The organism is Mycobacterium sp. 663a-19 (genome assembly GCF_035616495.1).
Taxonomy (GTDB): Bacteria; Actinomycetota; Actinomycetes; order Mycobacteriales; family Mycobacteriaceae; genus Mycobacterium.
On sequence record NZ_JAPJAV010000005.1, the window covers coordinates 286,858 to 343,366 of the forward strand.

General features: G+C 70.4%; 54 protein-coding genes and 1 pseudogene (2 of these 55 running past the window's edge). 23 read left to right on the plus strand and 32 right to left on the minus strand.

Features of this window, described 5'->3' with window-relative positions; genetic code table 11:
* On the plus strand, nt 1-761 hold the 3' portion of the coding sequence (locus OQ968_RS11670; RefSeq protein WP_324677836.1) for a serine/threonine-protein kinase. The gene continues 715 nt to the left of window position 1, outside the view; only the last 761 of its 1,476 coding nucleotides appear in the window; its start codon lies beyond the left edge, outside the window; it ends in the stop codon at nt 759-761.
* Nucleotides 762-768: 7 nt separating this feature from the next.
* Here the strand turns inward: OQ968_RS11670 and hisI are convergent, their stop codons facing one another.
* The 8 genes from hisI to hisD form a co-directional block, all read right to left on the minus strand.
* Nucleotides 769-1,116, minus strand: coding sequence for a phosphoribosyl-AMP cyclohydrolase (gene hisI / locus OQ968_RS11675; protein WP_324677838.1), 348 nt, complete (start codon nt 1,114-1,116; stop codon nt 769-771).
* On the minus strand, nt 1,113-1,898 hold the full coding sequence (gene hisF / locus OQ968_RS11680; protein ID WP_324677840.1) for an imidazole glycerol phosphate synthase subunit HisF: 786 nt from the start codon (nt 1,896-1,898) through the stop codon (nt 1,113-1,115). Before hisF ends, hisI begins: the two co-directional genes overlap by 4 nt.
* Nucleotides 1,898-2,698 carry an inositol monophosphatase gene (locus OQ968_RS11685; protein ID WP_324677842.1) on the minus strand — a complete coding sequence of 267 codons (801 nt, stop codon included), beginning with the start codon at nt 2,696-2,698 and terminating at the stop codon, nt 1,898-1,900. The genes hisF and OQ968_RS11685 overlap by 1 nt, the downstream gene beginning before the upstream one ends.
* A 7-nt stretch (nt 2,699-2,705) precedes the next feature.
* Nucleotides 2,706-3,437: a bifunctional 1-(5-phosphoribosyl)-5-((5-phosphoribosylamino)methylideneamino)imidazole-4-carboxamide isomerase/phosphoribosylanthranilate isomerase PriA gene (priA, locus tag OQ968_RS11690; RefSeq protein WP_324677844.1), complete on the minus strand. Its 732-nt coding sequence runs from the start codon at nt 3,435-3,437 to the stop codon at nt 2,706-2,708.
* Between the two features lie 82 nt (nt 3,438-3,519).
* Nucleotides 3,520-4,140, minus strand: a complete 621-nt coding sequence (hisH, locus tag OQ968_RS11695) for an imidazole glycerol phosphate synthase subunit HisH (RefSeq protein WP_324677846.1) — start codon at nt 4,138-4,140, stop codon at nt 3,520-3,522.
* Nucleotides 4,137-4,754 carry an imidazoleglycerol-phosphate dehydratase HisB gene (gene hisB, locus OQ968_RS11700; protein ID WP_324677848.1) on the minus strand — a complete coding sequence of 206 codons (618 nt, stop codon included), beginning with the start codon at nt 4,752-4,754 and terminating at the stop codon, nt 4,137-4,139. Before hisB ends, hisH begins: the two co-directional genes overlap by 4 nt.
* Nucleotides 4,751-5,887 carry a histidinol-phosphate transaminase gene (locus OQ968_RS11705; RefSeq protein ID WP_324677850.1) on the minus strand — a complete coding sequence of 379 codons (1,137 nt, stop codon included), beginning with the start codon at nt 5,885-5,887 and terminating at the stop codon, nt 4,751-4,753. The genes hisB and OQ968_RS11705 overlap by 4 nt, the downstream gene beginning before the upstream one ends.
* Nucleotides 5,884-7,212 (minus strand): histidinol dehydrogenase, encoded by a 1,329-nt coding sequence (hisD, locus tag OQ968_RS11710; protein ID WP_324678020.1) that lies wholly within the window; start codon nt 7,210-7,212, stop codon nt 5,884-5,886. Before hisD ends, OQ968_RS11705 begins: the two co-directional genes overlap by 4 nt.
* Nucleotides 7,213-7,289: 77 nt before the next feature.
* Between hisD and OQ968_RS11715 the strand changes: the two genes are divergently transcribed.
* Nucleotides 7,290-7,712 carry a nitroreductase family deazaflavin-dependent oxidoreductase gene (locus OQ968_RS11715; RefSeq protein WP_324677852.1) on the plus strand — a complete coding sequence of 141 codons (423 nt, stop codon included), beginning with the start codon at nt 7,290-7,292 and terminating at the stop codon, nt 7,710-7,712.
* Nucleotides 7,713-7,812: 100 nt separating this feature from the next.
* On the opposite strand, the gene nadC is transcribed toward OQ968_RS11715, so the two are convergent.
* From nadC to nadA, 3 genes are read right to left on the minus strand one after another with little or no spacing between them, the layout of a single operon-like run.
* On the minus strand, nt 7,813-8,673 hold the full coding sequence (gene nadC / locus OQ968_RS11720; RefSeq protein WP_324677854.1) for a carboxylating nicotinate-nucleotide diphosphorylase: 861 nt from the start codon (nt 8,671-8,673) through the stop codon (nt 7,813-7,815).
* Nucleotides 8,670-10,250: an L-aspartate oxidase gene (locus tag OQ968_RS11725; RefSeq protein WP_324678022.1), complete on the minus strand. Its 1,581-nt coding sequence runs from the start codon at nt 10,248-10,250 to the stop codon at nt 8,670-8,672. Before OQ968_RS11725 ends, nadC begins: the two co-directional genes overlap by 4 nt.
* Nucleotides 10,250-11,299, minus strand: a complete 1,050-nt coding sequence (gene nadA, locus OQ968_RS11730; protein ID WP_324677856.1) for a quinolinate synthase NadA — start codon at nt 11,297-11,299, stop codon at nt 10,250-10,252. The genes OQ968_RS11725 and nadA overlap by 1 nt, the downstream gene beginning before the upstream one ends.
* 49 nt (nt 11,300-11,348) lie before the next feature.
* Here nadA and OQ968_RS11735 point away from each other — a divergent pair, with 49 nt between their 5' ends.
* Both OQ968_RS11735 and OQ968_RS11740 read left to right on the plus strand, forming a co-directional pair.
* Nucleotides 11,349-12,101 (plus strand): NUDIX hydrolase, encoded by a 753-nt coding sequence (locus OQ968_RS11735; protein WP_324677858.1) that lies wholly within the window; start codon nt 11,349-11,351, stop codon nt 12,099-12,101.
* A gap of 121 nt (nt 12,102-12,222) precedes the next feature.
* Entirely contained in the window at nt 12,223-13,563 is a 1,341-nt protein-coding gene (locus OQ968_RS11740; RefSeq protein WP_324677860.1) for a lipase family protein, read from the plus strand.
* Here the strand turns inward: OQ968_RS11740 and OQ968_RS11745 are convergent.
* Genes OQ968_RS11745 through bioB form a run of 3 tightly spaced genes read right to left on the minus strand, consistent with a single transcriptional unit; the run spans nt 13,560 to nt 15,481 of the window.
* The gene (locus OQ968_RS11745) at nt 13,560-14,207 is read right to left on the minus strand and encodes a DUF2567 domain-containing protein (protein WP_420715892.1); all 648 of its coding nucleotides are present in this window, start codon (nt 14,205-14,207) and stop codon (nt 13,560-13,562) included. The two genes, OQ968_RS11740 and OQ968_RS11745, sit on opposite strands and share 4 nt — an antisense overlap.
* Nucleotides 14,204-14,431, minus strand: a complete 228-nt coding sequence (locus tag OQ968_RS11750; protein WP_324677862.1) for a hypothetical protein — start codon at nt 14,429-14,431, stop codon at nt 14,204-14,206. The genes OQ968_RS11745 and OQ968_RS11750 overlap by 4 nt, the downstream gene beginning before the upstream one ends.
* Nucleotides 14,432-14,443: 12 nt before the next feature.
* Nucleotides 14,444-15,481 (minus strand): biotin synthase BioB, encoded by a 1,038-nt coding sequence (gene bioB / locus OQ968_RS11755; protein WP_324677863.1) that lies wholly within the window; start codon nt 15,479-15,481, stop codon nt 14,444-14,446.
* Between the two features lie 133 nt (nt 15,482-15,614).
* On the opposite strand from bioB, the gene OQ968_RS11760 reads away from it, so the two are divergent.
* The 4 genes from OQ968_RS11760 (at nt 15,615) to OQ968_RS11775 (ending at nt 19,501) form a co-directional block, all read left to right on the plus strand.
* Nucleotides 15,615-15,827, plus strand: a complete 213-nt coding sequence (locus OQ968_RS11760; RefSeq protein ID WP_420715893.1) for a hypothetical protein — start codon at nt 15,615-15,617, stop codon at nt 15,825-15,827.
* A 107-nt stretch (nt 15,828-15,934) separates the two neighbouring features.
* Nucleotides 15,935-17,773: a hypothetical protein gene (locus tag OQ968_RS11765; protein WP_324677867.1), complete on the plus strand. Its 1,839-nt coding sequence runs from the start codon at nt 15,935-15,937 to the stop codon at nt 17,771-17,773.
* Nucleotides 17,774-17,777: 4 nt separating this feature from the next.
* Nucleotides 17,778-18,140: a hypothetical protein gene (locus OQ968_RS11770; RefSeq protein WP_324677869.1), complete on the plus strand. Its 363-nt coding sequence runs from the start codon at nt 17,778-17,780 to the stop codon at nt 18,138-18,140.
* On the plus strand, nt 18,137-19,501 hold the full coding sequence (locus OQ968_RS11775; RefSeq protein ID WP_324677871.1) for a hypothetical protein: 1,365 nt from the start codon (nt 18,137-18,139) through the stop codon (nt 19,499-19,501). The genes OQ968_RS11770 and OQ968_RS11775 overlap by 4 nt, the downstream gene beginning before the upstream one ends.
* 5 nt (nt 19,502-19,506) lie before the next feature.
* On the opposite strand, the gene OQ968_RS11780 is transcribed toward OQ968_RS11775, so the two are convergent.
* From OQ968_RS11780 to OQ968_RS11795, 4 genes are read right to left on the minus strand one after another with little or no spacing between them, the layout of a single operon-like run.
* Nucleotides 19,507-20,016, minus strand: a complete 510-nt coding sequence (locus tag OQ968_RS11780; RefSeq protein WP_324678026.1) for a 2'-5' RNA ligase family protein — start codon at nt 20,014-20,016, stop codon at nt 19,507-19,509.
* Nucleotides 20,016-20,696, minus strand: a complete 681-nt coding sequence (bioD, locus tag OQ968_RS11785; protein ID WP_324677873.1) for a dethiobiotin synthase — start codon at nt 20,694-20,696, stop codon at nt 20,016-20,018. Before bioD ends, OQ968_RS11780 begins: the two co-directional genes overlap by 1 nt.
* On the minus strand, nt 20,693-21,841 hold the full coding sequence (locus OQ968_RS11790) for an 8-amino-7-oxononanoate synthase (RefSeq protein WP_324677875.1): 1,149 nt from the start codon (nt 21,839-21,841) through the stop codon (nt 20,693-20,695). Before OQ968_RS11790 ends, bioD begins: the two co-directional genes overlap by 4 nt.
* A 6-nt stretch (nt 21,842-21,847) precedes the next feature.
* A complete protein-coding gene (locus tag OQ968_RS11795) occupies nt 21,848-23,152 on the minus strand; it encodes an adenosylmethionine--8-amino-7-oxononanoate transaminase (protein ID WP_324677877.1) in 1,305 nt (434 codons plus the stop codon).
* Nucleotides 23,153-23,214: 62 nt separating this feature from the next.
* Here OQ968_RS11795 and OQ968_RS11800 point away from each other — a divergent pair, with 62 nt between their 5' ends.
* From OQ968_RS11800 to OQ968_RS11830, 7 genes and pseudogenes are all read left to right on the plus strand, one after another.
* Nucleotides 23,215-23,646, plus strand: coding sequence for a hypothetical protein (locus OQ968_RS11800; protein ID WP_324677879.1), 432 nt, complete (start codon nt 23,215-23,217; stop codon nt 23,644-23,646).
* Between the two features lie 221 nt (nt 23,647-23,867).
* Nucleotides 23,868-24,569 (plus strand): annotated as a pseudogene (gene ripD / locus OQ968_RS11805) (NlpC/P60 family peptidoglycan-binding protein RipD); the annotation flags it as partial.
* Between the two features lie 234 nt (nt 24,570-24,803).
* Nucleotides 24,804-26,972 carry an acyltransferase family protein gene (locus tag OQ968_RS11810; RefSeq protein ID WP_324677882.1) on the plus strand — a complete coding sequence of 723 codons (2,169 nt, stop codon included), beginning with the start codon at nt 24,804-24,806 and terminating at the stop codon, nt 26,970-26,972.
* A 37-nt stretch (nt 26,973-27,009) separates the two neighbouring features.
* Nucleotides 27,010-29,223 carry a glycogen debranching protein GlgX gene (gene glgX / locus OQ968_RS11815; RefSeq protein WP_324677884.1) on the plus strand — a complete coding sequence of 738 codons (2,214 nt, stop codon included), beginning with the start codon at nt 27,010-27,012 and terminating at the stop codon, nt 29,221-29,223.
* A gap of 3 nt (nt 29,224-29,226) precedes the next feature.
* On the plus strand, nt 29,227-31,524 hold the full coding sequence (gene treY / locus OQ968_RS11820; protein ID WP_324677886.1) for a malto-oligosyltrehalose synthase: 2,298 nt from the start codon (nt 29,227-29,229) through the stop codon (nt 31,522-31,524).
* Entirely contained in the window at nt 31,517-33,253 is a 1,737-nt protein-coding gene (gene treZ, locus OQ968_RS11825) for a malto-oligosyltrehalose trehalohydrolase (protein ID WP_324677888.1), read from the plus strand. Before treY ends, treZ begins: the two co-directional genes overlap by 8 nt.
* A 96-nt stretch (nt 33,254-33,349) precedes the next feature.
* Nucleotides 33,350-33,826 (plus strand): hypothetical protein, encoded by a 477-nt coding sequence (locus OQ968_RS11830; RefSeq protein WP_324677890.1) that lies wholly within the window; start codon nt 33,350-33,352, stop codon nt 33,824-33,826.
* A gap of 79 nt (nt 33,827-33,905) precedes the next feature.
* Here the strand turns inward: OQ968_RS11830 and OQ968_RS11835 are convergent, their stop codons facing one another.
* Nucleotides 33,906-35,228 carry an aminotransferase class I/II-fold pyridoxal phosphate-dependent enzyme gene (locus OQ968_RS11835; RefSeq protein WP_324677892.1) on the minus strand — a complete coding sequence of 441 codons (1,323 nt, stop codon included), beginning with the start codon at nt 35,226-35,228 and terminating at the stop codon, nt 33,906-33,908.
* 40 nt (nt 35,229-35,268) lie between these two features.
* Here OQ968_RS11835 and OQ968_RS11840 point away from each other — a divergent pair, with 40 nt between their 5' ends.
* Entirely contained in the window at nt 35,269-35,961 is a 693-nt protein-coding gene (locus OQ968_RS11840) for a pyridoxamine 5'-phosphate oxidase family protein (protein ID WP_324677894.1), read from the plus strand.
* Here the strand turns inward: OQ968_RS11840 and OQ968_RS11845 are convergent.
* The 3 genes from OQ968_RS11845 to OQ968_RS11855 are packed head-to-tail and all read right to left on the minus strand — an operon-like array spanning nt 35,891 to nt 38,596.
* A complete protein-coding gene (locus OQ968_RS11845) occupies nt 35,891-36,802 on the minus strand; it encodes a phosphatase PAP2 family protein (protein WP_324677896.1) in 912 nt (303 codons plus the stop codon). The genes OQ968_RS11840 and OQ968_RS11845 overlap by 71 nt on opposite strands.
* Before the next feature lie 17 nt (nt 36,803-36,819).
* Nucleotides 36,820-38,115 (minus strand): threonine ammonia-lyase, encoded by a 1,296-nt coding sequence (ilvA, locus tag OQ968_RS11850; RefSeq protein ID WP_324677897.1) that lies wholly within the window; start codon nt 38,113-38,115, stop codon nt 36,820-36,822.
* Between the two features lie 43 nt (nt 38,116-38,158).
* Nucleotides 38,159-38,596, minus strand: coding sequence for a nitroreductase family deazaflavin-dependent oxidoreductase (locus OQ968_RS11855; RefSeq protein WP_324677899.1), 438 nt, complete (start codon nt 38,594-38,596; stop codon nt 38,159-38,161).
* Nucleotides 38,597-38,681: 85 nt separating this feature from the next.
* Between OQ968_RS11855 and OQ968_RS11860 the strand changes: the two genes are divergently transcribed.
* Nucleotides 38,682-40,037, plus strand: coding sequence for an adenylate/guanylate cyclase domain-containing protein (locus tag OQ968_RS11860; protein WP_324677901.1), 1,356 nt, complete (start codon nt 38,682-38,684; stop codon nt 40,035-40,037).
* A gap of 2 nt (nt 40,038-40,039) precedes the next feature.
* On the opposite strand, the gene OQ968_RS11865 is transcribed toward OQ968_RS11860, so the two are convergent.
* Genes OQ968_RS11865 through fadD11 form a run of 3 tightly spaced genes read right to left on the minus strand, consistent with a single transcriptional unit; the run spans nt 40,040 to nt 44,611 of the window.
* Nucleotides 40,040-40,837 (minus strand): DUF6065 family protein, encoded by a 798-nt coding sequence (locus OQ968_RS11865; RefSeq protein ID WP_324677903.1) that lies wholly within the window; start codon nt 40,835-40,837, stop codon nt 40,040-40,042.
* A gap of 40 nt (nt 40,838-40,877) precedes the next feature.
* Nucleotides 40,878-42,758 (minus strand): lysophospholipid acyltransferase, encoded by a 1,881-nt coding sequence (locus OQ968_RS11870; protein ID WP_420715895.1) that lies wholly within the window; start codon nt 42,756-42,758, stop codon nt 40,878-40,880.
* A gap of 17 nt (nt 42,759-42,775) precedes the next feature.
* On the minus strand, nt 42,776-44,611 hold the full coding sequence (fadD11, locus tag OQ968_RS11875; protein ID WP_324678028.1) for a fatty acid--CoA ligase FadD11: 1,836 nt from the start codon (nt 44,609-44,611) through the stop codon (nt 42,776-42,778).
* Between the two features lie 65 nt (nt 44,612-44,676).
* Here fadD11 and OQ968_RS11880 point away from each other — a divergent pair, with 65 nt between their 5' ends.
* On the plus strand, nt 44,677-45,522 hold the full coding sequence (locus OQ968_RS11880; protein ID WP_324677906.1) for a class I SAM-dependent methyltransferase: 846 nt from the start codon (nt 44,677-44,679) through the stop codon (nt 45,520-45,522).
* Here OQ968_RS11880 and OQ968_RS11885 read toward each other — a convergent pair.
* Nucleotides 45,510-45,908, minus strand: coding sequence for a MerR family transcriptional regulator (locus OQ968_RS11885; protein ID WP_324677909.1), 399 nt, complete (start codon nt 45,906-45,908; stop codon nt 45,510-45,512). The two genes, OQ968_RS11880 and OQ968_RS11885, sit on opposite strands and share 13 nt — an antisense overlap.
* Nucleotides 45,909-45,968: 60 nt before the next feature.
* On the opposite strand from OQ968_RS11885, the gene OQ968_RS11890 reads away from it, so the two are divergent.
* On the plus strand, nt 45,969-46,415 hold the full coding sequence (locus OQ968_RS11890) for a PPOX class F420-dependent oxidoreductase (RefSeq protein WP_324677910.1): 447 nt from the start codon (nt 45,969-45,971) through the stop codon (nt 46,413-46,415).
* Nucleotides 46,416-46,500: 85 nt separating this feature from the next.
* Here OQ968_RS11890 and dnaE read toward each other — a convergent pair whose 3' ends face one another.
* The 4 genes from dnaE to OQ968_RS11910 all read right to left on the minus strand — a co-directional run bounded on the left by dnaE (nt 46,501) and on the right by OQ968_RS11910 (nt 52,379).
* A complete protein-coding gene (gene dnaE / locus OQ968_RS11895; RefSeq protein WP_324677912.1) occupies nt 46,501-50,034 on the minus strand; it encodes a DNA polymerase III subunit alpha in 3,534 nt (1,177 codons plus the stop codon).
* 77 nt (nt 50,035-50,111) lie between these two features.
* Entirely contained in the window at nt 50,112-50,543 is a 432-nt protein-coding gene (locus tag OQ968_RS11900) for an SRPBCC family protein (protein WP_324677914.1), read from the minus strand.
* Complete coding sequence (locus tag OQ968_RS11905) at nt 50,543-51,346, minus strand: SDR family oxidoreductase (protein WP_324677916.1); 804 nt, start codon at nt 51,344-51,346, stop codon at nt 50,543-50,545. The genes OQ968_RS11900 and OQ968_RS11905 overlap by 1 nt, the downstream gene beginning before the upstream one ends.
* Nucleotides 51,347-51,350: 4 nt before the next feature.
* The gene (locus OQ968_RS11910; protein WP_324677918.1) at nt 51,351-52,379 is read right to left on the minus strand and encodes an SDR family NAD(P)-dependent oxidoreductase; all 1,029 of its coding nucleotides are present in this window, start codon (nt 52,377-52,379) and stop codon (nt 51,351-51,353) included.
* Between the two features lie 216 nt (nt 52,380-52,595).
* Between OQ968_RS11910 and OQ968_RS11915 the strand changes: the two genes are divergently transcribed.
* The 3 genes from OQ968_RS11915 to OQ968_RS11925 all read left to right on the plus strand — a co-directional run bounded on the left by OQ968_RS11915 (nt 52,596) and on the right by OQ968_RS11925 (nt 54,643).
* On the plus strand, nt 52,596-53,012 hold the full coding sequence (locus tag OQ968_RS11915; protein ID WP_324677920.1) for a group 1 truncated hemoglobin: 417 nt from the start codon (nt 52,596-52,598) through the stop codon (nt 53,010-53,012).
* On the plus strand, nt 52,945-53,805 hold the full coding sequence (locus tag OQ968_RS11920) for a GAP family protein (protein WP_324677922.1): 861 nt from the start codon (nt 52,945-52,947) through the stop codon (nt 53,803-53,805). Before OQ968_RS11915 ends, OQ968_RS11920 begins: the two co-directional genes overlap by 68 nt.
* Nucleotides 53,806-53,884: 79 nt before the next feature.
* Nucleotides 53,885-54,643: a methyltransferase domain-containing protein gene (locus OQ968_RS11925; RefSeq protein WP_324677924.1), complete on the plus strand. Its 759-nt coding sequence runs from the start codon at nt 53,885-53,887 to the stop codon at nt 54,641-54,643.
* Here OQ968_RS11925 and OQ968_RS11930 read toward each other — a convergent pair whose 3' ends face one another.
* Together OQ968_RS11930 and lspA are read right to left on the minus strand one after the other, a co-directional pair.
* Nucleotides 54,644-55,570, minus strand: coding sequence for an RluA family pseudouridine synthase (locus OQ968_RS11930; RefSeq protein ID WP_324677926.1), 927 nt, complete (start codon nt 55,568-55,570; stop codon nt 54,644-54,646).
* Entirely contained in the window at nt 55,567-56,154 is a 588-nt protein-coding gene (lspA, locus tag OQ968_RS11935; RefSeq protein ID WP_324677928.1) for a signal peptidase II, read from the minus strand. Before lspA ends, OQ968_RS11930 begins: the two co-directional genes overlap by 4 nt.
* Nucleotides 56,155-56,207: 53 nt before the next feature.
* On the opposite strand from lspA, the gene OQ968_RS11940 reads away from it, so the two are divergent.
* On the plus strand, nt 56,208-56,509 hold the beginning of the coding sequence (locus tag OQ968_RS11940; RefSeq protein WP_324677930.1) for an asparaginase. The gene runs 619 nt beyond the window's last position; the window shows 302 of its 921 coding nt (coding positions 1-302); the start codon lies at nt 56,208-56,210; its stop codon lies beyond the right edge, outside the window.

The window sequence follows — 56,509 nt, forward strand, 5'->3', positions numbered from 1 at the left end:
GCATCGGCGAGCGCCGACCCGAATTGGCCGACCTCGACGGCGCCCTCGCCAAGGCGCTCGCCAAACAACCCGACGACCGGTACCCGACGTGCGCCGACTTCGCGGCGGCGCTGGGCGGCCCGCCGACAGCCGTCGCCGCACCGACCGAGGTGATCGCGACGGCCCGCGCCGCGGCGCCGCAACCGGCGAAGGCGCGCGGTCGCCGGCTGGGGGCATGGGCCGCGGCGCTGGTCGCCGTCGCCCTGGTCGTGGTCGCGGTGGTGGTGGGCGTCCAGATGCTCGGCGGCAAGTCGGCAAAACCGGCCGGCAGCCATGCGGCGCGTTCCGCGGCGCCAACGGGCGGCGACAGCGCCGCCACCCCCACTACACCGGCGATCAAGCTGACCAGCCAGCTCACGGACCAATCGGGTGTGCTCGGCCCCCTCGAGTCCGACGCCGTGCAGCGCGCGCTCACCAAGCTCTACAACGGTCAGGGCACCCGGCTCTGGGTGGTCTACGTCAGGAATTTCGGCGGCCTCAAGCCGTTCCGGTGGGCCGAGGACACCATGCGCACCAACAACTTCACCGACGCCGACGCCATGCTCGCCGTGGCCACCGACGAAACCTCCTTCTCGTTCCGGGTGCCGGCCGCCGCGACCAACGGAAAGGCCATCGACGTCGAGATCATCCGCCGCGACCGGATCTCCCCGGCCGTCGTCCGCCACGAATGGGCCCGCGCGGCGATAGCCGCCGCGAACGGGTTGGACATTGCAGCCAGTTAGCGCCGGGCTAGCCCTCGGGTTCCAGCAGCGCGTCGGCGTCGAAGCAGCTGTGATCGCCGGTGTGGCAGGCGCCGCCGACCTGGTCGACGATCAGCAGCACGGCGTCGCCGTCGCAGTCCAGCCGCACCGAATGGACGTGCTGGGTGTGGCCGGACGTTTCACCCTTGATCCACTGTTCGCCGCGCGATCGCGAATAGTACGTGGCCTCACGGGTTTCCAGGGTGCGGGCCAGCGCCGCGTCGTCCATCCATGCGACCATCAGCACGTCGCCGCTGCCGCGCTCCTGCACGACGGCGGTGAACAGTCCGTCGGCATTGCGCCTCAGTCGCGCGGCGATGTTCGGGTCCAGCGTCATCGCACGGTGATCCCTTCTGCGGCCATCGCGGCCTTCACCTCTCCGATGGTCAGCTCGCGAAAATGAAAGACGCTGGCCGCCAACACCGCATCGGCCCCGGCGGCGACCGCGGGCGCGAAGTGTTCGGCCGCCCCCGCCCCGCCGCTGGCGATCACCGGCACCGTGACCGCGGCGCGGACCGCGCGCAGCATGGGCAGGTCGAAGCCGGCCTTGGTGCCGTCGGCGTCCATCGAGTTCAGCAGGATCTCCCCCACCCCGAGCTCGGCGCCGCGGGCCGCCCACTCGACGGCGTCGATCCCGGTGCCGCGGCGGCCCCCGTGGGTGGTGACCTCCCAGCCCGATGGTGTCGGCGCCGACGCGGGAGGCACGGTGCGGGCGTCCACCGACAGCACGATGCACTGCGAGCCGAACTGCCGGGCCATCTCCGCCAGCAGGTCCGGGCGGGCGATGGCGGCGGTGTTGACCGAGACCTTGTCGGCCCCCGCGCGCAGCAGCACGTCGACGTCGGCCACCGTGCGCACCCCGCCGCCGACCGTCAGCGGGATGAACACCTGCTCGGCGGTGCGGCGCACCACCTCCAACATGGTCGCCCGGCCCGACGAGGATGCGGTCACGTCCAGGAAGGTCAGCTCGTCGGCGCCCTCGGCGTCGTAGACGGCCGCAAGCTCCACCGGGTCGCCGGCGTCGCGGAGGTTGGCGAAGTTGACGCCCTTGACCACCCGCCCGTCGTCGACGTCCAGGCACGGGATCACGCGCACGGCCAGTCCGGTTTGCGAGTGCATCAGTAATCCCCCGGATCGCCCGTGGCGCGCAGGATTTCGAGGATCTCGTCGTGTGCGCCGGGCGCGGCGGCCAGCACCGACCGCGACTCCGGGGTCCACGGCTCGCCGGCCAGCGTGGTGACGATGCCGCCCGCGGCGCGCACCTGCGCCACACCCGCGGCGTGATCCCAGACGTGGCCGCCGAAAGTGATTGCGCCACCCAGTATTCCGTCGGCGACATAGACCAGGTCGATGCCCGTCGACCCGTGCATGCGCAACCGCGACGACACCCGGCTGAGCTTCTCCAGCACCGCCAGCCGGTAGCGGCCCGGGAAGCGGCCGCGCGAGCCGGCGGTGAAGGTGCCGACGGCCACGAGCGCGTCCGCCAGCTCGGTGTGGGCCAGCGGCGGCCGCGGCACACCGTTTCTCATCAGCGGACCACCCGCGACGGCGGTGTAGCGGTCGCCGGTGAACGGCAACCAGGTCAGGCCGGCCACCGGCTCGCCCTCGTGCAGCAGGCCCAACAGGATCGCGGCCATCGGCGACCCGGCGGCGTAGTTGAACGTGCCGTCCACGGGGTCCAGCACCCACACCCACGGCGAGTCGACGCCCGGGCCGCCGAATTCCTCGCCGTGCACCCCGATTCCGGTGGCGTCTTCCAGCGCGGCGACGACCTGCCGCTCGATGGCGAGGTCGACCTCGGTGGCGAAGTCGTTGCCCTTCTTGCGGATCGCCGAGCCGGCGCGGTGGCCCTCCAGGAACCGCGGCACCGCCGCATCCAGGACCGCCGACGCCTCGGCTACCAGCGCGTCCAAATCCATTGCGGCGCTACTCCCGCACCGCGGCCAGCGCCTGCGGCAGGGTGAACCGCCCGGCGTAGAGGGCCTTTCCGACGATGGCGCCCTCCACCCCGCGGCCGGTGAGGGTGGCGATGGCGCGCAGGTCGTCGAGGCTGGACACCCCGCCGGAGGCGATCAGCGGCGCTCGCGTGTTTTCCGCGACGGCGGCCAGCAGCTCGATGTTGGGGCCGCCGAGCGTGCCGTCCTTGGTGACGTCGGTGACCACGAACCGCGAACATCCTTCGCGGTCAAGGCGTTCCAGCACGTCCCACAGGTCGCCGCCGTCGGTTTCCCAGCCGCGGCCGCGCAGCCGGTGCGCGCCGTCGGTGACCTGTACGTCCAGCCCGACGGCGACCCTGTCGCCGTGCTCGGCGATCGCCCGCGCGCACCACTGCGGGTTTTCCAGCGCGGCGGTCCCCAGGTTGACCCGCGCGCAGCCGGTGGCCAGCGCGGCGGCCAGGGAGTCGTCGTCGCGGATGCCGCCGGACAGCTCCACCGCGACGTCGAGCTTGCCCACCACCTCGGCGAGCAGTTCGCGGTTGGAGCCGCGGCCGAACGCGGCGTCGAGGTCCACCAGATGGATCCAGTCGGCCCCGTCGCGCTGCCAGCCCAGGGCGGCGTCCAGCGCGGAGCCGTACTCGGTTTCGCTGCCGGCCTTGCCCTGGACCAGGCGCACGGCGCGACCGTCGACCACGTCGACGGCGGGTAGCAGAATCAACACACTTTCTCCTCTGCGCCGAGACTGCAACTAGCGACGCGTCCTCTCGGCGTTTGTGTCGCTAGTTGCAGTCTCGCGGTGTGGTTCACAGTCCCTTGACCCAGTTGCTCAGCACGGCCGCCCCGGCGTCCCCGCTCTTCTCCGGGTGGAATTGGGTGGCGGCCAGCGGGCCCTCCTCTACCGCGGCCAAGAACGGCACCCCGTGGGTGGCCCACGTCAGCACCGCGTCCGGGGAGCCCTCCCAGGACTGCGCGGCGTAGGAGTGCACGAAGTAGAACCGGGCGCCCGGGTCCAGGCCGTCGAACAGCACGCTGCCCGGCCCGGGCCGCACCACGTTCCAGCCCATGTGCGGGATCACCGGGGCGTCCAGCCGGGTGACGGCCCCGGGCCACTGCCCGCAGCCCGTCGTCTCCACCCCGAACTCGACGCCGCGGGCGAACAGGATCTGCATGCCGACACAGACCCCCAGCACCGGGCGCCCGGCGGCGACCCGCTCGGCGATTATCCGCTCCCCCGCGATCTTGCGCAGGCCGGTCATGCAGGCCTCGAAAGCGCCGACACCCGGCACCACCAGGCCGTCGGCGGCCGCCGCCGCGCGGGCGTCGGCGGTCACCTCGACGGCCGCGCCGGCCCGTTGCAGCGCGCGCTGGGCCGAGCGCAGGTTACCCGAGCCGTAGTCCAGAACCACGACTGATCTTGTTGTCACAGAACGCCTTTGGTCGACGGCACACCGGAGGTCCGCGGGTCGGGCTCGACCGCCTGGCGCAACGCGCGGGCCACCGCCTTGTACTGCGCCTCGGTGATGTGGTGCGGGTCGCGGCCGTAGAGTACGCGCACGTGCAGCGCGATGCGGGCGTTGGCGGCCAGCGTCTCGAACACGTGCCGGTTGACGACGGTGTGGTAGGGCACCGAACTGCCGGCAATCGTGATGTGCCGCAGGTGATCCGGTTCGCCGGTGTGCACGCAGTACGGCCGCCCGGACACGTCGACTGCGGCGTGCGCCAGCGCCTCGTCCATCGGGATGAAGGCGTCGCCGAAGCGCCGGATGCCCTTCTTGTCGCCGAGGGCCTGCCCGAGCGCCTGGCCCAGCGCGATCGCGGTGTCCTCGATGGTGTGATGCGCCTCGATCTCCACGTCGCCCTTCGTGCGCACGGTCAGGTCGAAGCTGGCATGGCTGCCCAATGCCGTCAGCATGTGGTCGTAGAACGGCACCCCGGTGTCGACGTGCACCTGCCCGGTGCCGTCGAGGTCGAGCTCGACGACGATGTCGGATTCCTTGGTGCGCCGCTCGATGCGGGCGCGACGGGGTTCGGTGCTCACTGGGCTCCTACTGGTGTGGCGGGCGCCAATTCGGTCGCCGCGATCTGGGCGCTGACTCGCAGGAACGCGTCGTTCTCGACGGCCAGCCCGGTGGTGGCGCGCAGGTACCCGGGGATCCCGACATCGCGGATCAGGATGCCGGCGTCCAGGTAGCGTTGCCAGGTGGCCGGCGCGTCGGCGAACTGACCGAACAGCACGAAGTTCGCGTCGCTCGGGATCACCCGAAAGCCCATGCCGCTCAATGCCTTTGTGACGCGTTCGCGCTCGGCGACCAGGGTGGCGACGCTGCCCAGCGTGTCGTCGGCGTGCCGCAGGGCGGCCCGGGCCGCGGCCTGGGTGACCGACGACAGGTGGTAGGGCAGCCGCACCAGCAGCATCGCGTCGATCACCGCCGGCGTGGCGATCAGATAGCCGAGCCTGCCGCCGGCGAAGGCGAACGCCTTGCTCATGGTGCGTGTGACGACGAGGCGGGTCGGATACTCCCCGACCAGCGCCACGGCGCTGGGCACCGACGAGAACTCCCCGTAGGCCTCGTCGACGATCAAGATCCCCGGTACCACGTCGAGCAGCCGCCGCAGGTCCTGCAGCGAAACGCTCTGTCCCGACGGGTTGTTGGGGCTGGCGATGAACACCACGTCGGGCCTGCGGTCGGTGACGGCGGCGACGGCGGCGTCGACGTCGAGGCTGAAGTCGTCGGCGCGGGCCGCCTCGATCCACTCGGTGTGGGTGCCGCCGGAGATGATCGGGTGCATCGAGTACGACGGCGTGAACCCGATGGCGCTGCGCCCCGGTCCGCCGAACGCCTGCAGCAGTTGCTGCAGGACCTCGTTGGAACCATTGGCGGCCCAGAGGTTTTCCACGCCGAGCGGCGTGCCGGTCTGCGCGGTGAGGTAGGCGGCCAGGTCTTCGCGCAGGGCCACCGCGTCGCGGTCGGGGTAGCGGTGCAGGTCGGCGGCCGCCGCGGCCACCGAGCGCGTCACGTCGTCGACGAGCGCCCGGGTGGGCGGGTGCGGGTTCTCGTTGGTGTTCAGCCGCACCGGGACCGCCAATTGCGGTGCGCCATAGGGCGATTTGTCGCGCAGGTCGTCGCGCAGCGGCAGGTCGTCCAGCGTGGGCTTGTCGGGTTCGGTCATCGCTCGAACCTCCGCCGGATCGCCTCGCCGTGCGCCGGCAGGTCTTCGGCCTCGGCCAGCGTGACCACGTGTCCGGAGACGTCTTTGAGCGCCGCCTCGGTGTAGTCGACGACGTGGATGCCGCGCAAAAAGGTCTGCACCGACAGGCCACTGGAGTGCCGCGCGCTGCCGCCGGTCGGCAGCACGTGGTTGGAGCCCGCGCAGTAGTCGCCGAGGCTCACCGGCGCGTACGGGCCGACGAAAATGGCTCCGGCCGAACGTATTCGGCCGGCGACCCGCGGCGCATCGGCGGTCTGGATCTCCAGGTGCTCGGCGGCGTAGGCGTTGACCACCGTGATCCCGGCGTCGAGGTCGTCGACCAGGATGATGCCCGACTGGCGTCCGGTCAGGGCGGCCGTCACCCGCTCGCGGTGCACCGTGGTCCGCAGCTGGGCCGCCACCTCGGCGTCGGTGGCCGCGGCGAGGTCCTGGCTGGGGGTGACCAGCACGCTGCCGGCCATCTCGTCGTGTTCGGCCTGGCTGATCAGGTCGGCGGCCAGGTGCGCCGGGTCGGCGGTGTTGTCGGCCAGGATCGCGATCTCCGTCGGGCCGGCCTCGGCGTCGATGCCCACCCGCGAGCGGCAGAGCCGCTTGGCGGCGGTCACGTAGATGTTGCCCGGCCCGGTGATCATGTCGACCGGCGCCAGGTCGGCGCCGTCGGTGTCGGTTCCGCCGTAGGCCAGCAACGCCACCGCCTGCGCGCCGCCCACCGCCCAGACCTCGTCGACGCCCAGCAGCCGGGCCGCGGCCAGGATCGTCGGATGCGGCAAGCCTTCGAGCCGGCCCTGCGAGCGGCTCTGCGGCGGGCTGGCCACCACCAGCGAGTCGACACCGGCGACCTGCGCGGGCACCACGTTCATCACCACGCTGGACGGGTAGACGGCGTTGCCGCCGGGCACGTACAGGCCGACCCGCTCGACGGGGACCCACCGCTCGGTTACCGTCGCGCCCGGGCCGAGCGTGGTGGTGACGTCGGCGCGGCGCTGGTCGGCGTGCACGGCGCGGGTCCGCTCGATCATCGCCCGCAGCGCGTCCCGCACGTCCTCGTCCAGCCCGGCCAGCGCGTGCCGCAGCGCCGCGTCGGGCACCCGCACGGCCGCCGGCCGCACGTCGTCGAACTTCGCCCCGAATTCCAGGGCCGCGTCGGCCCCGCGCTCGGCGACGGCCTGCACGATCGGCCGCACCTGGGGCAGCACGGTCTCCACGTCGGCGCCGCCGCGCGGCAGCGTGGCCCGCAGCCGGGCGGCCGTCAGCTCCGCGCCCCGCAGGTCGATGCGGGCCAGCACGGGTTGCGGCGTGGCAGTCACGGGGTCCATTCTCCCAGAGCAGCTCAACTGGATATCCGACCGGTAGTGTGGCCGTCATGCCCGCGAAGGATCACCCCAACAACGCTCCCGGTGTCCCGATGGTGTTTCCGCCCTGGTTCGAGCGCTTCCAGATCAAGTACTTCAACCCGGTGGTCAAGCCGATCGCCCGGTTTCTGCCCGGGACCGCGACCATCAAGCATCGCGGCCGCACGTCCGGCAAGCAGTACGAGACCGTCATCACGCCCTACCGCAAGGGCAATGTGCTGGCGATCGCGCTGGGCCACGGCAAGACGAACTGGGTGAAGAACGTGCTGGCCGCCGGCGAGGCGGACGTCCAGTTCAGCCGCAACCGCGTGGTCCACATCACCAACCCACGCATCTTGCCGGCCGGCTCCGACGGCCCGGAAGCTGAGGCCCTGCCGCGGATGGCCCGCGCGCAGCTGCGCCGCATCGGCGTCTTCGTCGGCGACGTGGCCTGAGCTCCCCCGTCTAACCCGCCGAACGTGCGCAGATGCACGGGAACTCGCGGCGTGTCGCGTACAAACCCGCACGCTCGACGGAGAAGCGTGGGGCGGGAAGCTACATGTCCAGGCCGATGTCGAGCACCCGGACCGAGTGGGTCAGCGCGCCGACGGCCAGGTAATCCACCCCGGTCGCGGCGTAGGTCGCCGCGGTGTCCAGGCTGAGCCCGCCGGAGGACTCCAGCAGCACGGCGGGCGCCCGGGAGTTCCTGCGCTGCACGGCGGTCTGCGTCTGCCACACCGGGAAGTTGTCCAGCAGGATCAGCTCGGGCTTCTCGGGCAGCACCTCGTCGAACTGCTCGAGGGAGTCCACCTCGACCTCGCAGGGCAGCTCGGGCGCGACCTCGCGCACGGCGCGCAGTGCCTCGACCACCGACCCGGCGGCCGCCACATGGTTGTCCTTGATCAGGGCCGCGTCGCCCAGGCCCAACCGGTGGTTGACGCCGCCGCCGACACGCACCGCGTACTTCTGCAGCGCACGCAGGCCGGGCAGCGTCTTGCGGGTGTCGCGGACCTTGGCCTTGGTGCCGCTCACCGCGTCGACCCAGGCCGCCGTCGCGGTGGCGATCCCCGACAGGTAGCAGATGAGGTTCAGCATGGTCCGCTCGGCGGTCAACAGGCCGCGGGTTTGGGCACGCACCGTCAACACCGGCGCGCCCGGTTGCGCCCGGGCTCCGTCGTCGACACGGTCCAGCACCTGGTAGCCGTTGGCGCCGAGCACCTCGTCGAGCACCAGCAGCGCGATGTCCAGCCCGGCGATCACGCCCGCCTCCCGCGGCACCATCGACGCCGTGGCGACCGCGTCGGCCGGCACCGTCGCCGCCGTGGTGACGTCGGGCCCGTAGCGCAGATCCTCCTGCAGTCCCCGACGGATGACGTCCAGGGCGGCGCCGCGCTCGCAGTCGGAAAGAGTCGTCAACACACGGCCGCCAATGCCTCGGCCCGCACCTGGCCGTCGGCCAGCCGAACCTCGATGCTGCGCGCCTGGTCCGGCGCGGCGTCCGGGAACTCCGCGCGATGGTGGCAGCCCCGGCTTTCGTTGCGCGCCAACGCCGCCGCGGCCACCGCGCGCGCGGTCAGCGTCAGCGCCACGTCCTCGAAATCTCGACGGCCCGCGACGTTGCGAATCCCCGCCCGGGCCAGGGTGTCCGACAACTCCCGCAGCCCAACGGCGTTGCGCACCACCGACGCGTCCCGGCTCATCGCGCCCTGCAGTTCCCGGCGCTGCGCCGCGGTGTACACGATCGGCTCGGGTGCGGCCGCGGGGGAGCGCCCGGCCGCCGCCGCGTGGGCGGCCGCGGCGCGTCCGGCGCGGCCGCCGACCACCAAGCCCTCCAGCAGGCTGTTGGACGCCAGGCGATTTGCGCCGTGCATCCCGGTGCGGGCCACCTCGCCGGCGGCGAACAGCCCCGGCATCTCGGTTTGACCGCACACGTCGGCGACAACGCCGCCGCAGCTGTAGTGCGCGCCCGGCACGACCGGAATGGGTTGGCGCACCGGGTCGATGCCCGCCGAGCGGCATGCGGCCGTCACGGTCGGGAAGCGGGCCTCGAAACCGTCGATGCCGCGGGCGTCGAGGTAGACACACGCGTCGCCGGTGGCCCTCAGCCGCGCATCGATGGCCGCCGCGACGACGTCGCGTGGCGCCAGGTCGCCCATCGGGTGAACGCCGGCGGTCACCGAATTGCCTTGCCCGTCAAGCAGTATCGCACCCTCGCCGCGGATGGCCTCGGTGACCAGCGGCCGCCGGCCGCCGCCTCGGCCGCCAAACAGCATGGTCGGGTGGAACTGGATGAACTCGAGGTCGCTGACCGCGACACCGGCCCACAACGCCAGCGCGATCCCGTCGCCGGTTGAGCCCTCGGGGTTGGTGGTCGCGCCGTACAGGTGCCCGAGCCCGCCGGACGCCAGGATCACCGACGGGGCGCTGATGATCCCGATCCCGCCCGGGTTGCCCACCGACACCCCGGTCACCGCTTCCTCCCCAAAGGAGCCGTCGTGCAGCACCCGTAGCGCGACGTGACCGGTGCGGATGTCCAGCATGGCCGCGGCGTGGTCGAGCGCCCGCTGCACCTCGGCGCCGGTGGCGTCGCCCCCGGCGTGCACGATGCGCCGCCGCGAGTGCCCGCCCTCCCGCGTCACGTCCCAGCGGCCGGGGACCGATTCGTCGAATCGCGCTCCGTCGCCGACCAATTCGGACACCGCGCGGTAGCCGTCGGCGACGATCGAGCACACCGCGTCCGGGTCGCACAGGCCCGCGCCGGCGGCCAGCGTGTCGGCGACGTGGGCGTCCACCGAGTCGTCGTTGTCCGGCAGGACCACCGCGATGCCGCCCTGCGCGTAGTGCGTCGCCGTCACGCCCCGCGTCTGGTCGGCCTTGCTCAGCACGACGACCCGGCGGCCGGCGCGGTGGGCGGCCAGCCCGGCGGCCAAACCCGCGACGCCGGTGCCGATCACGACGACGTCGGCGCTGTCCGTCCAGGCCGGGCGCGCGATCATTCGCCGCCGCCCGGCTGTCCGATCTCGATCATTCGCTGCACGCTGCGCCGGGCCGCCGCCGCGATCTGCGGGTCGACGTCGACTTCGTCGGCGCCCTCGACCAGGCAGCGCAGCAGGGCCGCCGGGGTGATCATCTTCATGTACTTGCACGACGCGCGGTCGTTGACCGCGCGGAAGTCGACTTCCGGTGCCGCCCGGCGCAACTGGTACAACATGCCGACCTCGGTGGCGACCAGGACCTTGCGGGCGTGCGTGGCGCCGGCGGCCTCGAGCATGCCGCCGGTGGACAGGATCCGCACCCGGTCCCGCGGGAAGGCGCCCTCGCCGGCGAGGTACAAAGCAGAAGTGGCGCAACCGCATTCGGGGTGCACGAACAATTCGGCGTCGGGGTTGGCGCGGGCCTGCTCGGTGAGCTCGTCGCCGTTGATCCCGGCGTGCACGTGGCATTCGCCCGCCCACACGTGCAGGTTCGTGCGGCCGGTCACGCGGCGGACATGGGCGCCGAGGAATTGGTCCGGGCAGAACAACACCTCGCGATCGGGGTCGATGGACTCGACCACGTCGACCGCGTTGGACGAGGTGCAGCAGATGTCGGTGAGCGCCTTCACCGCCGCGGTGGTGTTGACGTAGGAGACGACGACGGCGCCGGGGTGCTCGTCCTTCCAGGCGCGCAGCTCGTCGGGGGTGATGGAGTCGGCCAGCGAGCAGCCGGCCCGCTGATCCGGGATCAGCACGGTCTTGTCGGGGCTCAGGATCTTGGCGGTCTCGGCCATGAAGTGCACGCCGCAGAACACGATGGTGTCCTCGGGCGCCTCGGCGGCGATCCGCGACAGCGCCAGCGAATCGCCGACGTGGTCGGCGACGTCCTGGATGGCGGGCAGCTGGTAGTTGTGCGCGAGCACGGTGGCGTTGCGCAGGTCTGCCAGTCGGCGGATCTCGGCTGCCCACTGCGCGTCGCCGTCGACACCGGTGTAGCCGGTGGGCGAATCGGTGATGCCGGCAATCAGGTCGTCCGCGAGCGTGTCCATGCGATTCAAAACCGTCACGGAGAAGCTCCTTTCGCGTCCGGGAGGTTTTCGACTTACAATCGAAAACATGGCCCATGGTAGCACCGCGCACGAGGTGCTTGCGGTCGTGTTCCAGGTTCGCCAGGTCGCCCATCAGGTTACGAGGGGTCCGCGAGCGGAAAAACCGCAGCTTAACGTGCTGTTATGGCAACGTGCCCGCGACCCGCAGAAGGGCGCGTGGTCGCTGCCGGGCGGGCGGCTGCGCAACGACGAGGACATGACCACGTCGGTGCGGCGCCAGCTGGCCGAGAAGGTCGACCTGCGGGAGCTGGCGCACCTCGAACAGCTCGCCGTGTTCTCCGATCCCGACCGGGTGCCCGGCACCCGGATGATCGCGTCCACCTTCCTGGGCCTGGTGCCCTCCCCCGCCACGCCCGAGCTGCCGCTGGACACCCGCTGGCATCCGGTCAACGCGCTGCCGTCGATGGCGTTCGACCACGGCCCGATGGTGGCGCACGCCCGCGCCCGGCTGGTCGCCAAGATGTCGTACACCAACATCGGATTCGCCTTGGCGCCAAGGGAATTCGTCCTGTCGACCCTTCGGGACATCTATGGCGCCGCGCTGGGCTATCAGGTCGACGCGACGAACCTGCAACGCGTGCTGGTCCGCCGCGGGGTCATCACCCAGACCGGCACCATGGCGCAATCCGGCCGCAGCGGCGGCCGACCGGCGGCGCTGTACCACTTCACCGACTCCCAGCTGAGGGTCACCGACGAATTCGCCGCGCTAAAGCCCCCGGGCGTGGCTGGTCAGCCGTCGAGTGACGCGACGGTAAATTAGGCGACAGTGGCGCCGGCGACTCGCCGGGAGCCGACGAGAACTGGCTCACAATGCGGCGGTTGCGCTTTAGTTACCGGGCGTTCATGCGCAAGAATGCCGGTTGGCCAAGAAGGGATCCTCAATGGTTGAGCTCGGCAATCTGGCGGGTGTGCGCGGCGCCGAGTGGATCGGTCGGCCACCGCACGAGGAACTGCAGCGCAAGGTGCGTCCGCTGCTGCCCTGTGACGACCCGTTCTACCAGCCGCCGCCCGGGTTTCAGCACGCCGAGCCCGGCACCGTGCTGCGCTCGCGCGAGGTCGAGCTGGCGTTCCTGGGCCTGGTGCCGCAACCCGTCAGGGCCACCCAGCTGCTGTACCGCACGATGGACCTCAACGGCGAGCCCGAGGCGTCGGTCACCACGGTGATCGTCCCGGCCGAGCTGGCCGAGGGGCAGACCTGTCCGCTGCTGTCGTATCAGTGCGCGATCGACGCCGTGTCGTCGCGCTGTTTTCCCTCGTACGCGATGCGCAGGAAGGCGAAGGCGCTCGGGTCGCTGGCCCAGCTGGAGCTCCTGCTGGTCGCCGCCGCCGTCGCCGAGGGCTGGGCGGTCTCGGTGCCCGACCACGAGGGCCTCGGAGGCACCTGGGGCGCGCCGTACGAGCCGGGGTATCGCATCCTCGACGGAATCAGGGCCGCGCTGAGCTCCGAGCGCCTCGGGTTGTCCCCGTCGGCGCCCATCGGACTGTGGGGCTACTCCGGCGGCGGCCTGGCCAGCGCCTGGGCCGCCGAGATGTGCGGCGACTACGCGCCCGAGCTGGACATCGTCGGGGCGGTGCTGGGCTCGCCCGTCGGCGACCTGGGCAACACCTTCCGCCGCCTCAACGGCAAGTTCTTCGCCGGGCTGCCCGCGCTGGTGGTGGCCGCGCTGACGCACGTCTACCCCGACCTGGACCGGGTGATCAAGGAGCACACCAACGACGAGGGGCGCGCCCTGCTGGACTCGCTGAAGACGATGACGACCGCGGAGGCGGTCCTGCGGATGGCCGGCAAGAACATGGGCGACTACCTCGACGAGCCGCTCGAGGACATCCTGTCCACGCCGGAGATCACGCACGTCTTCCAGACCATCAAGTTGGGCGCGGTGGTGCCGACCCCGCCGGTCCTGATCGTGCAGGCCGTGCACGACTACCTGATCGACGTCAACGACATCGATGCGCTGGCCGACGCGTATTCGGCCGGCGGCGCCGAGGTCAGCTACCACCGCGACGCGTTCAACGAGCACATGCTGCTGCACCCGCTGTCCGCCCCGATGACGCTGCGCTGGCTCACCGACCGGTTCGCCCGCCGCCCGCTGAGCGACCACCTCATCCGGACCGTGTGGCCGACGGCGTTCAACCCGATGACCTACGCCGGGATGGTGCGCCTGGTCACGATCGCCGCCAAGGTCATCACCGGCCGCAAGATTCGCCACCGGCCGCTCTAGGGCCCCACAGACCCGTGTGAGACCGGGGCCTCCGGCTCCATCGGCAGCGTGGAGGACGAGCCCTCGGCGACCGGCAGGGCCCCCAGGTCGTCGCGCGCGCTCCCGGCCGCGAGCACCGCGTACACCAGGGCGGCCACGCCCGCGGGCCACAGCAGGGTGAGCACCACCTGCAGCGGTCCCGGACCGAAGAACACCGGCGGCGCCTGAACGACGTAGGCCACCGCGGGCTTTCCGAACAGCGGCACGGCGTCGAAGTTCACCGCCCCGTAGCGCAGCAGGACCCCGAGCGCCCCCACCGCCGTGGCGGCCGCGGCGACGACGACCATGCCGACCGACAGGCCGGCGACCATCCCGGGCCCCCGGCGCTCGCGCCGCTGCCACGCCCACACCGGCGCGACGACCGCCACCACCGTCAGCAGACCCAGCATCAGGCACGGCGCGTTGAAGAAGTGCTCGGATTCGCTGCCCAGGTAGTCGTGCACCCGATCACCCGCGCGGGTGATCGCCACCACCACGTGGATCGGCGGGGCGATCCACGCCCACAGGGCGCCGATCAGCACCCCGACCGCCGAAAATCCCAGCGCCGCAATGACTTTCGCGCGCGCACGCCGCGGGGCGCCGGAAGGTCCGGAAGGTTCGGTCACCGCTGTGCCTCCAAGTCGGCCGAGTCCACCGCGCCGTGGCGCGAGCAGCGCGCCCGCCAGCCGTCGGGGCGCACCTGCACCACCATCCGGCGCCCGCACTCGGCGCAGAACCGGGGAGGCTCGAGGCCCAACTGGGCCGCCGCCGGTGACACCGTGCCCCCCAACTCCCCGGTGTAGACGTTGTACACACCGGCGCTCACCGGAGCGCCCAGATCTCCAACCACGGTTCCAGTGTCTTACAAGCTGGCATTGAGCGCCTTGATGGGCATCTGCAGGTCGTCGAGCAGTTCCAGGTCGGCCTCGGCCGGGCGGCCCAGCGTGGTCAGGTAGTTGCCGACGATCACGGCGTTGATGCCGCCCAGGATGCCCTTCTTGGCGCCCAGGTCGCCCAGGGTGATCTCGCGGCCGCCGGCGAAGCGCAACATCGTGCGCGGCAGCGCCAGCCGGAACGCGGCCACCGACTTCAGCGCCTCGCTGACCGGCAGCACCTCCAGGTCGCCGAACGGCGTGCCCGGCCGCGGGTTGAGGAAGTTCAGCGGCACCTCGTCGGGCCCCAGCTCGGCGAGCTCGGCGGCGAATTCCGCCCGCTGTTCCAGCGTCTCCCCCATACCCAGGATGCCGCCGCAGCACACCTCCATGCCCGCGTCGCGCACCATCGACAGGGTCTGCCAGCGCTCCTCCCACGTGTGGGTGGTGACGACGTTGGTGAAGAACGAGCGCGCCGTCTCGAGGTTGTGGTTGTAGCGGTGCACGCCCATCGCCGACAGCTGTTCCACCTGCTCGGCGGTCAGCATGCCCAGCGAGCAGGCGATGTTGATCTCGACCTCGTTGCGGATCGCCTCGATGCCGGCCGCGACCTGAGCCATCAGCCGCTCGTCGGGTCCGCGCACCGCGGCCACGATGCAGAATTCCGTGGCGCCCGACTTGGCTGTCTGCTTGGCGGCCTCGACGAGGCTCGGGATGTCCAGCCGCGCGCTGCGCACCGGCGACGAGAACAGCCCCGACTGGGAGCAGAAGTGGCAGTCCTCGGGGCAACCGCCGGTCTTCAAGCTGATGATGCCCTCGACCTCGACCTCGGGGCCGCACCAGCGCATCCGCACCTCGTGAGCCAGCGCCAGCAGCTCATCGAGCCGGTCGTCGGGCAGCCGCAACACGCGCAGCACCTGGTCGGAGCCGAGCCCCTCACCGCGCTCCAGCACCTGCCGGCGGGCCACCGCCAGGATGTCTGCGTCGTTGCCGGTCTCGGCCGTCGGTCGAGTCGCCGCTCGCGTCACCAGGTACTCCCCTGCCTGTTTCTCGTGCCCGCGCGCCGGGACACGCCCGCCGTCGACGGCGGCCTGAACGAAAAGGTGTTCAAAGTAGGGTAACGGCCGAGGAACACGAACCATCCCTGGGTATACGAGCATGATGACTCCGCACGTCGAACACGTCGGGCACGTCGAGTACGTGGCCCACCACTACCTGCTGCTGGCCGCGCCGGCGTTCCTGCCGGCGGTGATCGTCGCGGGCGTGGTGCTGTACATCGCGCTGCGCGACCGCCGCGCCGGCCGCGGCACACCGCACGACGCCAACCAGCGATCCGACCAGCGACCCGACCCGGCCGGCAAAAAGCATGATTGACGGGCGCTGAATCGGGGCATTATCAATTCGATCGCTAACTTTCCTCCAAGTAAGAAGCGGTCGTCGGATCAATTCTCCCGGGGCGGCCCGGCGCGGTTGGGAGGCATATGACGATGAACTCGACGGAACTGACGATTGTCGCCGGCGCACCGGCGCGCGGTGCGGGGCTGAACCAGGTGATCGGGCTGTCGATCGCCGCGGCGGTGATCACCGCGGTGCTGCTGTGGGTCGGCTACGCGCACCGCAGCCATCGCATCGACTGGCTGACGCGGATCGCCGACAAGATGGGCGAGAAGTTCCACCGTCCCAATTGGGTGGCCCTGCCGGTGCTGGTGTTCACCACGTCGATCATCTGCGCGCTGTTCGGTTTCATCTGGGACGTGAGCTGGCACATCGGCAACGGCCGCGATCCCGGTCCGCTGGCCAACCCGGCGCACTACTTCATCATCATCGGACTGTTCGGCATCTTCATGGGTGGGATGCTCGCTGTCGTGCTGCCGTTCGACAGGCCCGGCCCGGCGGCGGTGCGCATCACGCAGAACTGGTATGCGCCGGTCGGCGGCGTGCTGATGGCCGGCTGCGGGTTGTACGCGATGATCGGCTTCCCGCTCGACGACATCTGGCACCGGATCTTCGGCCAGGACGTCACCCTATGGGGCCCAACGCATTTGATGATGATCGGCGGCGCCGGGTTTTCGTTGTTCGCGGTGCTGATGCTGGAGCGCGAAGGCGAGGCCGCCGAGGGCGAAAACGTCTACCACGGCGTGTTCATCAGGTTCCTGCGCTACCTGTCGTTCGGCGGCATGTTCATCGGCCTGTCGGTCTATCAGATCGAATACGACTTCGGCGTCGAGCAGTTCCGCCTGGTGTTGCAGCCGATGATGATCGCCGCCGCGGCCGCGCTGGCGGCGGTCGCCGCCCGCATCACGATGGGCCGCGGGGCCGCGATCCTGGCCGCCGTGTTCGCCATCGCGCTGCGGGGCGCCGTGGCGTTGCTCGTCGGGCCCATCCTGGGGGCACCGATCAACTGGTTCCCGCTGTACCTCGGCCCCGCGGTGGTGGTCGAGCTGGTAGCGCTGACGCCGCTTTTCAAGCGCCCCTTGGCCTTTGGCGCGGTCTGCGGCCTGGGCGTCGGCACCGTCGGGCTCTGGCTGGAGTCGCTGTGGATCGCGGCGGTGTACCACTACCCCTGGCCGGCCAGCATGTGGGGCGAGGCCCTGGCCATGGCGGTGCCCGTCGCGGTGCTGACGGGGATGTGCGGGGCGCTGTTCGGCATGGTGCTCACCGGCCAGCGCCTGCCCGGCCGGGCCGTCGGCATCACCGTCGTCGCGGTCACCGTGCTGGTGATCGGCGGCGCGGTGGCCAACGGGCTGCACATCGTCGTGCCGGGCAAAGACAGCGCCACCATCAGGTTGACCGACCAGCCCAGTCCCCCCGGGCAGCGCATGGTGTCGGCCGATGTGCAGCTCTCGCGGCCCGATATCGTTGGCCCACAGCCGGATTGGGTGACGATCCTGTCCTGGCAGGGCCGCATGGAGAACAACCGCGGCCTGCAGATCGACCGGCTCGACAAGGTCGGCCCGGGCCACTACCGCTCCACCCGGCCGATACCGGTGTGGGGATCGTGGAAGACGCTGCTGCGCGTTCAGGACGGCTACACGATGACGGCGGTGCCGATCTGGGAACCGGCCGACGACGCCATTCCCGCGCCCGAGGTTCCCGCCTTGGCGGTGAGCGACCGGCCGTTCGTCCAGGAGATCACGATCCTGCAGCGCGAGCGCGACCAGAACGCCCCGGCGTGGTTGTTCACCGCCGGCTCCATCGTGGTGCTGTTCCTCACGCTCGCGGTGATCGCCGCGCTCACCTGGGGCGCGGGCCGGATCAACAACAACCTCACCGAACCGGAGCCCGTCGAGCAGAGACGCCCGATTCCGAAAGCCGCGTAACGCGATGGTCTTTCGTGCCACTCTCATCACGACGTGGGCGGCGGGGCTGGTGTGCGGCCTGGTCGCGTGCGGGGGTTCGCCCGGCCCGCCCCCGGCGGCCGGCCTGGACGTCGACGTGACGATCGCCAACGGCCAGGTCACGCCGACCAACGCCCGGCTGCGGGCCAGGGTGCGCCAGCCGATCACCCTGCACGTGACCAGCGACGCCACCGACGAGCTGCACGTCCACTCGACGCCCGACCACAAGTTCCAGGTCGCGGCCGCGCCGAATCAGACGTTCCGGTTCGGCGTCGACGTCCCCGGCAACGTGGAGGTCGAGCTGCATCACCTGGACCGCACGATCGCGACCATCCAAGTGCAACCGTGACCGCTGATCGCGCGGCCGTGCTGGCGCATGGCCTCGGCGGCTCGAGCGATCTCCCGGTCCCCTACGCCTACGCGATGGTCGGGGCGGCCTGGGCGCTGACGTTCACGTTCGCGTTGGTCGCGCTCGCGTGGCGGCAACCGAAGTTCGACCCCGACGCGCCCGGGCGCCCGCTGCCGGCCGCGCTGACCACCTTCGTCGACGCCCGCGCCACGCGCTGGACGGCCGCGAGCGTGGCGCTGGCGTTCGCGTTGTGGGTGGTGGCGGCCGGGCTATGGGGCCCGCAAACGCAGGACAACGGGCTGCTGGGCGCGTTCTACGTGTTGCTGTGGGTCGGGCTGGTCGCGCTGTCGCTGGCGTTCGGGCCGGTGTGGCGCGTGCTCTCGCCGGTGCGCACGGTGTACCTGCTGCTGCGGCGGGCCGTGCCGGGGCGGGTCGGCCGGCCGCGGCTGCCGTATCCCGAGGCCTGGGGCTACCGCCCGGCCGCCGCGGGCCTGTTCGCCTTCGTGTGGCTGGAACTGGCCAGCCCGAGCTCGGCGTCGCTGCCCTGGGTGAAATCGTGGCTGCTGGCCTATGTCGTGGTGTTGCTGGGCGGCGCATGGTTGTGCGGGCAGCGCTGGCTGGCCAGGGTCGACCCGTTCGGCGTGTACAGCGTTGCGGTGTCCCGGCTTTCGCCGTTTCGCCGCTCGCCGTCGACCGGCAAGATCGTCATCGGCAACCCGTTCGACCACTTGCCATCGCTGCCGGTGCGCCCCGGCGTGGTCGCGATGCTCGCGGTGCTGCTCGGGTCGACGGCGTTCGACAGCTACTCGTCGTCGCCGACGTGGCGCAACTTCGCCGACCGGCTTGCCCGCCTCGCCCACGGCGTGCCGGCGACGCTGTCGTCATCGATCCTGCGGACCGTCGGCCTGCTGGTGTTCGTTTCGGTTGTCGCGCTGACGTTTTCGCTCGCGGCGCGGGCCACCGGCGGGGTGGACCGCGCGCAGCGCCGCGCGTTGCCCGGCCAGATGGCGCACTCGCTGATCCCGATCGTGGTGGGCTACATCTTCGCGCACTACCTGTCCTATCTGGTGGAGCGCGGGCAGCAGGCCGTCATCGCGCTCGCCGACCCGTTCGGCCGCGGCTGGAACCCCTTGGGGCTGGCGCACTCTCACGTGGCATACGTGTTGTCGACGCACCCGCCGGTGCTGGCCGGCATCAAGGTGGCCTGCGTGGTCACCGGGCACATCGTGGCGGTGATCGCGGCTCACGACAGGGCGCTGCGGCTGCTGCCGGCCGGGCATCAACTCACCGGGCAGCTGACGATGATGCTGGTGATGGTCGGCTACACCTTCACCGGTTTGTACCTGCTGTTCGGCGGGTAGGCGCGTCAGCCGATCGGGTGCTCGGCCTTCTTGCTGCCGTCCCAACGCCGCAACCCGACGAAGCGCCCGTCGATCTGCGCCGGGCGGCCCGCGATGCGCAGCGCCCGCCCCAACTGGCCGCCGCCGACCCGGCGGGCCAGCGTGACATGGGCGGTCCACTGGCCGGGCAGGCTGTTGGCCATCGGCGCGGGCGCCATGTGCGGGAGGCACAGCCGATGCACCTCGGCGTGCAGGGCCAGCAACTCGGTCGTCGGCACCACGAGGCGCGCGAAGACGACGTTCGCGCGGCCGAACAGGACCGGCGCGCCGATCGCGGCGGCCAGCGGGAGGCGTTCGCTGACCGGCCTCAGCAGCTCGTCGACGTCGACGGCGATGCGTTCGGCGACGGCCAGCGTCACGTGCGGGCGGCTGGCCGGTGCCTGGCTGGGGATTCCGGCTCCGGCGAGGTCGGCCCAGATGCGACGGATCACCGCCTCGGTGTCGTGGTCGAAGACCAGCTCGATCGAATGGACCATCAACCAACCAGCGTGGCAACCCAGTCGCGGTCGAACGCCGCCTTGCTCATCGCCGCGAATTCCGCGGCGCCCATCGAGCCGGCCCCGGCGGGCAGCGCCGCCCGCACCGGCGCCAGCCGCGACAGCGCGGGCAGGTTCGAGGCCTCGGCCGGCCCGGGCCGCGCCGGCCAGCTGCCGATCACCAGCCCGGCGCACGAAACACCTTGTGCGGCAAGCGCCTCCAGGGTAAGCGCGGTGTGGTTGAGGGTGCCCAGCTCCGCGGTGACCGCGACCAGCGCCGCGGCGCCCAGGTCGACGGCGACATCACGCAGGGTGACGCCCGCGTCGGCGACTTCGACCAGCAGCCCGCCCGCGCCCTCCACCAGGGTCAGCCGCCCCGGACGGTCCAGCGCCCCGATGAGCCGCAGCACCTCGTCGCGGGTGGGCAGGGCCATCCCGGCCCGCTCGGCCGCCGCGGCCGGAGCCATGGGCTCCGGGTATCGCGCCAGCCCGGCGAGTTCGGTCACCCCGGACAGCCGGGCGACCTCGGCGAGGTCGTCGTCTCCGCAGGCGGTGCCGGTCTGGACCGGCTTGCACACCGCGACGTCGATGCCGGCCTGACGGGCGTGACTCGCCAGCGCCGCGGTGACGACCGTCTTGCCGACGCCCGTGCCGGTGCCGGTGACGACCAGGACGGTCAACGGCGCGCCACGGCAAGCACATCCGTCAGCACCCGGCGCGCGATCTCGAGCTCGGCGTCATCCAGCGACACGCGCGCGGTCAGCCGCAGCCGCGACGTGCCGGCGGGAACCGTCGGGGGCCGGAAGCAGCCCACCTTCACGCCGGCATCCAGGCACGCGGTCGCGGCGGCCAGCGCCACCTCCGGGTCGCCGAGAATCACCGACACCACCGCCGACTGCGGCGCCTGGTCGACCCCGCAGATCCCCGCCAGCGTGCGGGCGTGCCGCAGGACCGCGTCCGGCCGCCACGGCTCGACCCGCAGCACGCGCAGCGCGGCCCGCGCGGCGCCGACGGCGGCTGGGGCCAGGCCGGTGTCGAAGATGAACGGGCGGGCCGCGTCGATCAGGTGGGCACGCACCTGCGCCGGCCCGAGGACCGCGCCGCCCTGGCTGCCCAGCGCCTTGGACAGCGTCGTCGTCATCACCACGTCGGGCGCCCCCGCCAGCCCCAGCTCGTGCAACAGCCCGCGCCCGCCGCCGCGCACGCCCAGGCCGTGCGCCTCGTCGACGATGAGCAGCGCGCCGTGCCGCCGGCACGCGTCGTGCAGCTCCCGCAGGGGGGCCAGCGCGCCGTCGGCGCTGAACACCGAGTCGGTGACGACGACGGCGCGTTCCTCGTCGCGCGAACCCAGCGCCGCGTCCACGGCGCCGACGTCGCGGTGCGGGGTCACCACCACCCGCGCCCGCGACAGCCGGCACGCGTCCACCAGCGAGGCGTGCGAATACGCGTCGGAGACCAGCAGCGAACCCGGGCCGGACAGGCCGACGACGGCCCCGAGGTTGGCGGTGTATCCCGAGGAGAACAGCAAACCCGATGCGGCGCCGGCGAATTCGGCAAGCTCGGACTCGAACTGCTGGTGCAGTTCGGTGTCGCCGGTGACCAGGCGCGAGCCCGTGGCCCCGGCGCCCCACATGCGCAGCGCCTGCACGCCCCCCTCGATGACGTCGGGGTGCTGCGACAGGCCCAGGTAGTCGTTGGACGCCAGGTCCAGCTCGGTCGCGACGGCCGGACGCGGTCGCAGCGAGCGGCGCAGCCCGGCCTCGCGGCGCTGCGTCTCCACCTCGTCCAGCCAGGCCAGCGGGGAAGTCTCGATCGGTGCCCTCATCGACGCTCAGCCTACGAGCCCGGCCACCTCGACCATCGCCGAGGTGATCTGCGCGATCTCGTCGGCGTCGCAGACGAACGGCGGCATCGCGTAGATGAGGTTGCGGAACGGGCGCAGCCAGACGCCGTGGTCCAGCGCCGCGGGGGTGGCGACGGCAAGGTCGACGGGTTGGTCGCACTCGATGACGCCGATGGCGCCGCACACCCGGACGTCGGTCACGCCGGGCAGCGCCCGGGCGGGTTGCAGGCCGTCGGCCAGCCCGGCGGCGATTTCGGCCACCCGCGATCGCCAGTCCTGGCCGAGCAGCACCTCGATGCTGGCCACCGAGACCGCGCACGCCAGCGGGTTGGCCATGAAGGTGGGCCCGTGCATCAGCGCGCCCGCGGCACCGGAGCTGATGGTGCGGGCGATGTCGGTGCTGCACAGGGTGGCGGCCAGGCCGAGGTAGCCGCCGGTGAGCGCCTTGCCGACGCACATGATGTCCGGGCTGACCCCGGCGTGGTCGGCGGCGAAGAGCTCGCCGGTGCGCCCGAACCCGGTCGCGATCTCGTCGAAAACGAGCAGGACTTCGTGGCGGCGGCAGGCCTCGCGCAGGTCGCGCAGGTAGCGGGGGTCGTGGAAGCGCATCCCGCCGGCACCCTGCACGACGGGTTCGACGACGACGGCCGCCAGCTCGGCGGCGTGTTCGGCCAGCTGTTGCTCGAACGCGGCGCTGTAGGCGGGGTCGTAGTCGCGCGGCACCTGCGGGGCGAACACCTGGCGGGCCAGGATGTCGGTCCACAGCGAGTGCATGCCGCCGTCGGGGTCGCAGATGCTCATCGGCGTGAAGGTGTCGCCGTGGTAGCCGCCGCGCCAGGTCATCAGCCGGTGCTTGCCGGGCCGGCCGCGGGCGCGCCAGTACTGCAGCGCCATCTTGACCGCGACCTCCACCGACACCGACCCGGAGTCGCTGAAGAACACCGTCTCCAGCCCCGCGGGCGTGATGTCCACCAGCAGCCGGGCCAGCCGCGCCGCGGGCTCGTGGGTCAGCCCGCCGAACATGACGTGGTTCATGGTTCCCAGCTGGGCTTTGAGCGCGGCGTCCAGCACCGGGTGCCCGTGCCCGTGAATCGCCGTCCACCAGGAGCTCATCGCGTCCAGCACGTCGATCGGCTTGCCGTCCCTGATCAGCGTCAGCCAGGCGCCGCGGGCACCGACGGCCACGACGGGCGCCACCGGCTCGGAGCCGATGGTGCTGTAGGGGTGCCACAGGTGCGCGGCGTCGATCGCAGTGATTTGCTCGGGCGTCAACCCGGGTGTCGCCGCAGGCATAGAGACCGAGCGTAAAGCAGTCGGGTCGCGCAAACCCCGGCCATCGGGAAGCATCTGACGGCATGGCTTCGCCGCAACCGCCCGACGACGCTGACACCGACGACGCCGACTCCGGGCCGGGCGACTCCGGGCCGCCGAAGGTCATCCGGCTGCGGCTCGCCGTGTGGGACGTGGTCTGCACCGTGTCCCTGCTGACGCTGCTCGTCGTCCTGGCCACGGCGACGAGCTGGCCGTCGAGGCTCTACGGCTTCCTGGCCGACGTGTGCGCGGACGAGACCTGCGGGCCGGTCCCCTACGGAATCGACATGTACATCTACCCGGTGGTGTGGGGCGGCATCGGCGCGGCGGCCGCCGCGGCCGTGATCGGGCCCGTCGTCTCCCTCCTGAAGGGCTGGTACATGTCCTTCTGGCCGGTGTTGGCCCTCGCGGTCCTGACGGTCAGCTCCGTGGCCGGGTCCATGATCACGCTCTACAGCCAACGCTATTGGCACTGAAAATTGTGCTGCGGCCGGGCACGAAGTGAGACCGAAATCACAACGGCGAATGCGGAATTCGACGCGGCAGTCACCATCCGGTCACGGTCCGACAAATAATCCCGCCTAGGGCCCTTCGGCCATTTTCCGCATGCAACTTCTGGGGTAAAAGTTTCTGTAGTGACTGGTGTGACTCAACGGGTTAACCGCTCCGCCCAGTCCAGAGAGGTTGGAAACCCAAAATGAAACGCATCTACGCCTTCGCGGTCGGCCTGGCCATGCTGGTGGCCCCGCTCGCGACCGCCGGGCTGGCCGCCGCCGACCCCGGCACCCGGCAGATGGACTACCAGCAGGTCACCGACATCGTGGTCCAGCGCGGCCTGTCGCAGCGCGGCGTGCCCTTCTCCTGGGCCGGCGGCGGCGTCAACGGCCCCACCCGCGGCACCGGCACGGGCGCCAACACCGTCGGCTTCGACGCCTCGGGCCTGATGCAGTACGCCTACGCCGGCGCGGGGATCAAGCTGCCGCGTTCCTCCGGCGCGATTTACCGCGTCGGCCAGAAGGTCCTGCCGCAGGACGCACGCAAGGGCGACATGATCTTCTACGGTCCGGAGGGCACGCAAAGCGTGGCGATGTACCTCGGCAACGGGCAGATGCTCGAGGTGGGCGATGTCGTCCAGGTCTCGCCGGTGCGCAGCGCCGGCATGGCCCCCTACCTCGTTCGGGTGCTGGGGACCCAGCAGGCCCCGCTGCAACAGGCGCCGGTCCAGCAGACCCCGGCCCCGCAGGCACCGGTGCAGCGGGCGCCGATGCAGCAGCAGCAGGCCCCGGTCCAGCAGGCTCCGATGCAGCAGATGCCCGGGCAGGTCCCGACGCAGCAGCTCCCGACGCAGCAGGCCCCGCTGCAGCAGGCGCCGGTCCAGCAGGCGCCGATCCAGCAGCCGTCGGTGCAGCAACTCCCGGGGCAGCAGTTGCCAGCGCAACAGTTCCCGGGGCAGCTTCCGACGCAGCAGTTGCCGACGCAACAGGCCCCGACGCAGCAGCTGCCCACGCAGCAGGCGCCGTGGCAGCCGGCCCCCGGCACCGTGAGGTAGCCGACCCGTCCCTCCCCGGTCGAACAACCGCCACCCGCTCACGTCAGGAGCGGATGGCGGTTTTCGGTAAATTAGCGGTCGACCATGCAGACCCCGCCCCAGCCCGCGCCGCCGGTCGCCACCGCGAACCCGGTCGCTGACGGGGCGCCTGCCGGGCGGTCGACGGGGTTCTACCGCTACGACCTCGACGGCCTGCGTGGTGTCGCGATCTTGCTGGTCGCCATGTTCCACGTCTGGTTCGGACGAGTGTCCGGCGGCGTGGACGTCTTCCTGGCGCTGTCCGGGTTCTTCTTCGGCGGCAAGATCCTGCGCGCCGCGCTCAACCCGGCCGTGTCGCTGTCGCCCGTCGCCGAAGTCACCCGGCTGGTCCGCCGACTGGTCCCCGCGCTGGTCGTGGTCCTGGCCGGGTGCGGACTGCTCACCATCTTGGTGCAACCGGAAACCCGCTGGGAGACCTTCGCCGACCAGAGCCTGGCCAGCCTCGGCTACTACCAGAACTGGGAGCTGGCCATCACCGCGTCGGACTACCTGCGCGCCGGCGAGGCCGTCAGCCCGCTGCAGCACATCTGGTCGATGTCGGTGCAGGGCCAGTTCTACATTGCCTTCCTGCTGCTGGTGGCCGGCTGCGCGTTCCTGTTCCGGCGCAGGCTGGGCACCCACCTGCGGACCCTGTTCATCGTGCTGCTGGCGGCGCTGACCGCGGCCTCGTTCGTTTTCGCGATCGTCGCCCACCTGGACAACCAGTCGATCGCCTACTACAACAGCTTCGCGCGGGCCTGGGAGCTGCTGCTGGGCGCGCTGCTCGGCGCGCTGGTGCCCTACGTCCGCTGGCCGATGTGGCTGCGCACCGCCGTCGCCGTCGTCGCGCTGGCGGCGATCGTGTCGTGTGGGGCCCTGATCGACGGCGTCAGGGAATTCCCCGGCCCCTGGGCGCTGGTGCCCGTCGGGGCCACCATGCTGATGATCCTCGCCGGGGCCAACTTGACGAGCCGCCCCGACACCCGGATGCCGCTGCCCAATCGGCTGCTGGCGACCGGGCCGCTGGTCGCCCTGGGCGCGATGGCGTACTCGCTGTACCTGTGGCACTGGCCGCTGCTCATCTTCTGGCTGTCCTACACCGGCCACCGGCACGCGAACTTCGTCGAGGGCGCCGCGATCCTGCTGGTGTCGGGGGTGCTGGCGCACCTGACCACCCGGCTCGTCGAGGACCCGCTGCGCTACCGCACGCCGAATCGCGCCGCCGCGCCGGCGCCCGCCGCCATCGGATGGCCGGCGCGCCTGGGCCGGCCGACCATGGCGCTGGGGTCGGCGGTGGTGCTGATGGCCGTCGCGCTGACCGCAACGTCGTTCACCTGGCGTCAGCACGTCACGGTGCTGCGCGCCGCGGGCAAGGAGCTCAGCGTGCTCAACCCGCAGGACTACCCCGGCGCCCGCGCCCTGACCGAACACGTGCGGGTGCCCAAGCTGCCGATGCGCCCGTCGGTCCTGGAGGTCAAGCAGGACCTGCCGGTCTCGACCAGCGACGGCTGCATCAGCGACTTCGTCAACCCGACGGTGGTCAACTGCGTCTACGGCGACGCGGCGGCCACGCGGACGATCGCGCTGGCCGGCGGATCGCACGCCGAGCACTGGCTGCCCGCGCTGGACCTGCTCGGCCACGCGCACCACTTCAAGGTGGTGACCTACCTCAAGATGGGCTGCCCGCTGTCCACCGAGCAGGTCCCGCTGATCATGGGCAACAACGCCCCCTACCCGCAGTGCCGCGAGTGGGTGCAACGGACGATGAGCAAGCTGGTCAGCGACCGCCCCGACTACGTGTTCACCACGACGACGCGGCCGTGGAACATCAAGACCGGCGACGTCATGCCAGCCACCTACATCGGGATCTGGCAGACGTTGTCCGACAACAACATTCCGATCCTCGGGGTGCGCGACACCCCGTGGCTGGTCAAGGACGGGAAGCCGTTCGACCCGGCGGACTGCCTGGCCAAGAAGGGCGGCAACGCGCAGTCGTGCGCGATCAAGCGTTCCGACGTGCTGTCCGACCACAACCAGACCCTGGACTTCACCGCGCAGTTCCCGCTGCTGAAGGTGCTCGACATGTCGGACGCCATCTGCCGCGCCGACGTCTGCCGCCCGGTGGAGGGAAACGTGCTGATCTATCACGGCGCCCACCACCTGACCCCCACCTACATGCGGTCCATGGCGCACGAGCTGGGCCTGCAGATCGCGGCCAACACCGGTTGGTGGTGACGCAGCCCCGCCCGGCGAGCGCGGATAAGGTCGAATGATGCCGCCGAACAATCCACCCGCGACTTCGGGCGTCGCGGCAACCGACACCGACGAATCCGGACCCACCCTGCCCACCGTGTGGCCGGGCACCGCCTATCCGCTCGGGGCCTCCTATGACGGCGCGGGGACTAACTTTTCGCTGTTCTCCGAGATCGCCGACAAGGTCGAGTTGTGTCTGATCGACGACGGGGGCGTCGAGTCGCGGATAGCCCTCGACGAGGTCGACGGATACGTCTGGCATGCGTACCTGCCGAACATCACCCCGGGCCAGCGCTACGGCTTTCGCGTGCACGGGCCGTTCGATCCGGCCGCCGGCCACCGGTGCGACCCGAGCAAGCTGCTGCTCGACCCGTACGGCAAGGCCTTCCACGGCGACTTCGAATTCGGCCAGGCGCTGTACTCCTACGACCTGAACGCCGTCGACCCGGACGGCCCCAACGCCGACGGGCTCGACACCGGAACTCCCCCGATGGTCGACTCGCTGGGCCACACCATGACCAGCGTGGTGAGCAACCCGTTCTTCGACTGGGGATCCGACCGGGCGCCGCTGACCCCGTACCACGAGACGGTGATCTACGAGGCCCACGTGAAGGGCATGACGCAGACCCACCCCGGCGTCCCCGAGGGGCTGCGCGGGACGTATGCCGGGCTGGCCCACCCCGTCGTAATCGAGCACCTCAAGTCGCTGAACGTCACCGCGCTCGAGCTGATGCCGGTTCACCAGTTCATGCACGACGCGCGGCTGCTGGATCTGGGCCTGCGAAATTACTGGGGCTACAACACCTTCGGGTTCTTCGCCCCGCACAACCAGTACGCGTCCAACCGCAACGCCAGCGTCGCCGAGTTCAAGACCATGGTGCGCAGCCTGCACGAGGCCGGAATCGAGGTCATCCTCGACGTGGTCTACAACCACACCGCCGAGGGCAATCACCTGGGCCCGACGATCAACTTCCGCGGCATCGACAACGCCGCCTACTACCGGCTGGTCGACGAGGACCTGCGGTTGTACAAGGACTTCACCGGCACCGGCAACAGCCTCAACGCCCGCCATCCGCACGTGCTGCAGCTGATCATGGACTCGCTGCGCTACTGGGTGACCGAGATGCACGTGGACGGGTTCCGGTTCGACCTGGCCGCCACGCTGGCCCGCGAGCTGCACGACGTCGACCGGTTGAGCGCGTTCTTCGATCTGGTGCAACAGGATCCGATCGTCAGCCAGGTCAAGCTGATCGCCGAGCCGTGGGACGTCGGCGAGGGCGGCTATCAGGTCGGCAACTTCCCGGGTTTGTGGACCGAGTGGAACGGGAAGTACCGGGATACTGTGCGCGACTACTGGCGGGGTGAGCCCGCGACCCTCGGCGAGTTCGCCTCCCGGCTGACCGGTTCCTCGGACCTCTACGAGGCCACCGGCCGGCGCCCCAGCGCGAGCATCAATTTCGTCACCGCCCACGACGGGTTCACACTGGGCGACCTGGTGTCCTACAACGAGAAGCACAACGAGGCCAACGGCGAGGACAATCGCGACGGCGAAAGCCACAACCGGTCGTGGAACTGCGGCGTGGAGGGCCCCACCGACGACCCCGACATCCTCGAGCTGCGTCGCCGCCAGATGCGCAACTTCTGGGCCACCCTGATGGTCAGCCAGGGCACACCGATGATCGCGCACGGCGACGAGATCGGGCGCTCCCAGAACGGCAACAACAACGTCTATTGCCAGGACTCCGAATTGTCTTGGATGGATTGGTCTTTGGTCGACAAGAACGCCGACCTGCTGGCGTTCGCGCGCAAGGTCACCACGCTGCGCAAGAACCATCCGGTGTTCCGCCGGCGCCGGTTCTTCGAGGGCGAGCCGATCCGGACCGGCGACGAGGTTCGCGACATCGCCTGGCTGACACCGGGCGGCCGGGAGATGACGCACGAGGATTGGGACAAGAGCTTCCACCATCGCTGCGTCGCGGTGTTTCTCAACGGCGACGCCATCACCGCCCCGGACGCCCGCGGCGAGCGGGTGGTCGACGACTCGTTTCTGTTGTGCTTCAATGCCCACGACGACTTCGTGGAGTTCGTCGCGCCGCACGACGACTACGCGCAGCAGTGGACCGTGGAGCTCGACACCAACAATCCCGTCGGCGACGCCGATCTGGTGGTGGCGGCCGAGGAGAAGTTCGAAGTCCCCGCCCGCTCGTTGCTGATCCTGCGTAAGACCGCCTGACGTATGGTTTTTCCGGTCCGGGCAACCTACCGGTTGCAGCTGCGCGGTGAGTCGAGCGGATTCGGGTTCACGTTCGCCGACGCCGAGAAGCTGCTGGACTACCTCGACGATCTCGGGGTGTCGCACCTGTACCTGTCGCCCATCCTGACGGCGGTGCGCGGGTCCAGCCACGGCTACGACGTCACCGACCCGACGACGGTGTCGGGCGAGCTGGGCGGCCCCGACGGCCTGGCGCGGCTGTCGGCGGCGGCCCGCGCCCGCGGCATGGGCCTGGTCGTCGACGTCGTGCCCAACCACGTCGGCATCGACCAACCCGAGCAGAACCCGTGGTGGTGGGACGTGTTGCGGCGCGGCCGGTCCTCGCCCTACGCGGCGTTCTTCGACATCGACTGGGATCTTGGCGACGGACGAATCATCTTGCCGCTGTTGGGTTCCGACGACGACGCCGCAGACCTGACCGTCGACGGGGACCTGCTGCGCCTGGGCGGCCTGGCGCTGCCGATCGCGCCGGGCACCGGGGAAGGCAGCGGCCCCGAGGTGCACGACCGCCAGCATTACCGGTTGGTGGGCTGGCGCAACGGGGTGTGCGGCTATCGCCGGTTCTTTTCGATCACGTCGCTGGCCGGCCTGCGGCAGGAGGATCGCGCGGTGTTCGACGCCGGCCACGCCGAGGTCGCCCGCTGGTTCGCCGAGGGCCTCGTCGACGGCGTGCGCATCGACCATCCCGACGGATTGTCCGATCCCTGCGGCTATTTGGCATGGCTGCGCGGCCTGGTCGGCCCGGACGCCTGGATCGTGATCGAGAAGATTCTCGCGGTGGACGAGGCGCTGGAGCCCACGCTTCCGGTGGCCGGCACCACCGGCTACGACGCGTTGCGGGAAGTGGGCGGGGTCTTCGTCGACCCGGCGGGGGCGCCGGCGCTGACCGCGCTGACCGAATCCGCCGGCACGGATTACGGCGCGATGCCGGAACTGTTGCGCGAACTCAAGATCCACGCGGCCACCGACACCCTGGGCAGCGAGCTGTGCAGGCTGCGGCGCTGCATTGCGGCCGCTTCCGGCAGCGATGATCCGCTGCTGCCCGATGCGATCGCCGCCCTGGTCGCCCGCGTCGGGGTGTACCGCTGCGACTACCCCGGCCTGGCCGCGATCCTGCCCACCGCGCTGGCCGAAACCGAAGCGGCATCCCCGCAATTGGGGCCGGCGCTACAGGTCGTCGCCGCCGCGCTGGCCTTTGGCGGGGAGCCGGCCGTGCGCCTGCAGCAGCTGTGCGGCGCGGTGACCGCCAAGGCCAGCGAGGACTGCCTGTTCTACCGCGACACCCGGCTGGTGTCGCTGAACGAGGTGGGCGGCGAACCGGGGCGATTCGGGGTGGGCGCCGCCGAGTTTCACCAGCGCACCGCCACCCGCGCCCGGATGTGGCCGCACGCGATGACGACGCTGACCACCCACGACACCAAGCGCGGCGAGGACGTGCGCGCCCGCATCGGGGTCCTGTCGCAGGTGCCGTCGCTGTGGACCGAGTTCCTCGCCCGCTGGGAAATCGAGGCCCCGTCACCGGATCCCGCGACGGGATGGTTCCTGTGGCAGAACATCTTCGGGGTGTGGCCTGTCAACGGTGCGGTAACCGGCGAGCTGCGCGACCGGCTGCACGGTTACGCCGAGAAGGCGATCCGGGAGGCGGCCCTGCACACCTCGTGGAGCGAGCCCGACGCCGCCTTCGAGGAGGCGGTGCACCGCTGGCTGGATACCGTGCTCGACGGGCCGGTGGCGCCCGCGCTGACCGAGCTTGTGGCTCAACTCAATCCGCACGCCGCGAGCGACGCCCTGGCCCAGAAGCTGCTCGCCCTGACGGTGCCCGGCATACCCGACGTCTACCAGGGCACCGAGCTGTGGGACGACAGCCTGGTGGACCCGGACAACCGCCGCCCCGTCGACTACGCCGCCCGCCGTGCCGCGCTGAAGGAGTTGCGGCATCCCAAGATTCGCGTCGTCGCCACGGCGCTTCGGGTGCGGCGGTCCCGCCCGGACACGTTCCTGCGCGGCGGCTACGTTCCCGTTCTCGCCGACGGCGAGGCCGCCGATCACGTGGTGGCGTTTCGCCGCGGTGACGACGTCCTGGTGGCGGTGACCCGGTGGACGGTGCGGCTGGCCGAAACGGGCTGGGGCAACACGGTGCTGCCGCTGCCCGAGGGCACCTGGACCGACGCGCTCAACGGCGCGGTGGCCAGCGGGGCCACGTCGGCCGCCCAACTGTTCTCCGACCTGCCCGTCGTCCTGCTGGAGCGCCGGCATGAGTGAATTCCGGGTGTGGGCGCCCAAACCCGCGCTGGTGCGGCTCGACGTCGACGGTGAGGCGCACGCGATGACACGCTCGGCCGACGGCTGGTGGCACGCTTCCGTCGACGCGGCCCCGGATGCCAGATACGGATTCCTGCTCGACGACGATCCGACCGTCCTGCCCGACCCGCGCTCGCCCCGCCAGCCCGACGGCGTGCACGCCCGCTCGCAGCTGTGGGACCCCGCGGCGGCGGCGTGGACCGACGGGGACTGGCGGGGCCGCTCGGTCGAGGGCGCGGTGATCTACGAGCTGCACGTCGGCACGTTCACCGCCGGCGGCACCTTCGACTCGGCCATCGAAAGACTGGACTACCTGGCCGATCTCGGGGTCGACTTCGTCGAGCTGATGCCCGTCAACTCCTTCGCGGGCACACACGGCTGGGGCTATGACGGCGTGCTGTGGTACAGCGTGCACGAACCCTACGGCGGTCCCGACGGGCTGGTCCGGTTCGTCGACGCCTGCCACGCCCGCGGGTTGGGGGTGCTGACCGACGCGGTGTTCAACCACTTCGGTCCGTCGGGCAACTACCTGCCGCGGTTCGGCCCGTATCTCTCGTCGGCGAGCAACCCGTGGGGCGAGGGCATCAACATCGCCGACGCCGACTCCGACGAGGTGCGGCGCTACATCATCGGATGCGCGCTGCGCTGGATGCGCGACTTCCACGCCGACGGGCTGCGCCTGGACGCCGTGCACGCGCTGGTGGACACCACGGCCATCCACATCCTCGAGGAACTCGCGACCGAAACCGACTGGCTGTCACAGCAGTTGGGGCGCCCGCTGTCGCTGGTGGCCGAGAGCGATCTCAACGACCCGCGGCTGATCACCCCGCGCGATCGGGGCGGCTACGGGATCACCGCGCAATGGGACGACGACATCCATCACGCCATCCACGCGGCGGTGTCCGGCGAGCGGCAGGGCTACTACGCCGACTTCGGCTCGCTGGCCACGCTGGCGCAGACCCTGCGGCACGGCTACTTTCACGCCGGCACGTATTCGTCGTTTCGCCGGCGCCGTCATGGGCGGCCGCTGGACACCTCGAGAATCCCGGCGACCAGGCTGCTCGCCTACACCTGCACCCACGACCAGGTGGGCAACCGCGCCCTCGGCGACCGCCCGTCGCAAAATCTGACCGCCGGCCAGCTGGCCGTCAAGGCGGCTCTGGCGCTCGGGTCGCCCTGCACCGCAATGCTTTTCATGGGCGAGGAGTGGGGCGCGTCGACACCCTTCCAGTTTTTCAGCTCCCATCCCGAGCCGGAGCTGGCCCGGGCCACCGCCGAGGGCCGCAAGGCCGAGTTCGCCGAGCACGGGTGGGACGCCTCAAGGAAGGGGGAGATTCCCGACCCGCAGGACCCGCAGACCTTCCTGCGCTCCAAGCTGAACTGGGACGAGGCCGGCGCCGGCGACCACGCCCGGCTGCTGCGGCTCTACCGCGATCTGATCGCGTTGCGCCGCGGCGAGCCCGACCTAGCCGATCCGTGGCTGGACCACCTCGCCGTGGATTACGACGAGGAACAGGCCTGGATCGTCCTGCGCCGCGGCCGGTTACGCATCGCATGCAACCTCGGCGCCGAGCCGGTGACGGTACCCGTTGCCGGCGAAGTGGTGCTGGCGTGGGGTGCGCCGACCGTCTCGGCCAATCACACCGCGCTGCAAGGGCATTCGTTCGCCATTCTGCGCGCAGGTGGCTGAGTAGGTCGCGCGAGCAGACGCAAAAGCACCTGAACACCCGGCGTGTCGGGTGCTTTTGCGTCTGCTCGCGGGCTTGTGGAGAGGTGAATAGCGTCGGTGCGGGCGCAGGCGGATGATCCGCGCATGACTCATCACCAGTTGTCGCCAATCCCGCCGCCTGAGACCGCCACCGATCCGGTGCGCTCGTGTTTCGATCTCCAAGAACGCTGGCGTGCTCTGATGGGGCCGCTCGGATTTGGTCAGCGACTACTGTGGGTCGGCTTTCTCGGCCCGGATCGCTGCCTGGTGAAGACACTGGGTCAGGTGCCCATCGGTTCGCGACCACGCGCCCGAATCATGAAGATTCTCATGTCATCTCTGCGCACACGGCTGGACGACATGGCGTCCGGTACCACGGTCACGTTGCTGCTGACCGGACCCGGACGCGGGCCGATCTCGCCGAACGACCGGCTTTGGGCCAAGGTGTTGACCGATATAGCCGACCGATTCGCGGTACCCCTTGAGCGGATTTTTCGCGCGAACGACGAGTCGCTCGATCCGGTCGAAGTCCTGGCACCGCGACCTGACTGCTGACAAGACCCGCGTGAGCAGACGCAAAATCGCCCGTTTCGCAGCGAAATTGGGTGATTTTGCGTCTGCTCGCCGGACCTTGCTACACGCTGGAACGGCCGGTGCCGCGCACCGCCCCGGCGACCGCGTCGGCGAGCGGGTCGATCTCGTCGGCGGCCAGGTCCGCGATGGTGATGCGGATGCCCGGGCCGGTGCGAATGCGAAACCGCGTCCCCGGCGCCGCGGCCCAGCCCGCGTTGAGCAGCCGGGTGATCGCGACGGTCTCGTCCGGAACCGGCACCCACACGTTGAGCCCGGAGCGGCCGAAGGCGTCGACCCCGCGGCCGGCCAGCGCGTCGCGCAACCGCGTGCGCGTCCCGCCGTATTGCCGTTCGGCCCTGCGGATCAGCCGCGTCGCCGCGTCGTCCGACCACAGGCCGACCGCGAGCCCCTGGAGTATGTGGCTCACCCAGCCCGGCCCGAGCCGCAGCCGGCCGTGCACCCGTTCGACGGTGCGGCGGTCGCCGGCCAGGACGGCCACCCGCAGGTCGGGCCCGTACGCCTTGGACGCCGACCGCACGAACGCCCAGCGGGTGGTCGATCCGGCCAGGGTGTGCAGCGGCGCGCCGGAGATGCCCGCGCAGTGGTCGTCCTCGACCAGCAGCAGCTCGTCGGACCGCTCGGCCAGCACGCCGCGCAACGCCACCGCGCGATCCCCCGACAGCGCCGCGCCGGTCGGGTTCTGCGCGCGGTTGGTGACGACCAGCGCACGCACCCCGCGACCCAGCGCCGCGGCGACGTCGGAAACCAGCGGCCCGTCGTCGTCGACCCGCACCGGCTCGGCCGAAAGCCCCAGCGCCGCAAGGAGATCCAGCATGTTGGCCCAGCCGGGATCCTCGACGGCCACGCGGTCGCCCGGTCGCAGGTGCGCGGTCAACACCCGCTCGATGCCGTCCAGCGCACCGCTGGTCACCGCGAGGTGATCGGCCGGAACGCCGTCGGCGGTCAATGCCGCGCGGGTGTGCTCGACCAGCTCGGGCGACATCGCCGGCTCCCCGTACAGCACGGGACGGACGGCGGCGGCCGGCGCGACCGTCGCGATCGGCAACAGCGCGGGGTCCGGGTTTCCGGTCGACAGATCGCGAACGCCAGCGGGAACGTCGAGCCCGAGCAGGGAGCGCGGCGTGGTCGCGGGGCGGTGACGCACCCGCGTGCCGCGCCGGCCGCCGGTCTCGACGGCCCCGCGGTCGCGCAGCAGGCGGTAGGCCGCGGCGGCGGTGTTGGCGTTGACACCGAGCCGGGCGGCCAGCTCCCGGATGGGCGGCAGCGCGTCGCCGGGCGCCAGCCGACCCTGCGAGATCGCCTGCTCCACGTCGGCGGCTATGGATTCCGCGCCCGACCCGGCTATGCTGTATTGCACTGGCACAGATAGCATTATGTACTAATACAAATGCGAAGGCAATCCGTTGGAAACCGCGTACCACCCCACCCCGCGCACCACGCCCACCCGCTATCGGGAACGCGCCAACTACGACCGCGAGATCGTCCACCGCATCCTCGACGGGTCTCTGATCTGTCACCTGGGCTACCTCAGCGCGGGCCGGCCGGTGGTGTTGCCGACGACGCACGCCCGCGTCGACGAAACCCTCTACCTGCACGGCTCGACCGGCGCCGGCCCGATGCTGGCCGCCAAGGCAAGGCCGTCGGGCCTGCCCGTCTGCGTCACCGCCACCCTGGTCGACGGGCTGGTGCTGGCCCGCTCGGCGCTACACCATTCGCTGATATACCGCTCGGTGGTCGTGCTGGGCGACGCGCGGGTGGTCGACGATCCGGCGGAGAAGCTGCGGGCGCTCAACGCGCTGCTGGATCACATCGCGGCGGGGCGCGCCGCCGACTGCCGGGCCCCGAACGCCCGCGAGCTGGCCGCGACGGGGGTGCTCGCGCTGGACCTCGTCGAGGTGTCGGCCAAGGTGCGCGACGGCGGGCCGGTCGACGAGCCGGAGGATCTCGCGCTGCCGCACTGGGCCGGGGTTGTGCCGCTGCGCGTGACGGCCGGAACCCCGGTCCCGGCAGACGATCTCGATCCGGCTACGCCGGTGCCGTCGTACCTGACTCGCGCCAGCGTCGGGCGTTGTCCCACCACGAGCCCACCAGCATGACGACACCGGCCCAGGTCATGCCGAGCAGCCAGCCGGCCAGCACATCGCTGACGAAGTGCACCCCCAGATACACGCGCGAGAACCCGACGACGGTCGCCAGGCCAATCGCGATCGTCCACACGATCACTCGCCCGGTCCACGAGGTGATCAGCCAGCGGGTCAGCATCCAGGCGCACAGCAACGCGATCGCGGCGGTGCCGGTCGCGTGGCCGGAGGGAAAGGAATATCCGCCCTCGGCGATCACCGCGAACGACAGGTGTGGACGGTCGCGGACCACCAGCGCCTTGGCGGTGAAGATCGCCAGCGCGGCCCCGCAGCCACCGGCCAGCGCGAGAACCACCGGCAGCCACGTGCGGCGCCACCCGGCGACCGCGGCGCTCGTCGCCACGGCGAGCGCGACCAGCGCGACGGGGCCGCCCGCCTCGGTGACCAGCCGCAGCGTCGTGGTCAACCACAGGTCGCGGTGGGTGGCGAGCCACCGGGTGGCCGGCGGGTCGATCCCGGCGATGCCGTCACCCTCGAGCACGTCCTCGAGGATCGCGGTGAAACCCGCCGCGAGGGCCACGATGACGGCGGACCCGACGAGCAGCGCGACACCGGCGACCTCGTAGGCCGGCCACCGGCGGGTCAGCGCCCATCCCCGCGCGCCGAGCTGCTCGCGCACCCACCCGACCACACGCTCGACCACGGCAACGTCGCGCACCCGCGCCCAGAGGCGGCGCGCCGGGTGCTCCTGCCGAGCGATCCAAACCGCCGCCATCGCCAGCAGCACGAGGAACGCCAGGCTGCCGACGCTCGTCGCACCGAAACCCGGTGTCCCGGGACTGTTCGGCGGGCCCATATGAATCGCGAAAAGCCCTACAACAGCAGGTACCGGTAGGCCGGCGAACCGGGCGTGAGGGTTTCGACGTGGATCTCCGTCGCCCGCATCCGGGCCAGCAGGCCGTCGAGATCGGCCGACGACCCCAGCTGGATGCCGACCAGCGCCTCGCCGGTTTCCCGGTTGTTGCGCTTGACGTACTCGAACAGCGTGATGTCGTCGTTGGGCCCGAGCACCTCGTCGAGGAAGCGGCGCAGCGCGCCGGGCTCCTGCGGGAAGTCCACCAGGAAGTAGTGCTTGAGGCCGAGGTGCACCAGCGAGCGCTCCAGCACCTCGCCGTAGCGCGAGACGTCGTTGTTGCCGCCCGAGATCAGGCAGACCACCGTGGATCCCGGCTCGATGTCGGCCTCCAGCAGGCCGGCGACCGACAACGCTCCGGCCGGCTCGGCGATGATGCCCTCGTTCTGATACAGGTCGAGCATCGCGGTGCACACCGCGCCCTCGTCGATCGTCGTGATCGACACCATGTCGCCGGCGGCGGCCAGCGCGGCATGGGTCAGGGTTCCGGCCCGTTTCACCGCGGCGCCGTCGACGAACTGGTCGACATGGTCCAGCGTCACCGGCTCGCCGGCGACCAGCGCGGCCATCATCGCGGCCGCCCCGGCCGGTTCGATGCCCAGCACCGCGGTGTTGGCCGTCCGCTCGGCCAGGTAGGTGGTGATTCCGGCGATGCAGCCCCCACCGCCCACCGGCACCACGACCAGGTCGGGCTCCCCGATGCCGAGCGTGTCGAGTTGAGAAAGCAGCTCGACGGCGATCGTGCCCTGGCCGGCGATCGTGCGCAGGTCGTCATACGGCGGGACCAGCGTGGCGCCGGTGCTCGCCACGTCGGCCAGCGCCGCCTCGGCGGCGAGATCGTAGGTGCGGCCGCCCACGATCAGCTCGATGAACTCCCGGCCGTGATAGCGGATCCGGTCGAGCTTCTGCTTGGGCGTCTTCGCCGGCACGTAGACGCGGCCGTGCACGCCCAGCATCCGGCACGCGTAGGCGAAGCCCTGCGCGTGGTTGCCCGCCGACGAACACACCACACCGGCCGCGGTCTCCTCTGCGGACAGCTGCACCAGCAGGTTGTAGGCGCCGCGCAGCTTGTAGGAGCGCACCGTCTGCAGGTCCTCGCGCTTGAGGTACACCTGCGCGCCGGTGATCGCCGACAGCCGGTCACTCAGCTGCAGCGGGGTGGGCGCGACCACCGATGCGATCCGCTGGGCCGCGGCGTCGACGTCAGCCGCGGACAGCGGCGCGGCGCTCGGGCTCTGACTCAGTTCGGCGGACACCGGTCAATCGTGCCATGTCGCGCGCTCGACCTGCGCAAGCGGCTCAGCTCACCGGGGTCAGCACGAACACGGGTATCTGGCGATCGGTCTTCTTCTGGTACTCGGCGTAGTCGGGCCAGGCCTCGACGGCGCGCCGCCACCAGGTCGCCTTCTCCTCGCCGAACACCTCGCGGGCGTCGTATTCGCGGGTGACGGCGCCGTCCTGCAGCTCGACGCGCGGGTTCTTCTTGACGTTGTGGTACCAGACGGGGTGCTTCGGGGCGCCGCCGAGCGAGGCGACGATCGCGTATTCGCCGTCGTGCTCGACCCGCATCAACGGGGTCTTGCGGAGTTTGCCGGTCTTGGCGCCGACGGTGGTCAGCAGGATGATCGGCTTGCCCTGCATGTCGGCGGCTTCTTTGCCGCCGGACTCGGCGTACTTCTCGGCTTGTTCGCGGGACCAATCCCATGGCGACGGTTCGTACTCTCCGGTTAGCGGCATGCCAAACAATCTAGACCCGGTGCGGGTCGACCTCGGCAGCGAGAATCTTAGGACCTGCTGACCTCGGTGATGTCACGATGTTGGCGTGACCGACGGACGGCTGCGTTACGCACGCAATGGGGACGTGCGCCTGGCCTACCGCGTGTTCGGTGCTTCCGGCCCATTCGTCGTGTGGGTACCCGGATGGATGCTGAGCAACGTCGACACGATCGACGAACCGGGGAACCTCTACGCGGAATTCATCGAGTGCTTCGCCCGGTCGACACGGTTCATCGTGTGGGACAGACGCGGGACGGGCTTGTCGGATCCGTCGACGCAGTCGCTGTCGGCGGACCAGCGGCTCGACGATGTGCGGGCGATTCTGGACGCCGAAGAAATCGACCGCGCAGCGCTCTTCGGCAGCAGCGAGGGCGGATCGGTGTGCGTGATGTTCGCCGCCGCCCACCCGGAACGGGTTCGCTCGCTCATCGTGTATGGCAGCGCGGCCCGGTATTCGCAAGAGCTGCCGGATTTCCCGTGGGGGTTCACTCCCGCCGAAATCGAATCGCAGCTCGACGACATCGACGGTCATTGGGGAGAAGGCGCGCTGGCCGATCTGTTTTATGGCGCGACGGCCGAAACGCCTGGCGTCCGAGAGATGTTCGGCAGGCTCCAACGCGCCATGGTGAGTCCGGCGATGGCCAAGCTGTGGTGGAAAGCGTTCATGGAGATCGACGTCCGCGGCGTGCTGGCCTCGGTGCGAGCGCCGACGCTGGTCCTCGCGCGCCCCGGCGATCGGCTGGTGCCCATCGAGGCGGCCGCCGCCCTCGCCGCGGGCATTCCGGAGGCGCAATTTCACCCGCTGCCGCCGGGACCACACGGCCCCTTTGACATCGTCGCCGAATTGGCAACGCTGATCGTGGAATTCGTCTGCGAGAAGCCGAGCGAAGGCGCCGACGAGCGGATCCTCAAAACCGTGATGTTCACCGACATCGTGAGCTCCACCGAGCTGCTCAGTGTCCACGGTGACGCCGGGTGGCGTCACCAGCTCGACGCCCACGACAACGTCGTGGACAGGATGTTGGAGAAATATGGCGGCCACCGGGCGAAGCACACGGGGGACGGCGTGTTCGCGCTCTTCGACGGGCCGACGAAGGCGGTTCGGTGCGCGCTGGACCTGGTCCCGGCCCTCGCCGCGCGCGGGATCCGAATCCGGGCGGGCGTCCACGTCGGTGAGTGCGAGCGGCGCGGCGATGAGTGGAGCGGTATGGCCGTGCACACCGGCGCCCGCATCGGCGCACTGGCGGACGCGGGTGAGGTGTTGGCCAGCCGCACAGTGCGCGACCTTTCCGCCGGATCGGGCCTGACGTTCGAAAGCCTTGGGCCACAACGCCTCAAGGGCCTGCCCGAAGAGGTCGAGGTCTGCCGGGTCACCGCACCCGCAAGAGGCCTTACCCCATAACCTTACGGGCGCGGAACGAAGACACGAAGGTGACGACGGGTCTGGTGATCCGGGGCGCCCGCCTCGCCGTCACGGTGCCGGCCCTTCGTGTAGTCGCCCTGCCACTCCAGCCGCTCCCCCGCGGCGACGTCGGCCGCCGCGTGCATGCGCCCGGCGTCGTCGCGCGAGCGAAGCCAGAGGTCGTGCTTGCGCCGCAGCTCCTCGTCGGACTCGATGGGCCGCAGCTCGGGGACGAACTCCTCCAGCTCGCCCCGGCGCTGCGGGACGATCATGGCGATCGGCTCGTCGACCTCGAACCGCACCGGCATCAGCTTGCGGGTGAATTTCCAGCTCATGCTGAAACTCGCACTGGTCCAGTCGGTTTCGACGACGCCCTCCAATGGGCTCACCGCGTCCTTCGGATAGTTCGCCGGCCCGCGCACCAACAGGTTGTAGCCCGGCGGGGTGCGAAACAGCATCGGCAGATGCCAGGTCAGGATGCCGTTACCGAAGTGGCTGGAGGGCAGGAACTGACCGGGATCGCGGCTGTCGGGCGCGACCATCACGTCCACACCGTCCTGACCCATCCAGGTCGCGGTGAACCCGCACGGATTGCGCAGCTCCCAGCCGCTCTGGTTGGCGATGAGCATCGGCAGGCACCGACTGGGCCAGCCGATGCGCAGCGCCGACATCTCCGACATCCACGCCCGGTCGATCGGCGCCGGGGCGACCGGGGGTGCGTTGTCGCGGGTGACGAAACCGATCAGCGGACGGCCCTGCGCATCGGGCTTGTCACTCGACGTTTGGGATCCCTCCCCCATTGGGCTTCCTGACCCGCAGGAGTCTAGCGCGGGGCGACGGTCAGCGCGTCCTCGCCAGCTCCGCGATCGCGTTCACCCGGCGGATGGCGGTGGCGATCTCGTCGGCGAACTGCCGTCGTCGTTCGGCGATGTCGGGATACTCGAAGCCGTCCACCAGCTCGCGGTGCCGCGCCAGCCGCAGCGCGGTCTTGAACAGCTCCATCGACCGCGACTCGGCGCTGGCGATCCGGCGCTGCAGCTCCCACTGCTTGCCCACCTCGAGGCACTCGCCCAAAAATGCCTGCTCGTCGAACGATTCGTCCTCGTGGGCGGCCAGCCGGTCGGCGACGATGTGGTAGGCGTCCAGGAACGGGCGCAACACCAGGTGCGCCAGCAGCAGATCCGCCTCCTGCAGCAGCCGCCGCACCTCGGCCACCCCGGCGGCCTTGCTGGTGTCCACCGGGTCTTCCGCCGACCCGATCAGGCGCACCTCGTCGGCCAGCTCCTTCTCGAACTGGGCGCGGGCCGAGAACAAGAACTCGAACTTCAGCAGCTCGCGAAGGCTCAGCGCCTCGTCGCGCACGGACGCCGGCGACACCAGGCCGTCCGTCGACGTCTCGCAGGCGGCCAGCAACGCCGTCTCGGCGATGGCGCGGTCGACCAGGATGTGGATGGCGGTGTTGCGGTAGAACGCCGCGACCAGGTGCTGGTCCGCCCCGATGCCCCAGACCGGTTCGGTGCCCGCCTCGTAGACGCTGACCACGCCGGAGGCGACGAGCTGGTGCAGGGTCCATCGGATCGTGGAGCGGTTCGTCAGGTCCGCCGCCCCGGCCACCGTCCAGTTGCGCGCCGCGATGTAGCTCGCCAGCGGTTGCACGGTGGCCAGCACCTCGCTGATGGACAGCGAGCGGTCCGCGCCCAGCAGCGCGAGGCTCACCACCGCGGTGGGCGTGACCGGGGTGGCGCGGTTGATCCGGTGTTCGACGTCGAGCGCGATGCGTTCGATCTCGGTGCCGGCGCCGGACGCCGAAGTTTCCAAGGCGCGCAATTCCTCGAGCCGCTTGCGCAGCGGCAGCGGTTCGCCGAAGTCCAGGTAGGCGCGGCCGAGCCGCTCGCCCTGCTGCCGGGCCAGCCGGATCATGAAGCGAAGGTCCTCGGGCCGTTTCACCGCCCCGTAGGCCTCGGTGGTCATGGCTTCCACCTCGTGCAGCTGGTCGTACACGATGGAGGTGGGCACCAAATAGACCTCGGGGCCGTCGATTTCGTCGACGGCGTCGCTGATGTAGCGCAGGATCCCATACACCGGGGGCCGCAGCTTGCCGGTCCTGGTCCGGCCCCCCTCGATCGACCAGGTCAGGTTGGCGTGGTTTTGCACCAGCTGCGCGGTGTAGGCGCGCAGCGTCAAGCGGTAGACGGGGATGTCCCTGGTCTGACGGCGGATGAAGATCGTCCCGGTGCGCTTGGCCCAGGCGCCCAACGGGAAGAAGTTCATGTTCGACCCGCCGAAGGTCAGCGCCGGCTTGAGCCGGTTGGCCAGGATCACCTCCGGCAGCAGCAGGCCGTCCAGATACGAGCGATGAGAGAACGCGAACGCCAGCGTCGCCTTTCGATCCAGCTTGCGCAGCGCCGCGATCTGGTCCTCGTCGACCAGCACGTCGTAGGCCCGCATGAGCCAGCGAGAAAAGCCGCTCCACGCGTGCACCGCCCGCTCGTCCAGCGAGGGCGCCATCTCGCGCAGGTAGCCCGCGGCCTCGGCGCGCACGGCGGCCGGGTCGCGGCCGAGATCGTCGGCGAGCTTGTCGAGCCGCTCGGCGTACCACGGCGCGGCCAGCAGCTGAACAACCTCGGCGGGATCGGTCGACAGCGGCGTCACCGATTCATCGAGTATTCCGCTGCGCTGCAGCAGCTTTCGCGTCCCGACGCGACCGAGCTCGCGCGCCATCGCCAGCCGTCCCCCGCTCATGCCGGTTGCACCGTCGCGGCCTGGGCGGGCTCGTGGACCTCGGGATGCGGCTCGCTCGCGTAGAGGTCCTCGATCTCGGCTGCGTATTTCGCCATGATCGGCTTGCGCTTGAGCTTCATGGTCAGCGTTATCTCGTCACCGCCGGGCTCCCATACCGTCGGCAGGACCCGGAAGCGCTTGATCTGTTCCACACGTGACAGTTTGGCGTTGCCCTCGGCCACGCCTGCGGCGATCCGGGCGATGACCTCCGGGTGGGCCGCCAGCGCCGCGGGCGAGGCGTCGGCGAGGCCGTGCTGGGCCGCGTACGGGCCGACGGATTCGGCGTCGAAGACCATCAGCGCGGCGTTGTACGGCCTCCCGTCGCCGATCGTGATCATCACGCCGACCATCGGGCAGGCGGCCAGGATGGTGTTCTCGATGTTGGCCGGGGACATGTTCTTTCCGGCCGCGTTGATGATCAACTCCTTCTTGCGGTCGACGACGCGCAGGTAGCCATCGTCGTCCTCGGCCAGGATGTCGCCGGTGTGCAGCCAGCCGTCGGCGTCGATGGCCTCCGCGGTCTTCGCCGGTTCCCGGCGGTAGCCCTTCATCACCAGCGGCCCGCGGACCAGGAACTCGCCGTCGTCGGCGATCTTGCCCTCCAGCCCCGGGAGCAGCTTGCCGACCGTGCCCAGTCGCCCGGCGTCGGGATGGCTCACGGCCGCAACGCAACTCAGCTCCGACATCCCCCACACCTCGGCGATCGGAATGCCGATGCCGGTGAAGAACGCCAGCGTCTCCTTGGGGATCGGGGCCGCACCGGACACCGCCCAGCGCAGCTCGCCGAAGCCGAGCCGCTCGCGCAGCTTGGACAGCACCAACTCGTCGGCCTTGGCCCATTCGGCGGCGACGTCGTCGGGCATGGGTTGGCCGGCCAGTTCGGCGTCGGCGCGCTTGGCCGCCACCGACATCGCCCACTGCAACGCCTGGCGTTTGGTTTCGTCGGTCTCGTGGTCGACGGTGAATTCGATTGCGGCCTTGAGCTTTTCCCACACCCGCGGTACCGCGCCCCACACCGTGGGCCGCACGTCGGGCAGCGCGGCGGCGATGGCCCGCGCGTCGGAGATCACGGTGACCTGGGCGCCGAACACCTCCAGCCCGTAGAGCGCCATCACCCGGTCGGCGATGTGCGCCGACGGCAGGAACGACGTGACCCGCTCACCAAACCGGACCGGCAGCACGCTGTACAGGGCGAACGCCTCGAACAACAGGTTGGCGTGGGTCATCTCCACGCCCTTGGGGTTCCCGGTGGTCCCGGACGTGTAGATGAGCGTGACGACGTCGTCGGGCCGCACCGCGCGCCAGGTGGACTCGAAGTCGAAATCGGCTGGCGCGGCGGCATACAGCTCGTCCACCGAGATGGTGCCCGGCGGCGAACCGTCGATGCAGACGATGTGCTCGATGTCCGCACCGCTAGCGCGGATGCGGTCCACGTACTGCTCCTCGCAGATCGCGACCTTGGTGCCGGCGTTGTCGAACAGGTAGCTGAGCTGCTCGGCGGGCAGCGTGTTGTACACCGAAAACGAAGTGGCGCCGACGTGTTGGGCACCGATCTCGAGCGGGTAGAACTCGATCCGGTTGGCCATCATCAGCGAAACCGTGTCGCCGCGCCGGACCCCCAAGCCCGCGAGCCCCGCGGCGACCTTGCGCACCTGTTCGGTCAGCTCCCGCCAGGTCAGCGTCTGAGTGTCACCGGGGGTGCGCAGCACGACGCCGTCCGGGTCGATCGACGCGGTGCGCTGGAACGCCTCGCACAAGGTGGCCGGACGGTCGGGTGTCGTCGTGTGCGTCATCACTTCGTGAGCGTACGTCCGTGGTCAGGGGCCGCGGAATAGCTTGCACCTAGTACGTTCGGGGCATGCGGTCCGATCAACGCGTCGACGTCAGCGACCTCTCCCCGCTGGAGCAGACCGCGCTGCTGACGCAATACGCGCGGGCGCTCGACAGCCGGTGGCCCCGGCCCATCCTGGGCGACACGCTCGCCGACGAGATCGTCGGCAGGATCGACTACGACTTCGAGGCCCTCGGCGTGCCCACGAGCGTGGTGTGCCAGACGTCCCTGCGCGCCAAGATGCTCGACGACCGGGTCCGCGCGTTCACGGCCGAGCACCCGAATGCCGTCGTGGTGGACCTGGGCGCGGGCCTGGACACGGGCCTGTTCCGGGTGAACCCGCCCGCCACGGTCGACTGGTACAGCGTCGACCTGCCCGGCGTCATCGCGGTGCGCGACCGGCTGATGCCGGCCCACGAGCGCGGCCACTCGATCACCGCGTCGGTGGCCGACAACGGCTGGCCCGAGCCCATCCCGTCCGGCCGGCCCACCATGGTGATCGCCGACGGGCTGTTCGCGTTTCTGTCCGAGGCGGTGATCGTCGGTGTGTTTCGCCGCGTCACCGAGCACTTCGCGTCCGGGGAGCTGGCCTTCAACGACTACGGGCGCATCGGCTGGTTCAGCCGGCTGGCGGTGCGGCTGGCGCCGCAGCAGATGTTCAGCAGCGTCGGCGCCCAGTGGGGCTATCCGGGGTTCAAGGACGCGCGGGTGCCGCTGGCGTGGAACCCGGCGCTGACGCTGGTCGAGGAAACCAGCCTGGCACACGCCCCCGAGGTCGACCTGTTTCCGGGCTGGATTCGGTTGGCCACCAAGGTATCCGGCTTGTTCGCGGCGTCGGCCCGCAAGGCGCGGATCCTGCGCTACCGGTTCTGAATCTGCTGCGGGCTGTGAATGCCGCACGTGCAGGCGTCGATCGACGGGCACGTGCAACGCATGCCCCATTCGATGACCGCGCGCGCCCGGGCCAGCGACGCCATCTGGGCGTCGATCTCGGCGAGTTTCGCCTCGGCCAGCGCGCGGCTGGCGGGCCGTCCCGGGGCGTCGTCGGCGAACAGCGCCCGGATCTCCTCGAGTGCGAACCCGGCGGACTTGCAGAGCCGGATCACCTCGAGGCGGGCCAGCACCGCGTCGTCGTAGCGGCGCTGACCGCCCAGCCGCGACGGCGCCGGCACCAGCCCGATCCGCTCGTAGTAGCGCAGGGTGGTCGCGGCGACCCCGGCCCGGCGCGAGACCTCGCCGATCGTCAGGCGTGCGGCCATCGCGCCTCCCGAGGAATCGATGCTTGACTTAGAGCTAACTCTAAGTCGTTGACTGTGGGCATGCACAACACCGCACTCGCTGAGCTGGCCCAAACCCGATATGCCCTATTGCGCTCGTTTCGCCGCGACGGCACACCCGTCGACACCCCGATCTGGTTCGGTCTCGACGGCGACGCGCTGGTGTTCCGGACCAAGGTGGGCCCGAAGACCCGACGGCTGGCGGCGCGCCGCGATGTCGAACTCGCGGCATGCGACTACCGGGGCCGGGTGCGCCGCGGCGCGGCGGCGGTCGCGGGCCGGGCCACGATCCTTGCCGCCGCCGACGCCGAGCGGGCCAACCGGCTGCTGCACGAGCGGTATGGCTGGCAGTGGAACGTCATGCCGCTGATCAAGGTGCCCGGCGTGACCAACGTCCACCAAGATCTGTGCCTGCGCGAGAGGCTGCGCCGCGCGCGCGACCGCGGCGTGTGGGCCGACAGCGCCATCGTCCGGGTGGACGTGGCATGAGGCGTTCGCGAGCGCGCCCATTTGTACGGCGACACGCCGCAAATTCCGTACATTTGCGGACCCTCGCGGCAAGGGGTGGGCGGCGTTAACCGCCCAGGCAGCCCGGGCCCAGCAGCTCCTTGAGGTCGCCCATCAGCGCCGGCGACGGCGTCACCCGCAGCGAGGCGTCCAGCTCCAGCGTGGTGATCCGGTCCCCGCTGACGAGCCGCAGATGCACCTGCGAGGTGCCCGGGTGGCGGGCCAGCACCTGCTTGAGCGCGCTGACCTTGTCGATGGTGCACTGCCGGGTGGGCAGGCTGACCGCCAGCGGCCGGTCCGCCTGGGCCTTGGAGAAGTCGGGGACCACCAGGTCGTTGGCGATCAGCGCGATCCGGTCGTCGCGGATCGCCACCTTGGCGTTGATGAGCACCACCGCGTCGTCGACGATGTCGGCGCCATAGGCGGAATACGCGTGCGGGAAGAACATCACCTCGATGCCACCGGTGAGGTCTTCCAATTGCGCTGACGCCCAAGGCATTCCGTTCTTGTTTACCCGCCGGTTCACCGAGGCCAGGATGCCGCCCACCCGCACCTGGGCGTCGTTGGGGATGTCGCCGTCGAGGATCGCCGGGATCGCGGTGTCGACCTGCGTGGTCAGCAGGTGCGCCACCCGGTTGAGCGGATGCCCCGACACGTACAGGCCCAGCATCTCGCGCTCCAGGGCCAGCTTGTGCTTGTCCTCCCACTCGTCGTCGGGCACCTTGATGGTGAACACCGCGTCGGTGCCCGCATCGGAGCCCCCGAACAGGTCGAACTGCCCCATCGCCTCGGCCTTCTTGGTGCCCAGCACCGAGTCGACGGCGTCGGTGTGCACCAGGAACAGGCCCTTGCGGGGATGGCCCAGCGAGTCGAACGCGCCGGCCTTGATCAGCGACTCGGTGACCCTCCTGTTGCACGCCGAGATGTCGATCTTGTTCAGGTAGTCCGAGAAGTCGGTGAACTTGCCCTTGTCGGTGCGGGTGTTGATCAACGATGTGACGACGTTGGCGCCGACGTTGCGCACCGCGCCCAGCCCGTAGCGGATGTCCTTGCCCACCGACGCGAAGTTCAGGCCGGACTCGTTTACGTCGGGCGGCAACACCGTGATGCCCAGCTTGCGGCAGTCGGCCAGGTAGACGGCGGCCTTGTCCTTGTCGTCGCCCACCGAGGTCAGCAGGCCGGCCATGTACTCGGCGGGATAGTTGGCCTTGAGGTAGGCGGTCCAATAGGAGACCATGCCGTAGCCCGCGGCGTGCGACTTGTTGAACGCGTAGTCGGCAAACGGAAGGATGGTGTCCCACAGCGCCTTGATGGCGCCCGCGGAGAACCCGTTGGACTGCATCCCCTCCGCGAAGCCCTCGTACTCCTTGGCGAGCACCTCGCGCTTCTTCTTGCCCATCGCCTTGCGCAGAATGTCGGCTCGGGCCAGCGAGTAGCCGGCCACCTTCTGCGCGATGCGCATGATCTGCTCTTGGTAGACGATCAGGCCGTAGGTCTCGGCCAGGATCTCCTCGAGCGGCTCGGCGAGCTCCGGGTGGATGGGCCGGATCGCCTGGCGGCCGTTCTTGCGGTCGGCGTAGTCGTTGTGCGCGTTCTGGCCCATCGGCCCCGGCCGGTACAGCGCGATGACGGCGACGACGTCTTCGAACCCGGTGGGTTGCATGCGGCGCAGCAGGTCGCGCATCGGCCCGCCGTCGAGCTGGAACACGCCGAGGGTGTCGCCGCGGCCCAGCAGCTCGTAGGTGGCCTTGTCGTCGAGCGACACCGATTCCAGGTCGAGGTCAATTCCCTTGTTGGCCTTGATGTTCTCGATCGCGTCGCCGATGATCGTCAGGTTGCGCAGGCCCAGGAAGTCCATCTTCAGCAGGCCGATGGCCTCGCACGACGGGTAGTCCCAGCCGGTGATGATGGCGCCGTCCTGCGGCCGCTTCCACAGTGGGATCGATTCGGTCAGCGGCTCGCTGCTCATGATCACCGCGCAGGCGTGCACGCCGGCGTTGCGGATCAGGCCCTCCAGGCCGCGCGCGGTCTGGTAGATGGTGCGCACGTCGGGGTCGGTCTCGATCAGGCCGCGCACCTCGGCGGCTTCCTTGTACCGCTCGTGGTTGGGGTCGGTGATGCCCGCCAGCGGGATGTCCTTGGCCATGATCGCCGGCGGCAGCGCCTTGGTGATCCGGTCGGCGATGGCGAAGCCGGGCTGGCCGTAGTGGATGCGCGCCGAATCCTTCAGCGCCGCTTTGGTTTTGATGGTGCCGAAGGTGATGACCTGCGCCACCCGGTCGGAGCCCCACTTGTCGGCGGCGTAACGCACCATCTCGCCGCGGCGGCGGTCGTCGAAGTCGATGTCGATGTCGGGCATCGAGGTGCGTTCGGGGTTGAGGAACCGCTCGAACAGCAGCCCGTGCGGGATCGGGTCGATGTCGGTGATGCCCAGGGCGTAGGCGACCAGCGACCCGGCGGCCGAGCCGCGGCCCGGGCCCACCCGGATGCCCACCGACCGCGCGTAGTTGATCAGGTCCGCGACGATCAGGAAGTACGACGGGAAGCCCTTGGAGCAGATGACGTCGATCTCGTAGGCGGCGCGAGCGGCGTACCCGTCCGGCGGGCCGTCGGGGAATCGGCGGCGCAGCCCCGCCTCCACCTCGTGGCGCAGCCAGGACGCCTGGTCGTGGCCCTCGGGCACCGGGAAGACCGGCATCCGGTCGCGCGGCGCCCACACGTCGGCGTAGGAGCCCACCCGCTCGGCGATCAGCAGCGTGGAATCGCAGGCGCCGGGCACCTCGTCGTCCCAGATCTGGCGCATCTCGGCGGCCGACTTCAGGTAGTAGCCGTCGCCGTCGAATTTGAACCGGTTGGGGTCCGACAGCGTCTTGCCGGTCTGCACGCACAGCAGCGCCTCGTGGTTGTGGGCGGCGTCGCGGGTGACGTAGTGGCAGTCGTTGGTGGCCAGCGGCGGAATGTTCAGCGTGCGGCCGATCTCGAGCAGCCCGTCGCGGACCCGCCGCTCGATCTCGAGCCCGTGGTCCATCAGTTCCAGGAAGTAGTTGTCCGGCCCGACGATCTCGCGCCACCTGGCGGCCGCCTCCAGCGCCTCCCGCTGCTGACCCAGCCGCAGCCGGGTCTGCACCTCGCCCGACGGGCACCCGGTGGTGATGATGATGCCCTCGGCGTGCTCGGCGATGAGCTCGGCATCCATCCGCGACCACTTGCTCAGCTGGCCCTCGAAGGAGGCCAGCGAGGTCAGCTTGAACAGGTTGCGCAGGCCGGTCGCGTTCTCGGCCACCATCGTCAGGTGCGTGTAGGAGCCGCTGCCGGAGACGTCGTCGGCCTTCTGGCTGGGGTCCCCCCAGGTGACGCGGCGGGTGTCGAAGCGCGAGCCCGGCGCGATGTAGGCCTCGACGCCGATGATCGGCTTGATCCCGGCCTTGGTGGCCGCGTTGTAGAACTCGCTGGCGCCGAACATGTTTCCGTGGTCGGTCATGCCGATCGCGCGCATCTCCAGCCGCTGCGCCTCGGCGAGCATCGGCGCGATCTTCGCGGCACCGTCCAGCATCGAGTACTCGGTGTGGTTGTGCAGGTGCACGAAGGACGACTGGTTCATAGGGACGCCAGTCTATGACCGAGCACCGACGCGGCCGGGCGTGTCGGCGCGTGTGTCTCGCGCCCGTTGTGCGGGGCTCACCCGTATTTCTCGACGAACAGCCTCAGAGATTTCTGCACGTCCCCCTTGACGGCGCGGGCCGCCGCCGAGCCCACCGGCCCGAACAGCGGACGCCCGCCCAGCTCCAGCCGCAGGCCGAGGGTGGACCCGGCCCCGGTCGGCCGCACGGTCAGGGTGACGCCGTATCTCGTCCCGCCCTTGCCCAACCCGGACATCGCGACCTCGTGCGGCGGGTCCCACTTCGTCACCGTCCAGGTCACCCGGTTGCGCATACCCTTGGCCCGCGCCACGCCCACGATCTGGGTGCCCTCGGTGATCTCGTCGGGCAGCTCGCCGCGCCAGCCCTCGTGCATGACGAGCCACTCGCCCAGGTCCGCCAGGTCCGCGACGTGATCCCACATGTCCTGCGGGGTCATCGGCATGTCGGCGGTCATGTCGACTGCGGCCATCAGCGGCTCGGCCCGCCGCGGAACCGGTTCCCGATCCGGATCGCCGGCAACAGCAGGCTGCGCGGCGCGAACCTGCCGCTGGTGCTGACGACCTTGGGCACCACCCCGGGCACCACGCTGCGCCGGCCGGCGAGCATCCCGCCGATCGCGGCCTCGGCGACGTCGGACGGCGAGACCTGCGCGATGGAAAGGCTGAACCGCTCGGCGTTGGCGATCTCGGCCCACTCGGTGGGCACCGGGCCGGGGCACAGCACCGTGACCGACACCCCCGAGCCGTGCAGCTCCTCGTGGATGGCCTCGGAGAACGTCTGCACGAAGGCCTTGGTGGCCGAGTACACCGCCATGTAGGGCATCGGCTGGAACCCCGCGATCGAGGCGATGTTCATCACCGCCCCGGCCCCGCGTTCGACCATGCCGGGCAGCACCGCATGGGTGAGCTCCATCAGCGCCAGCGCGTTGAGCGTGACCTCCTCGCTCTCGCGTTCCAGCGGCAGCGTGTAGAAGACGCCGCTGGTGCCGAAGCCGGCGCTGTTGCACAGGCCGGCGATCGGCTCGTCGCGCAGCCGGGTCGCCAACTTGGCGCGGGATTTGCCGTCGCTCAGGTCCAGCGGCATCACCTCGACGGCGACGGAGTACTCCGCGCCCACCTCGTTGGCGAGCTCGTCGAGGCGCTCGCGGCGGCGCGCGACCAGCAGCAGCGGGAAGCCGCGGCGGGCCAGGCCGCGAGCCAGCTCGGCGCCGATGCCGGAGGAGGCGCCGGTGATGACGACGGTGGTGTCGGTGTCGGGTTTCGGAAGGCTCATGGCGTCACCAATGGATCCCGCGCGTCGCGCGCACGAACGTCTCGCTGCGTTTGTCGAATTGCTCTGTGTCGGTTGCGGATTCGCGGCCCTTGGCGGATCCCTTTGCCGCACTGGAGTCGCCGAACATGCCGAACGCGCGGTTGCGCAGCCGGTCCATCACCGCGGGGTTCACCGCGTCGGCGACGGCGGCGAATTGCCCGAACGGCGAGCTGGCCCGCCGCGGCCGGTGCACGATCGCGTCGGTGATCACGCCGGCCGCCTGGTCCGGCGTCAGCGCCGGGAACTTGTCGTACATCTTGGTCGGGCTGATCATCGGCGTGCGCACCAGCGCCATGTGCACGGTGGTGAACCGGATGCCGTCATTGACGACCTCGGCTTGCAGCGCGTCGCACAGGCTGTCCAGCGCGGCCTTGCTGGCGATGTAGGCGCCGAACCGGGGCGCGCGGGTCTGCACGCCGACCGAGGACACGTTGATGATGTGCCCGAAGCCGCGCTCGCGCATGCCGGGAATGAACTTGAGGATGAGCTGGACGGCGCCGAGGTAGTTGAGCTGCATGGTCCGCTGGTAGTCGTGGATGCGGTCGTAGGACAGCTCCAGCGAGCGCCGGATCGAGCGGCCCGCGTTGTTGATCAGGATGTCGACGCCGCCGAGGTCGTCGAGCACCCGGTCGGCCATCGCGGCGATGGCGTCCATGTCGGACAGGTCGCACGGGTACACGTGGGCGGTCCCGCCGTCGCCGCGAACCTCGTCGGCCACCTTCTCCAGGTTCTCCCGGGTGCGGGCCACCAGCACGACGGCCCCGGCCGCCTCCGCGATCTTCTTCGCGGCGGCCGCGCCGATGCCAGACGATCCCCCGGTGATCAGGGTGGTCTTGCCCGCGACCGCGTCCTCGAGCGTGCGGCCCTGCACCGCGTCGAGCAGGTTCCTGAGATAGAACGGCCGATACCGCCCGGCGGAGTTCGGGGTGTTGATGATGTTGGACACCGCCGCGAACGGCTTTTCCACGAGGTTCGTCAGGTCACCGAGGTTCATTGGTCCCGCTTCTGTGGGTCATACCGCCAACCTAAAACATCGGTGGGCGATTGGATGCGGATTGGCTGCGGATTGCTTGCATGTCGGCGCGGTCGCGTGGCTCACGCACCAGCGCGGGTTGTGGCCAGCTGCGGGCAATCCGGTTGTTACAGCGAGCAATCCGCGCGTGATGGCGCACTAACCGACGGGCAACGCGGGGATGGTCCCCTGGAGCGCATGAGACTACGGGCACGCTTCCGCAGGGCAGAGCCGGCCAGTATCTATGACCGGATCGGCGGGCACGAGGCGATCGAAGTCGTCGTCGAGGACTTCTACGTTCGCGTGCTTGCCGACGATCAGCTGTCGGGCTTCTTCACGGGCACGAACATGAGCCGGCTCAAGGGCAAACAGGTCGAGTTCTTCGGAGCCGCTCTCGGCGGGCCCGCGCCCTACACCGGCGCGCCGATGAAACAAGTGCACCGGGGCCGCGGAATCACCATGCACCATTTCGGTTTGGTGGCCGGGCACCTGGCCGATGCGCTGGCCGCCGCCGGCGTCCCGCCCGCGACGGTGACCGAGATCCTCGATGCGATCGCGCCGCTGGCGCCCGAGATCGCGTCCGGCGAGCGGCCGAGATTGCCGTCAGGGCTGTGATTGGAGCTCCAAAACACACGGCGCTCGGAGATGTTCAGCAATCGGCCACGGCGCGGTAACGTCCCCACCTGTGTGGGGGATCGCGCTGCTGTTGGGGGTCGCGGTGTCGGCAGACCCAATACGTATAGGCGCTGCCCTGCTCATTACTTCGCGGCCGCGGCCCGTGGCTAATCTGGCCGCGTTTCTACTCGGTGGAATGGCAACAGGTGTGGGGTTGGCCTCCCTTGCGGTGATACTGCTGCGCAACTCCTTTCCTGTTCTTGTTCGAGACTTGGCAGCGGGGTTCACCGGTGGCCCCACCAAGCTCGTGATAGGTGTGCTCGCACTGTTGATCGCCGGGGTGAACGCAATTGGTCTGCCGCGGCTGCGGTCCTGGACCCGGCTGACTAGTGGCGATCCATCGCCCTCGGCGCCACGGACAAGTAGGCCGAGTTCGGTGTCCCGCCTGCTGGCCCGCGTTCAGCACGCGCTGGCGGACGGGCATCCCTGGGTGGCGTTTGTGGCCGGGCTCGGACAGTTACCGGTGCCTATCGAATATCTGGCTGTACTCGCTGTCTGTGCGGCGTCGGGCGCAGCCATCGGCACGCAGTTCTGCGCGGCCATCGCGTTCACCGTTGGCATGTTTGCGGTTATCGAGATCGCGCTCGTCGCCTACCTGGTGAAGCCGCAGCGGACCCAAACCATCATGTTGTCCGTGCACAACTGGCTGCAGGCGTGCCGCCGGCGGATCCTTGTCGTCATCGCCGGGGTATCGGGAATCGTCCTGGTGACCACCGGGATTGCCAGCATCTGAGCCGGCTCGTTTCCTGCCGGAGCATTCCGACCAATCCCAATTGTTCGCAGCGCGCGGGATTTATGGCGAGAATTCAGGCATGCCCCGCACATTCGAAGACCTGGTGGCCGAAGCCGACTCGGTGAACGTCGACGGCTGGGACTTCTCCTGGCTCGACGGCCGCGCGACGGAAGAACGACCGTCCTGGGGCTACCAGCGGTTGCTGAGCCGGCGTCTGGCGACGGTGTCGGCCGCGCTGGACATCCACACCGGCGGCGGCGAGGTGCTGGCCGGCGCGCGCCCCTTCCCGCCCACCATGGCGGCCATCGAGACGTGGCCGCCCAACGCCGCGCTGGCGACCCAGCGCCTGCACCCGCTCGGCGCGGTGGTCGTGGCGATGCGCGACGAGCCGCCGCTGCCGTTCGCCGACCAGGCGTTCGACCTGGTGACCAGCCGCCATCCGATCTCCGTGTGGTGGACGGAGATCGCCCGGGTGCTGCGGCCGGGCGCCAGCTACTTCGCGCAGCACATCGGGCCCGCCACGATGGGCGAGCTGGTCGAGTACTTCATCGGGCCGCAGCCGGAGAAGTGGGCCGAGTTCCACCCGGACGCGGTGCGCGAGCAGATCCGGGCCGGCGGGCTGCAGGTCGTCGACGTGCGGATGGAGCGGCTGCGCGCCGAGTTCTTCGACATCGGCGCCGTCGTCTACTTCCTGCGCAAGGTGGTGTGGACCGTGCCGGATTTCACCGTGCGGCGCTACCGCGACCGGCTGGCCGAGCTGCACCGGCGCATCGAGGCCGAGGGCCCGTTCGTCGCGCACCCGACGCGGGTGCTCGTCGAGGCCCGCAAGCCGGAGTGATCACCCCTCCTTGCGCAGTACGTCCAGCGCGTGCTGCAGGTCCGGCGGGTACGGGCTGACGATCTCCATCCGCCGGCCGTCGGCCGGATGGGCGAATGCCAGCGACCGCGCGTGCAGCCATTGCCGTTGCAGCCCAAGCCTTTTCGCCAGCTTCGGATCGGCCCCGTAGACGAGGTCGCCGCAGCACGGGTGGTGCAGCGCGGCGAAATGAACCCGGATCTGGTGCGTGCGACCGGTTTCCAGGTGCACGTCGAGCAGGCTGGCCGCGACGAAGGCCTCGACGGTGTCGTAGTGGGTGAGGCTGTGCCGGCCGTCCTTGGTGACGGCGAACTTCCACTCGCCGCCGCGGTGCCGGCCGATCGGCGCGTCGATCGTCCCGCTGGACGGGTCCGGATGCCCCTGCACCAGCGCGTGATAGCGCTTGTCGACGGTACGCTGCCGGAACGCCCGCTTGAGCACGGTGTAGGCGCGCTCGGACAGCGCCACCACCATCACCCCGGAGGTGCCGACGTCGAGGCGATGCACGATGCCCTGCCGCTCGGGCACCCCCGACGTCGTGATGCGGTAGCCGGCAGCGGCCAGGCCCCCGAGCACCGTCGGGCCGGTCCAGCCCACCGACGCGTGCGCGGCCACCGCGGCCGGCTTGTCGACGGCGACGATGTCGTCGTCGGAGTACAGGATCGTCATGCCCTCGATGTCGGCGGGCGTGTTCTCCGGCGGCGCCGGCGCCTCCGGCAGCCGCACCTGCAGCCAGGCGCCCGGTGTGAGGCGGTCGGACTTTCCGGCCCGCACGCCGTCCAGCTCGACACCGCCGTCCTCGGCCAGGGCCGCCGCCGCGGTGCGGGACAGCCCCAGCAGGCGGGCCAGCCCGGCGTCGACGCGCATGCCCGCCAGCCCCTCCGGAACGGGCATCGAGCGGTCGGTCAACGCTGATCGGCCTTGCGCCGGCTGCCGGTTTCCCCGTCGGACTTGCGCCGGCCCACGGTGTCGAAGTCGAAACCGAATATCGACAGCGCGACGAGCAGGATCGCGCCGCCGACCACCGACGGGTCGGCGACGTTGAACACCGGCCACCAGCCGACGGACAGGAAGTCCACGACGTGCCCGCGCAGCGGCCCGGGTGCCCGGAAGAAGCGATCGACCAGGTTGCCCATCGCGCCGCCGAGGATCATGCCCAGGCCCACCGCCCACCACGGCGACACCAGCCGCCGGCCCATCCAGAAGATGCCGACCACGACGCCGGTCGCGATCAGCGTCAGCAGCCAGGTGTATCCGGTCGCCATGGAGAACGCGGCCCCCGAATTGCGCACCAGCGTCCAGGTGACGGTGTCGCCGATGATCGACACCGGCTGGCCGGGCGGCAGCAGCTTGACCGCGATCACCTTGGTCGCGATGTCCAGCGCCAGCACCACGGCCGCGACGGTCAGCAGCAGGCGCAGCCGGCGCGGGGGCTGCTGCGGCTCGCTGGCCGCGGGCTCCGCGCTGTCGTCGATGTCGGGTTCGTCGTGCACTCCCCCATCATCCCCTACATCGTTTCGCGGCTCGGACGCGCGATGATTCCAGCATGGCCCGCCTCACCGTGATCGCCACCGGAGGAACGATATCGACCAGCACCGGCGCCGACGGGGTGCGCCGGCCGGCCTACAGCGGCGCTGAGCTGGTGTCGGGCCTCGATGTCGAGGTCGTCGACCTGATGGCCGTCGACAGCTCGGAGCTGACGCCGGCCGACTGGGACCGGATCCGCGCCGCCGTGCGGACCGGCGTCGACGGCGGCGCCGACGGCGTGGTCATCACGCACGGCACCGACACGCTCGAGGAGACCGCGCTGTGGCTGGACCTCACCTATGACGGCGCCGCGCCCGTCGT

Coding starts and splice junctions, on each gene's coding strand:
- OQ968_RS11780 (WP_324678026.1), bottom strand. CDS start 20,016: ATGGTCCATTCGATCGAGCTGGTCTTCGACCACGACACCGAGGCGGTG.
- OQ968_RS11810 (WP_324677882.1), top strand. CDS start 24,804: ATGCAGACCCCGCCCCAGCCCGCGCCGCCGGTCGCCACCGCGAACCCG.
- OQ968_RS11905 (WP_324677916.1), bottom strand. CDS start 51,346: ATGAGCCTTCCGAAACCCGACACCGACACCACCGTCGTCATCACCGGC.
- OQ968_RS11735 (WP_324677858.1), top strand. CDS start 11,349: ATGGCCCATGGTAGCACCGCGCACGAGGTGCTTGCGGTCGTGTTCCAG.
- OQ968_RS11865 (WP_324677903.1), bottom strand. CDS start 40,837: ATGGGGGAGGGATCCCAAACGTCGAGTGACAAGCCCGATGCGCAGGGC.
- OQ968_RS11760 (WP_420715893.1), top strand. CDS start 15,615: ATGACTCCGCACGTCGAACACGTCGGGCACGTCGAGTACGTGGCCCAC.
- OQ968_RS11715 (WP_324677852.1), top strand. CDS start 7,290: ATGCCCGCGAAGGATCACCCCAACAACGCTCCCGGTGTCCCGATGGTG.
- OQ968_RS11845 (WP_324677896.1), bottom strand. CDS start 36,802: ATGGGCCCGCCGAACAGTCCCGGGACACCGGGTTTCGGTGCGACGAGC.
- OQ968_RS11890 (WP_324677910.1), top strand. CDS start 45,969: ATGCACAACACCGCACTCGCTGAGCTGGCCCAAACCCGATATGCCCTA.
- hisF (WP_324677840.1), bottom strand. CDS start 1,898: ATGCACTCGCAAACCGGACTGGCCGTGCGCGTGATCCCGTGCCTGGAC.
- OQ968_RS11800 (WP_324677879.1), top strand. CDS start 23,215: ATGGCTTCGCCGCAACCGCCCGACGACGCTGACACCGACGACGCCGAC.
- OQ968_RS11880 (WP_324677906.1), top strand. CDS start 44,677: ATGCGGTCCGATCAACGCGTCGACGTCAGCGACCTCTCCCCGCTGGAG.
- OQ968_RS11795 (WP_324677877.1), bottom strand. CDS start 23,152: ATGCCTGCGGCGACACCCGGGTTGACGCCCGAGCAAATCACTGCGATC.
- glgX (WP_324677884.1), top strand. CDS start 27,010: ATGCCGCCGAACAATCCACCCGCGACTTCGGGCGTCGCGGCAACCGAC.
- treY (WP_324677886.1), top strand. CDS start 29,227: ATGGTTTTTCCGGTCCGGGCAACCTACCGGTTGCAGCTGCGCGGTGAG.
- OQ968_RS11870 (WP_420715895.1), bottom strand. CDS start 42,758: ATGGCGCGCGAGCTCGGTCGCGTCGGGACGCGAAAGCTGCTGCAGCGC.
- hisI (WP_324677838.1), bottom strand. CDS start 1,116: ATGACGCTGGACCCGAACATCGCCGCGCGACTGAGGCGCAATGCCGAC.
- fadD11 (WP_324678028.1), bottom strand. CDS start 44,611: ATGACGCACACGACGACACCCGACCGTCCGGCCACCTTGTGCGAGGCG.
- OQ968_RS11900 (WP_324677914.1), bottom strand. CDS start 50,543: ATGGCCGCAGTCGACATGACCGCCGACATGCCGATGACCCCGCAGGAC.
- OQ968_RS11855 (WP_324677899.1), bottom strand. CDS start 38,596: ATGCCGCTAACCGGAGAGTACGAACCGTCGCCATGGGATTGGTCCCGC.
- OQ968_RS11925 (WP_324677924.1), top strand. CDS start 53,885: ATGCCCCGCACATTCGAAGACCTGGTGGCCGAAGCCGACTCGGTGAAC.
- OQ968_RS11790 (WP_324677875.1), bottom strand. CDS start 21,841: ATGAGGGCACCGATCGAGACTTCCCCGCTGGCCTGGCTGGACGAGGTG.
- OQ968_RS11765 (WP_324677867.1), top strand. CDS start 15,935: ATGACGATGAACTCGACGGAACTGACGATTGTCGCCGGCGCACCGGCG.
- OQ968_RS11770 (WP_324677869.1), top strand. CDS start 17,778: ATGGTCTTTCGTGCCACTCTCATCACGACGTGGGCGGCGGGGCTGGTG.
- OQ968_RS11915 (WP_324677920.1), top strand. CDS start 52,596: ATGAGACTACGGGCACGCTTCCGCAGGGCAGAGCCGGCCAGTATCTAT.
- OQ968_RS11920 (WP_324677922.1), top strand. CDS start 52,945: ATGCGATCGCGCCGCTGGCGCCCGAGATCGCGTCCGGCGAGCGGCCGA.
- OQ968_RS11740 (WP_324677860.1), top strand. CDS start 12,223: ATGGTTGAGCTCGGCAATCTGGCGGGTGTGCGCGGCGCCGAGTGGATC.
- dnaE (WP_324677912.1), bottom strand. CDS start 50,034: ATGAACCAGTCGTCCTTCGTGCACCTGCACAACCACACCGAGTACTCG.
- treZ (WP_324677888.1), top strand. CDS start 31,517: ATGAGTGAATTCCGGGTGTGGGCGCCCAAACCCGCGCTGGTGCGGCTC.
- OQ968_RS11885 (WP_324677909.1), bottom strand. CDS start 45,908: ATGGCCGCACGCCTGACGATCGGCGAGGTCTCGCGCCGGGCCGGGGTC.
- OQ968_RS11685 (WP_324677842.1), bottom strand. CDS start 2,698: ATGGATTTGGACGCGCTGGTAGCCGAGGCGTCGGCGGTCCTGGATGCG.
- OQ968_RS11705 (WP_324677850.1), bottom strand. CDS start 5,887: ATGACCGAACCCGACAAGCCCACGCTGGACGACCTGCCGCTGCGCGAC.
- OQ968_RS11910 (WP_324677918.1), bottom strand. CDS start 52,379: ATGAACCTCGGTGACCTGACGAACCTCGTGGAAAAGCCGTTCGCGGCG.